Annotated in this window: 53 protein-coding genes (2 of these 53 cut by a window edge); 32 read left to right on the top strand and 21 right to left on the bottom strand. The window is 63.3% G+C overall.

Annotated features, from left to right (window positions below; translation table 11 throughout):
• Both H6935_11130 and xth read right to left on the bottom strand, forming a co-directional pair.
• A protein-coding gene (locus H6935_11130) for an IS21 family transposase (protein MCP5278898.1) crosses the window boundary here: on the bottom strand, nucleotides 1–435 show its beginning. It extends 1101 nt beyond the left edge of the window; only the first 435 of its 1536 coding nucleotides appear in the window; it begins with the start codon at nucleotides 433–435; the stop codon falls past the left edge of the window.
• Between the two features lie 294 nt (nucleotides 436–729).
• Nucleotides 730–1398: an exodeoxyribonuclease III gene (gene xth, locus H6935_11125; GenBank protein ID MCP5278897.1), complete on the bottom strand. Its 669-nt coding sequence runs from the start codon at nucleotides 1396–1398 to the stop codon at nucleotides 730–732.
• 15 nt (nucleotides 1399–1413) lie between these two features.
• On the opposite strand from xth, the gene pyrE reads away from it, so the two are divergent.
• Both pyrE and H6935_11115 read left to right on the top strand, forming a co-directional pair.
• Nucleotides 1414–2058, top strand: coding sequence for an orotate phosphoribosyltransferase (gene pyrE / locus H6935_11120; GenBank protein ID MCP5278896.1), 645 nt, complete (start codon nucleotides 1414–1416; stop codon nucleotides 2056–2058).
• Nucleotides 2055–2687: a DUF4124 domain-containing protein gene (locus tag H6935_11115; GenBank protein MCP5278895.1), complete on the top strand. Its 633-nt coding sequence runs from the start codon at nucleotides 2055–2057 to the stop codon at nucleotides 2685–2687. Before pyrE ends, H6935_11115 begins: the two co-directional genes overlap by 4 nt.
• A gap of 18 nt (nucleotides 2688–2705) precedes the next feature.
• On the opposite strand, the gene gatB is transcribed toward H6935_11115, so the two are convergent.
• From gatB to gatC, 4 genes are read right to left on the bottom strand one after another with little or no spacing between them, the layout of a single operon-like run.
• Complete coding sequence (gene gatB, locus H6935_11110) at nucleotides 2706–4154, bottom strand: Asp-tRNA(Asn)/Glu-tRNA(Gln) amidotransferase subunit GatB (protein MCP5278894.1); 1449 nt, start codon at nucleotides 4152–4154, stop codon at nucleotides 2706–2708.
• A 28-nt stretch (nucleotides 4155–4182) separates the two neighbouring features.
• Entirely contained in the window at nucleotides 4183–4449 is a 267-nt protein-coding gene (locus tag H6935_11105; GenBank protein ID MCP5278893.1) for a hypothetical protein, read from the bottom strand.
• A 26-nt stretch (nucleotides 4450–4475) separates the two neighbouring features.
• Nucleotides 4476–5942, bottom strand: a complete 1467-nt coding sequence (gatA, locus tag H6935_11100; GenBank protein ID MCP5278892.1) for an Asp-tRNA(Asn)/Glu-tRNA(Gln) amidotransferase subunit GatA — start codon at nucleotides 5940–5942, stop codon at nucleotides 4476–4478.
• Between the two features lie 19 nt (nucleotides 5943–5961).
• Nucleotides 5962–6249 (bottom strand): Asp-tRNA(Asn)/Glu-tRNA(Gln) amidotransferase subunit GatC, encoded by a 288-nt coding sequence (gene gatC, locus H6935_11095; protein MCP5278891.1) that lies wholly within the window; start codon nucleotides 6247–6249, stop codon nucleotides 5962–5964.
• 79 nt (nucleotides 6250–6328) lie between these two features.
• On the opposite strand from gatC, the gene H6935_11090 reads away from it, so the two are divergent.
• The 12 genes from H6935_11090 (at nucleotide 6329) to H6935_11035 (ending at nucleotide 19931) form a co-directional block, all read left to right on the top strand.
• Nucleotides 6329–7369: a rod shape-determining protein gene (locus tag H6935_11090; GenBank protein MCP5278890.1), complete on the top strand. Its 1041-nt coding sequence runs from the start codon at nucleotides 6329–6331 to the stop codon at nucleotides 7367–7369.
• A gap of 88 nt (nucleotides 7370–7457) precedes the next feature.
• Nucleotides 7458–8369: a rod shape-determining protein MreC gene (mreC, locus tag H6935_11085; protein MCP5278889.1), complete on the top strand. Its 912-nt coding sequence runs from the start codon at nucleotides 7458–7460 to the stop codon at nucleotides 8367–8369.
• On the top strand, nucleotides 8366–8911 hold the full coding sequence (mreD, locus tag H6935_11080) for a rod shape-determining protein MreD (GenBank protein MCP5278888.1): 546 nt from the start codon (nucleotides 8366–8368) through the stop codon (nucleotides 8909–8911). The genes mreC and mreD overlap by 4 nt, the downstream gene beginning before the upstream one ends.
• Nucleotides 8912–8914: 3 nt before the next feature.
• The gene (gene mrdA / locus H6935_11075) at nucleotides 8915–10870 is read left to right on the top strand and encodes a penicillin-binding protein 2 (protein MCP5278887.1); all 1956 of its coding nucleotides are present in this window, start codon (nucleotides 8915–8917) and stop codon (nucleotides 10868–10870) included.
• Nucleotides 10867–11964 carry a rod shape-determining protein RodA gene (gene rodA, locus H6935_11070; protein MCP5278886.1) on the top strand — a complete coding sequence of 366 codons (1098 nt, stop codon included), beginning with the start codon at nucleotides 10867–10869 and terminating at the stop codon, nucleotides 11962–11964. The genes mrdA and rodA overlap by 4 nt, the downstream gene beginning before the upstream one ends.
• 62 nt (nucleotides 11965–12026) lie before the next feature.
• Nucleotides 12027–13277 carry a septal ring lytic transglycosylase RlpA family protein gene (locus tag H6935_11065; protein MCP5278885.1) on the top strand — a complete coding sequence of 417 codons (1251 nt, stop codon included), beginning with the start codon at nucleotides 12027–12029 and terminating at the stop codon, nucleotides 13275–13277.
• 104 nt (nucleotides 13278–13381) lie between these two features.
• Entirely contained in the window at nucleotides 13382–14527 is a 1146-nt protein-coding gene (locus tag H6935_11060) for a D-alanyl-D-alanine carboxypeptidase (GenBank protein MCP5278884.1), read from the top strand.
• Between the two features lie 86 nt (nucleotides 14528–14613).
• Nucleotides 14614–15489, top strand: a complete 876-nt coding sequence (locus tag H6935_11055; GenBank protein MCP5278883.1) for a D-amino acid aminotransferase — start codon at nucleotides 14614–14616, stop codon at nucleotides 15487–15489.
• A complete protein-coding gene (locus tag H6935_11050) occupies nucleotides 15486–15761 on the top strand; it encodes a DUF493 domain-containing protein (GenBank protein ID MCP5278882.1) in 276 nt (91 codons plus the stop codon). Before H6935_11055 ends, H6935_11050 begins: the two co-directional genes overlap by 4 nt.
• 175 nt (nucleotides 15762–15936) lie before the next feature.
• Nucleotides 15937–16560, top strand: a complete 624-nt coding sequence (gene lipB / locus H6935_11045) for a lipoyl(octanoyl) transferase LipB (protein MCP5278881.1) — start codon at nucleotides 15937–15939, stop codon at nucleotides 16558–16560.
• Between the two features lie 44 nt (nucleotides 16561–16604).
• Nucleotides 16605–17783 (top strand): SAM-dependent methyltransferase, encoded by a 1179-nt coding sequence (locus H6935_11040; GenBank protein ID MCP5278880.1) that lies wholly within the window; start codon nucleotides 16605–16607, stop codon nucleotides 17781–17783.
• A 237-nt stretch (nucleotides 17784–18020) separates the two neighbouring features.
• Nucleotides 18021–19931, top strand: a complete 1911-nt coding sequence (locus tag H6935_11035) for a propionate--CoA ligase (protein MCP5278879.1) — start codon at nucleotides 18021–18023, stop codon at nucleotides 19929–19931.
• A gap of 79 nt (nucleotides 19932–20010) precedes the next feature.
• Here H6935_11035 and H6935_11030 read toward each other — a convergent pair whose 3' ends face one another.
• From H6935_11030 to glnE, 3 genes are all read right to left on the bottom strand, one after another.
• A complete protein-coding gene (locus H6935_11030) occupies nucleotides 20011–20415 on the bottom strand; it encodes a hypothetical protein (protein ID MCP5278878.1) in 405 nt (134 codons plus the stop codon).
• Nucleotides 20412–21098: a DUF433 domain-containing protein gene (locus H6935_11025; GenBank protein MCP5278877.1), complete on the bottom strand. Its 687-nt coding sequence runs from the start codon at nucleotides 21096–21098 to the stop codon at nucleotides 20412–20414. Before H6935_11025 ends, H6935_11030 begins: the two co-directional genes overlap by 4 nt.
• A gap of 182 nt (nucleotides 21099–21280) precedes the next feature.
• Nucleotides 21281–23956, bottom strand: a complete 2676-nt coding sequence (glnE, locus tag H6935_11020; protein ID MCP5278876.1) for a bifunctional [glutamate--ammonia ligase]-adenylyl-L-tyrosine phosphorylase/[glutamate--ammonia-ligase] adenylyltransferase — start codon at nucleotides 23954–23956, stop codon at nucleotides 21281–21283.
• 143 nt (nucleotides 23957–24099) lie between these two features.
• Between glnE and acs the strand changes: the two genes are divergently transcribed.
• Entirely contained in the window at nucleotides 24100–26085 is a 1986-nt protein-coding gene (gene acs, locus H6935_11015) for an acetate--CoA ligase (GenBank protein ID MCP5278875.1), read from the top strand.
• Between the two features lie 203 nt (nucleotides 26086–26288).
• On the opposite strand, the gene H6935_11010 is transcribed toward acs, so the two are convergent.
• Nucleotides 26289–26876, bottom strand: a complete 588-nt coding sequence (locus H6935_11010; GenBank protein ID MCP5278874.1) for an SPOR domain-containing protein — start codon at nucleotides 26874–26876, stop codon at nucleotides 26289–26291.
• Between the two features lie 128 nt (nucleotides 26877–27004).
• Nucleotides 27005–27967 (bottom strand): MerR family transcriptional regulator, encoded by a 963-nt coding sequence (locus tag H6935_11005; protein MCP5278873.1) that lies wholly within the window; start codon nucleotides 27965–27967, stop codon nucleotides 27005–27007.
• 174 nt (nucleotides 27968–28141) lie between these two features.
• Here H6935_11005 and H6935_11000 point away from each other — a divergent pair, with 174 nt between their 5' ends.
• From H6935_11000 to H6935_10990, 3 genes are all read left to right on the top strand, one after another.
• Nucleotides 28142–28555, top strand: a complete 414-nt coding sequence (locus H6935_11000) for a hypothetical protein (protein ID MCP5278872.1) — start codon at nucleotides 28142–28144, stop codon at nucleotides 28553–28555.
• A gap of 126 nt (nucleotides 28556–28681) precedes the next feature.
• Nucleotides 28682–29053 (top strand): DUF1924 domain-containing protein, encoded by a 372-nt coding sequence (locus tag H6935_10995; GenBank protein ID MCP5278871.1) that lies wholly within the window; start codon nucleotides 28682–28684, stop codon nucleotides 29051–29053.
• Nucleotides 29054–29071: 18 nt separating this feature from the next.
• Complete coding sequence (locus H6935_10990; GenBank protein ID MCP5278870.1) at nucleotides 29072–29569, top strand: cytochrome C; 498 nt, start codon at nucleotides 29072–29074, stop codon at nucleotides 29567–29569.
• Nucleotides 29570–29581: 12 nt separating this feature from the next.
• Here H6935_10990 and H6935_10985 read toward each other — a convergent pair whose 3' ends face one another.
• Nucleotides 29582–30127, bottom strand: a complete 546-nt coding sequence (locus tag H6935_10985) for a DUF2062 domain-containing protein (GenBank protein MCP5278869.1) — start codon at nucleotides 30125–30127, stop codon at nucleotides 29582–29584.
• Nucleotides 30128–30369: 242 nt separating this feature from the next.
• On the opposite strand from H6935_10985, the gene H6935_10980 reads away from it, so the two are divergent.
• A complete protein-coding gene (locus H6935_10980) occupies nucleotides 30370–32217 on the top strand; it encodes a hypothetical protein (GenBank protein MCP5278868.1) in 1848 nt (615 codons plus the stop codon).
• A gap of 30 nt (nucleotides 32218–32247) precedes the next feature.
• Here the strand turns inward: H6935_10980 and H6935_10975 are convergent, their stop codons facing one another.
• The 9 genes from H6935_10975 to H6935_10935 all read right to left on the bottom strand — a co-directional run bounded on the left by H6935_10975 (nucleotide 32248) and on the right by H6935_10935 (nucleotide 44073).
• Nucleotides 32248–32703, bottom strand: coding sequence for a hydrogenase maturation protease (locus H6935_10975; protein MCP5278867.1), 456 nt, complete (start codon nucleotides 32701–32703; stop codon nucleotides 32248–32250).
• The gene (locus H6935_10970) at nucleotides 32700–34169 is read right to left on the bottom strand and encodes a Ni/Fe hydrogenase subunit alpha (GenBank protein MCP5278866.1); all 1470 of its coding nucleotides are present in this window, start codon (nucleotides 34167–34169) and stop codon (nucleotides 32700–32702) included. Before H6935_10970 ends, H6935_10975 begins: the two co-directional genes overlap by 4 nt.
• 4 nt (nucleotides 34170–34173) lie before the next feature.
• Nucleotides 34174–34656, bottom strand: a complete 483-nt coding sequence (locus H6935_10965) for an NADP oxidoreductase (protein MCP5278865.1) — start codon at nucleotides 34654–34656, stop codon at nucleotides 34174–34176.
• A gap of 65 nt (nucleotides 34657–34721) precedes the next feature.
• The gene (locus H6935_10960; protein MCP5278864.1) at nucleotides 34722–35456 is read right to left on the bottom strand and encodes a (2Fe-2S)-binding protein; all 735 of its coding nucleotides are present in this window, start codon (nucleotides 35454–35456) and stop codon (nucleotides 34722–34724) included.
• Nucleotides 35457–35601: 145 nt separating this feature from the next.
• The gene (locus H6935_10955) at nucleotides 35602–37479 is read right to left on the bottom strand and encodes an NAD(P)H-dependent oxidoreductase subunit E (GenBank protein ID MCP5278863.1); all 1878 of its coding nucleotides are present in this window, start codon (nucleotides 37477–37479) and stop codon (nucleotides 35602–35604) included.
• 127 nt (nucleotides 37480–37606) lie between these two features.
• Nucleotides 37607–39826 (bottom strand): primosomal protein N', encoded by a 2220-nt coding sequence (locus H6935_10950; protein MCP5278862.1) that lies wholly within the window; start codon nucleotides 39824–39826, stop codon nucleotides 37607–37609.
• A gap of 294 nt (nucleotides 39827–40120) precedes the next feature.
• A complete protein-coding gene (gene dacB / locus H6935_10945; GenBank protein MCP5278861.1) occupies nucleotides 40121–41536 on the bottom strand; it encodes a D-alanyl-D-alanine carboxypeptidase/D-alanyl-D-alanine-endopeptidase in 1416 nt (471 codons plus the stop codon).
• Between the two features lie 104 nt (nucleotides 41537–41640).
• On the bottom strand, nucleotides 41641–42675 hold the full coding sequence (tviC, locus tag H6935_10940) for a Vi polysaccharide biosynthesis UDP-N-acetylglucosaminuronic acid C-4 epimerase TviC (GenBank protein ID MCP5278860.1): 1035 nt from the start codon (nucleotides 42673–42675) through the stop codon (nucleotides 41641–41643).
• Between the two features lie 114 nt (nucleotides 42676–42789).
• Nucleotides 42790–44073, bottom strand: coding sequence for a nucleotide sugar dehydrogenase (locus H6935_10935; protein MCP5278859.1), 1284 nt, complete (start codon nucleotides 44071–44073; stop codon nucleotides 42790–42792).
• Between the two features lie 114 nt (nucleotides 44074–44187).
• Here H6935_10935 and H6935_10930 point away from each other — a divergent pair, with 114 nt between their 5' ends.
• From H6935_10930 to H6935_10870, 13 genes are all read left to right on the top strand, one after another.
• Nucleotides 44188–44964 (top strand): trypsin-like peptidase domain-containing protein, encoded by a 777-nt coding sequence (locus tag H6935_10930; protein MCP5278858.1) that lies wholly within the window; start codon nucleotides 44188–44190, stop codon nucleotides 44962–44964.
• A gap of 6 nt (nucleotides 44965–44970) precedes the next feature.
• Nucleotides 44971–45420: a hypothetical protein gene (locus H6935_10925; protein ID MCP5278857.1), complete on the top strand. Its 450-nt coding sequence runs from the start codon at nucleotides 44971–44973 to the stop codon at nucleotides 45418–45420.
• Between the two features lie 49 nt (nucleotides 45421–45469).
• Nucleotides 45470–45802, top strand: coding sequence for a hypothetical protein (locus H6935_10920; GenBank protein MCP5278856.1), 333 nt, complete (start codon nucleotides 45470–45472; stop codon nucleotides 45800–45802).
• 265 nt (nucleotides 45803–46067) lie between these two features.
• Nucleotides 46068–46658 carry an FkbM family methyltransferase gene (locus tag H6935_10915; protein ID MCP5278855.1) on the top strand — a complete coding sequence of 197 codons (591 nt, stop codon included), beginning with the start codon at nucleotides 46068–46070 and terminating at the stop codon, nucleotides 46656–46658.
• Between the two features lie 13 nt (nucleotides 46659–46671).
• Nucleotides 46672–47670, top strand: a complete 999-nt coding sequence (locus tag H6935_10910; GenBank protein MCP5278854.1) for a radical SAM protein — start codon at nucleotides 46672–46674, stop codon at nucleotides 47668–47670.
• A gap of 19 nt (nucleotides 47671–47689) precedes the next feature.
• Nucleotides 47690–48658, top strand: a complete 969-nt coding sequence (locus H6935_10905) for a GSCFA domain-containing protein (protein ID MCP5278853.1) — start codon at nucleotides 47690–47692, stop codon at nucleotides 48656–48658.
• A 344-nt stretch (nucleotides 48659–49002) separates the two neighbouring features.
• Nucleotides 49003–50625 (top strand): hypothetical protein, encoded by a 1623-nt coding sequence (locus H6935_10900; GenBank protein ID MCP5278852.1) that lies wholly within the window; start codon nucleotides 49003–49005, stop codon nucleotides 50623–50625.
• A gap of 3 nt (nucleotides 50626–50628) precedes the next feature.
• Nucleotides 50629–52419 carry an asparagine synthase (glutamine-hydrolyzing) gene (asnB, locus tag H6935_10895; protein MCP5278851.1) on the top strand — a complete coding sequence of 597 codons (1791 nt, stop codon included), beginning with the start codon at nucleotides 50629–50631 and terminating at the stop codon, nucleotides 52417–52419.
• 35 nt (nucleotides 52420–52454) lie between these two features.
• Entirely contained in the window at nucleotides 52455–54680 is a 2226-nt protein-coding gene (locus H6935_10890; protein MCP5278850.1) for a tetratricopeptide repeat protein, read from the top strand.
• A 63-nt stretch (nucleotides 54681–54743) separates the two neighbouring features.
• On the top strand, nucleotides 54744–55157 hold the full coding sequence (locus tag H6935_10885) for a prepilin-type N-terminal cleavage/methylation domain-containing protein (protein ID MCP5278849.1): 414 nt from the start codon (nucleotides 54744–54746) through the stop codon (nucleotides 55155–55157).
• Nucleotides 55158–55226: 69 nt separating this feature from the next.
• Nucleotides 55227–55586 carry a hypothetical protein gene (locus H6935_10880; GenBank protein MCP5278848.1) on the top strand — a complete coding sequence of 120 codons (360 nt, stop codon included), beginning with the start codon at nucleotides 55227–55229 and terminating at the stop codon, nucleotides 55584–55586.
• Between the two features lie 11 nt (nucleotides 55587–55597).
• The gene (locus H6935_10875; protein ID MCP5278847.1) at nucleotides 55598–56083 is read left to right on the top strand and encodes a DUF2919 family protein; all 486 of its coding nucleotides are present in this window, start codon (nucleotides 55598–55600) and stop codon (nucleotides 56081–56083) included.
• 69 nt (nucleotides 56084–56152) lie between these two features.
• On the top strand, nucleotides 56153–57671 hold the beginning of the coding sequence (locus tag H6935_10870; protein MCP5278846.1) for a UvrD-helicase domain-containing protein. 1736 nt of this gene lie beyond the right edge of the window; the window shows 1519 of its 3255 coding nt (coding positions 1–1519); the start codon lies at nucleotides 56153–56155; its stop codon lies off the right edge, out of view.

Genomic DNA, 57671 nt, shown 5'->3' with positions numbered 1-57671 from the left:
GACGAACAGGCGCTCACCGGGGGCATGCGCCTGGCGCAGGGTGACCGGCAGGGCCTCGGCAAAGTCCCGATAGTGCTGGCAGAAGGCGCTGTACTGGTAGCCCTCGGGGTGAGCCTCCCGGTACTCCTGCCAGAGCAGGTCGAGGGTGATGCCCTTCTTGCCCAGCTCCCGGTGGACATGGCCCCAGTCGGGTTCGGGGCGCTTGACCTTGGAGGCCGGCAGGCTGGGAAACAGCCGGGCTTCCAGGGCGAGTTCGGTTATGTCCTCCGGCAAGGGCCAGCGGATGCCCGCCATCTGGGCGCGACGCAGGTAGTCGCTGACGGTGGCGCGGCCGATGCCGAGCGCGGCCGCGATCTCCCGGTTGGAGCGGTCGCATGCGAAATGCAGCCGCAATACGTCTTCAATCTTGCGCATGGATAACCTCGTGTTCGCCATCGGCAGCCTCGGCAAAATCGCCAAGGCTGCCAGGGTTATCCCTGCATCGCTTCGCTACGGATTCTGGTGGCCAGGTTAACCTGGAACAGGTGGCCAGTTTGCCGTGGAATCACTGGCCGGTTTGGCGTGGAATGGGTGGCCGGTTTGGCGTGGAATACGCATTGAAGGCGACTGGCGCCAGTATCTACAAGGACCAGCGCTTTTCAGACCATGCACCACTCATCACAGACTATGCGGACCTGTTGCAACCATGAGCCTAGTGATCAGCAATATTCGGGTTATTTGTCTGATTGACTAGTCGATGCGCCAGCCCACATTCTTCGCCCAGGCCTGGCCCCGGTTGGACCACCAGGTGTAGGCCTCGCCGGTGTGGTCCGGATACAGGCGTCGATACACATCCACCAGGCCCAGGCGGTCGAACACCTGGGTGAGCCAGGCCCGCTCCTCCGGCAGAAAGCCCGAATTCTTCTGGTTGGACTTCCAGTTCTTCAGATCGGCTTCCTTGTGGGCTATGTTCCAGTCTCCGCACAGGATGAACTCCTGGCCGGAGGCCACCAGTTTCTCGAGATGTGGCATGAAACGCGCCATGAAACTGAACTTGGCGGCCTGTCGCTCGTCTGAACTGGAGCCGGAAGGCAAATAGAGGGAAATGACGCAGAGGTCGCCGAAACAGGCCTCCAGGTACCTCCCCTCGCTGTCGATATCCGCAATGCCCAGGCCTTCGGCGATGCGGTCCGGCTGGCGTCTGGCATAGAGCCCTACGCCGCTGTAGCCTTTCTTCTCGGCATAGTGGAAATAGCCATGGAGGCCGGGCGGGTTGAGCATCTCCAGAGTCAGGTCCGGTGCCTGGGCCTTGAGTTCCTGGAGACAGACGACGTCGGCATGCTGGTTCTCGAGCCAGGGATAAACCCCTTTGGTAGCGGCGGAGCGAATGCCGTTAAGATTCAGGCTGATTACACGCATTGGGATGGAGGCAGGGTGCAGGGGTTCAAAAGCGATTTTCTCGAACTGGCCATCGATCGCAAGGTGATGCTGTTCGGGGAGTTCAAGACCAAGGCAGGGCGCCAGAGCCCCTATTTCTTCAACGCGGGCCAGTTCAACGACGGCGCCTCCCTGAAGAAGCTGGGGGAATTCTACGCCAAGGCCATCCAGACATCGGGCCTGGCCTTCGACGGCCTGTTCGGCCCCGCCTACAAGGGCATTCCCCTGGTGACCACCGTGGCCGTGGCCATGGCGGCGGTTGGCCGCAACGTGCCCATCACCTACAACCGCAAGGAAGCCAAGGACCACGGCGAAGGCGGCACCCTGGTGGGCGCCCCCCTGCAGGGCAACATCCTCATCATCGACGACGTGATTTCCGCCGGCACATCGGTGCGGGAGTCCGTGGAACTCATCCGCGCGGCCGGGGCCACGCCTTGCGGCGTGGCCATCGCCCTGGACCGGATGGAACGGGGCCTGGGACAACTTTCCGCGGTGCAGGAAGTCAGCCGGGACTATGGCATGCCCGTTGTAAGCATCGTCGACCTGGATGATCTGACCCGCTTCCTCACGGGGAAACACGGTTGGGCCGATACACTGTCGGCCATCCAGGCCTATCGTGCCGAATACGGAATTCATACATGACGAGACATCCGGTCCTGTTCTCAGCCATCCTCGCAAGCCTTCTGGGGTTGACGCCTGTCACCGCCCAAGCGGTGACCTACCGCTGGGTGGACAGCAACGGCAAGGTGCATTACAGCGATACCATGCCACCCCAGCAGGCCGGGATGGGGCATCAGGAACTGGACAAGCAGGGCCGGGTGGTTAAGGACGTGGAACGGACCCGCCGCACCGCCGAGGAGCAGCGGCGGGCCGCGGAAGCCCGGCAAAGGGCGGAAGAGGAGCGCCAGCGGGCCCTTGAGCAGGAACGTCGGGACCGGGCCCTGCTGACCAGCTATACCAACGAGGACGAGATCGACCTGGTGCGGGACCGGGCCCTGGAACTGGAACAGCTACAGATCGACAGCCTCCAGGCACAGATGAACAACGCTTCCGAAAAGCTGACCTACGCCAACGGCGAGATCCGGAAGCACACGGTCCCGGGCAAGAACGTGCCCAGAAGCTTCCTGCAGATGCGGGACGAGGCCCAGAACGACCTGGCCCGCATTGGCGGGTTGCTGCAGCAGCGGCAAAAGAGCCTGGAGGAAACCCGCGCCAAGTATGACGCCGACAAGCTCCGCTTCCGGGAGTTGAAGAGCCGCGCCCCCCGCTAGTATCGACTTGGCGCGGCGTCAGCCCGCCAGTTTACTGCGCAGCAGTTCGTTCACCTGGGCCGGGTTGGCCTTGCCCTTGGTAGCCTTCATGACCTGCCCCACCAGGGCGTTGAAGGCTTTTTCCTTGCCGGCGCGGAATTCCTCGACGGACTTGGCGTTGGCGGCCAGCACCTCTTCGATGATGCGTTCCACCTCGCCGGAGTCGGACATCTGCCTGAGGCCCCGGGACTCGATGATGGCGTCGGGCTCCCCACCCTCGGTCCACATCACCTCGAACACCTGCTTGGCCAGCTTGCCGGACAGGGTGCCGTCCTGGATGCGGGCCAGCAGCTTGGCCAGCACCGGGGCAGCAATGGGCGACTCGGCCAGGTCCAGTTCCGCCTTGTTCAGGGCGGCGCTCAGGTCACCCATGACCCAGTTGGCCGCCAGCTTGGGGTCCGGCTTGGGCAGGACGGCTGCCACGGCCTCGAAGTAGTCCGCCATGGCGCGGCTGGAGGTGAGGGTGGAGGCGTCATAGGCGGAAAGGCCGTAGTCGGCCTTGTAGCGGGCCTGCCTGGCCTGGGGAAGTTCCGGCATGTGGGCCTGGATATCGGCGATCTGCGTCTCGTCCAATTTCACCGGCAGCAGGTCCGGATCCGGGAAGTAGCGGTAGTCGTGGGCGTCTTCCTTGCTGCGCATCATGCGGGTTTCGCCCGTGTCCGGGTCGAACAGCACCGTGGCCTGGTGGATCTCGTGTCCGTCCTCGATCTGCTCGATCTGCCAGCGCACCTCGAAGTCGATGGCCTGCTCCAGGAAGCGGAAGGAATTCAGGTTCTTGATCTCCCGGCGGGTGCCGAACTTCTCCTGGCCCTTGGGCCGCACCGAGACGTTGGCGTCCACGCGGAAGCTGCCCTCCTGCATGTTGCCGTCGCAGATGCCGATCCAGGTCACCAGGGTGTGCAGGGCCTTGGCGTAGGCCACAGCCTCCCTGGCGGAGCGCATGTCCGGCTCCGAGACGATCTCCAGCAGGGGGGTGCCGGCCCGGTTCAGGTCGATGCCGGTCATGCCGTGGAAATCCTCGTGCAGGGACTTGCCCGCATCCTCTTCCAGGTGGGCCCGGGTGAGGCGGATGGTCTTGGTCTCGGCCTTGTCCCCTTCACCCACCTGGATGTCGATGCTGCCACCCTCCACGATGGGCAGTTCGAACTGGCTGATCTGGTAGCCCTTGGGCAGGTCCGGGTAGAAGTAATTCTTGCGGGCGAAGACGTTGGTGCGGTTGAGCTTGGCGCCGATGGCCAGGCCGAACTTGATGGCCCGCTCCACCGCGCCCTTGTTCAGCACGGGCAGCACGCCGGGCAGGGCGATGTCCACCTGGCAGGCCTGGGTGTTGGGGGCGGCGCCGAAGGCCGTGCTGGCGCCGGAGAAGATCTTGGACTGGGTGGTGAGCTGGGTATGCACTTCCAGCCCGATGACGGTTTCCCATTGCATGACGTGGTTCCTGTTCGTTCAGCCAGACTCAGGGCTGTGCTGTGTTGTCGCGCCCTAACGCCTCGCGCTGCTTACTGTACTGCTCGAAGGGCAACGAGTGCTGCTGGAGGCATTCCGTCTGCTCCCGCGCATCGGGGAACAGGTAGCAGTTCTGCCGGGCCGCGCCCTGCATGGATTCGTAAACAGTCCGCTTGGCCGTGGTGTCGACGCAACCGGTCAGGAGCAATCCCGGCGTCACCGCCACAACGAGTCGCACGAAGAAAGTTGCCCGCAAGGGCTGACGACGCGGGTTCATGGCACCGTGCATCCCGATGGGTGTCCTCAGAGCGCCGGCGCCCGCGCGTGCCAATCCGTGGCGCGCTGGTACTGGTGCGCCACATTCAACATGCGCGCCTCGCCGAAATAGTTGCCGATGAGCTGCAGGCCGATGGGCAGGCCGCCCGAGTCGAAGCCGCAGGGCAGGGACATGCCCGGCAGGCCCGCCAGGTTCACGGCGATGGTGTAGATGTCGGAGAGGTACATCTGCACCGGGTCGTCGGATTTCTCCCCCAGCCTGAAGGCGGTGGTGGGGGCGGTGGGGCCCAGGATCACGTCACACTGCTTGAACGCTTCGCTGAAATCGTTGGCGATGAGGCGGCGCAGCTTCTGGGCCTGGATGTAATAGGCGTCGTAGTAACCATGGGACAGCACGTAGGTGCCGATGAGGATGCGGCGTTTCACCTCGCTGCCGAAGCCCTCGGCCCGGCTCTTCTCGTACATGTCCAGCAGGTCGGTGTACTCGGGGGTGCGGTAGCCGTAGCGCACGCCGTCGAAACGGGACAGGTTGCTGGAGGCCTCTGCCGGGGCCAGCACGTAGTAGGCGGCCACGGACAGCCTGGAGTTGGGCAGGCCCACTTCCACGGTCTCGGCGCCCAGCTTGCGATATTGGGCGATGGCCTCCTCGACGGCCTTGGCGGTATCGCCCGTCAGGCCCTCGCCGAAGAATTCCCGGGGCAGGCCGATCTTCAGGCCGGCCAGGGGCTTGGTCGCCGGGGTTTGCGTCAACTCCCGGGTGTAATCCTCTTTTTCGCGCTGGAGGCTGGTGGAATCCCGCTCGTCAAAACCCGCCATGACGTTGAGCAGCAGACCGCAGTCCTCGGCGGTTTGCGCCATGGGGCCGCCCTGGTCCAGGGAAGAGGCGAAGGCGATCATGCCGTAGCGGGACACCACGCCGTAGGTGGGCTTCAGGCCGGTGATGCCGGTGAGTGCCGCCGGCTGGCGTATGGAACCGCCGGTGTCCGTGCCGGTGGCGGCAGGGGCCATGCGGGCCGCCACGCAGGCGGCGCTGCCGCCGGAGGAGCCGCCGGGCACCCGGGCCAGGTCCCAGGGGTTCTTCACCGGGCCAAAAAAGCTGGTCTCGTTGGAGGAGCCCATGGCGAACTCGTCCATGTTGGTCTTGCCCAGGGAGGGCATGCCCGCCACCTTGAACTGCTGGATGACGTGGGCGTCGTAGGGCGAGACGAAGTTGGACAGCATCATGGAGCCGCAGGTGGTAAGCCAGCCCTCGGTGCAGAAGATGTCCTTGTGGGCGATGGGCACCCCGGTGAGGGGGCCGGCCTGGCCCGAGGCCCGCAGGGCGTCGGCGGAGGCGGCCTCCGCCAGGGTCTTGTCCCGGTCCACGGTGACAAAGGCATTCAGGGTGGGGTTCAGGCGCTCGATGCGGGCCAGGTAGTCCTGGCACAACTCCACGCTGGAAACTTTTCCTGCCGCCAGCTGGTCGGCAAGCTGCTTGATGGTATGCAACGACATGGGGGGCTGACTCGCAGAATTACTCGATGACCTTGGGCACCAGGTACAAACCGTTCTCGGTCTGGGGGGCCACGGCCTGGTAGGCCTCTCGGCGGTCGGGTTCCATGGCCACGTCCGGGCGCAGGCGCTGGGACAGGTCCTGGGCGTGGGCCATGGGCTCGATGCCGGCCGTGTCGGCCCCCTGCATCTCCTCGATGAGGCCGAAGATGCCGTTGAGCTGGGTCTGGGTCTGGGCCGCCTCCGCTTCCGAGATCCGGATGCGGGCCAGGTGGGCAATGCGCTTCACGTCATCGATGGATAGGGACATTTCGCCGCTAACGTCTTATTTCGTAAGACTGTGTAGGGTATCATGCACAGCTATTTTTTGACCCCACCGGGAACGTTTCATGTTCGGATTCCTACGCGGCTATTTTTCCACCGACCTGGCCATCGACCTTGGCACCGCCAACACCCTGATCTACGTGCGCGGGCGGGGCATCGTGCTGAACGAGCCCTCCGTGGTGGCCATCCGCCAGGAAGGCCTGTCCGGCAAGAAGATCATCCAGGCCGTGGGCCTGGAAGCCAAGCAGATGCTGGGACGCACCCCGGGCAACATCCAGGCCATCCGCCCCATGAAGGACGGCGTCATCGCCGACTTCAACGTCACCGAGCAGATGCTCAAGTTCTTCATCAAGAAGGTCCACGACACCCGCCTGTTCCACCCCAGTCCCCGCATCATCATCTGCGTACCCTCCGGCGCCACCCAGGTGGAGCGCCGGGCTATCCGCGAGTCCGCCATCGGCGCCGGCGCCCGCCAGGTCTACCTCATCGAGGAACCCATGGCGGCGGCCATCGGCGCGGGCATGCCCGTGGCCGAGGCCACCGGTTCCATGGTAGTGGACATCGGCGGCGGCACCACCGAGGTCGGGGTCATCTCCCTGGGAGGCGTGGTCTACACCGCCTCCGTGCGGGTGGGCGGCGACAAGTTCGACGAAGCCATCATCAACTACATCCGCCGCAACTACGGCATGCTCATCGGCGAGGCCACCGCCGAGGCGATCAAGAAGGAAATGGGCTCCGCCTTTCCGGGCTCCGAAGTGCGCGAGATGGAAGTCAAGGGCCGCAACCTGGCGGAAGGCATTCCGCGCAGTTTCACCGTGACCTCGAACGAGATCCTGGAAGCCTTGACCGACCCCCTCAACACCATCGTCTCCGCCGTGAAGTCCGCCCTGGAACAGACCCCGCCGGAACTGGGCGCCGACATCGCCGAGAAGGGCATGGTGCTCACCGGCGGCGGCGCCCTGCTGCGGGACCTGGACCGTTTGCTGATGGAAGAAACGGGCCTGCCCGTGATCGTGGCGGAAGATCCCTTGTCCTGCGTGGTGCGCGGCTCCGGCCGGGCCCTGGAGGAAATGGATCGCCTGGCCACGGTGTTCACCAACGACTGACGAGGACGTAAAGGGGGAAGGGTAAAGGGAGAAGGGTCAACTCGCTTCCCCAGCCCTTCCCCCTTCACCCTTTATCCTTCACCGCTCAATGTCCCGCGCGCCCCAGGCCCCCCTCTTCGTAAGGGAGATGGGCCTGCCCGCCCGTTTCGGGCTCTATGTGCTGGTCAGCCTCATCATCGCCGCCATCGACACGCGCTATGCCGCCCTGCACGAGGTGCGCAACGGTCTTAACGCCCTGCTCCATCCCGTGCGCATGGGCTTGGCCATGCCCTGGAACTGGACCCGGGAAGCGGGCAGCTTTTTCGTCACCCATGGGGAACTCCATGCAGAGAACCTGCGCCTACAACGGGAACGGGAACGGCTGTTGATCCTGCAGCAGGACCGGCTGGCCCTGGTTGCCGAGAACAGCCACCTGCGCAGCCTGCTATCCCTGCCGGACCATCCCGGCGTGAACACGGTGGCGGCGGAGATCGTGGAGGTGGCGGGAGACCCCTTTTCCCGCAAGGTCATCATCAACAAGGGCGAGGCCCACGGCCTGACCCCGGGGCGTCCGGTCATCGACGGGGCAGGCCTGGTGGGCCAGGTGACCCGGGTGTTTCCCTACAGCGCCGAGGTCTCCCTGCTGACGGACCGGGACCAGGGGGCGCCTGTGCAGAACCTGCGCAACGGCCTGCGCCTCATCGTCTCCGGCTCCGGCGCGGACAACCTGCTGGAGGTGCGCTTCCTGGACATGCACGCCGACGTGAAAGAAGGGGACTGGCTTTACACTTCCGGCATCGACGGCGTCTATCCCGCCGGTATCCCCGTGGCCCAGGTGGTGAAGACGGAGCCGCCACGGCACACGCCCTTTGCCAAGGCCCTGTGCCGCCCCATCGGTGGCGTGGGCCGCTACCGACACGTGACGGTGCTCCAGCTCCAGGCCCCGACCGCGCCGGCCACACCGGCATCGAAAGCCGCCACCGACGGCGCCAGACCTGCCCAAGCCCCACGCAAGCCATGATCAGCCGCCCAGCCAAATTGGACAAATCCTTCCTGCCCAAGGGCGCGGAACTGATCGTTCCGCCCAACCGAACCAAGGTCCTCGGCCTGTTGGCCCTGGGCCTGGCCCTCAACCTGTCCCCCTGGCCCGACAGCGTGCGTTGGCTGATACCGGACTTCGCCTTCATGGTCCTGCTCTACTGGAACATCCGCATGCCCCGCCTGGCCGGCCTGGGCATGGCCTTCATCCTGGGCATCGTCATGGACGTGGTGCGAGGCCTGCATATGGGCCTGAACGCCCTGGCTTACTGCACTGCCGCCTTCGTGGTGCTGATGCTGCAGCGTCGCCTGGAAAACTTCGATGCTCCGCGGCAGAACCTGCAGCTGGCCCCCCTGTTGCTGGGCAAGGAAGCCCTGGTCATCGCCCTGGGCCTCCTGTTCGGCCACGGCGATGCCGACTGGCGCTGGCTGGCGGGAGGGGTGGTGGCCGCGCTGTTGTGGACCCCCATGGCCTGGCTGCTGGACCGGCTGACCGGAAGGCCCTTGCAAGCCGACACCGAATAAGGCATGCGCCCCCGCCTGATCAACCCGGAGGAGGAGTTCCAGCGTTATCGCCGCCGCATGGAGATCGCCGGCGTGGCGGTTTTGCTGATGCTCCTTGGCCTGTTCGGGCGCTTCGTCTGGCTGCAAGTGGTCCAGTACGACCGCTACCACGCCCTGGCCGAGAGCAACCGTATCGCCCTGGTGCCGGCCCCCCCGTCCCGTGGCGTGCTTTACGATCGCATGGGCACGGTGCTGGCCCACAACTACTCCGCCTATACCCTGGAGATCACCCCCTCCAAGGCTGGCAAGCTGGACGAGCTCATCGACCAGTTGGGCCAGATCGTCAGCGTCGACACCGGGGACCGCAAACGCTTCAAGAAGATGCTGGCGGAAAGCAAGAATTTCGAGAGCATCCCCCTGCGCAATCAGTTGTCTGAGGAGGAAGCGGCCCGCTTCGCCGTGAACCGCTACCGCTTCCCCGGCGTGGAGGTGAAAGCACGGCTGTTCCGCCAGTACCCCTTCGGCGAAAGCTTCGCCCACGTGGTGGGCTACATCGGCCGCATCGGCCAGCGGGACCAGGACCAGCTCGAGGTGGAAGGCGTTGCCGCCAACTACAAGGGCAGCGACCACATCGGCAAGCTGGGCATCGAGGCCAGCTACGAGAAATGGCTCCACGGCCGCACCGGCATCGAGAAGGTGGAGACGGACTCCAGCGGCCGCGCCGTGCGCATCCTGTCCCGCACCGCGCCGGTCTCCGGCCACAATCTCTGGCTGCACCTGGATTCCCGCCTGCAGCAGGTGGCGGAAGCCGTATTCGGCGATTACCGGGGCGCCATGGTGGCCCTGGACCCCCGCAACGGCGGCGTGCTGGCCCTGGTGTCCAAGCCCGGCTTCGACCCCAACCTCTTCATCGACGGCATCGACGTGGCCACCTGGAAAGAACTGAACGATGCCTTCGAGCGCCCCCTCATCAACCGGGCCCTGCGGGGCATCTATCCGCCGGGATCTACCATCAAGCCCTTCATGGGCCTGGCGGGCATGGAACTGGGCGTGCGCCAGCCGGGGGACACCATCTCCGACCCGGGCTATTTCACCCTCCCCGGCAGCAGCCACCGCTACCGGGACTGGAAGAAGGAGGGCCATGGCACCGTGGACCTGAAGAAGTCCATCACCGTGTCCTGCGACACCTATTACTACGGCCTGGCCCGGGAAATGGGTATCCAGCGCATGGCCGGCTTCCTGGGACAGTTCGGCTTCGGCCAGAAAAGCGGGGTGGACCTGGATGGCGAGCTCTCCGGCCTGCTGCCCACGCCCGAATGGAAGCAGCGCCGCTTCAAGCAGCCCTGGTGGCCAGGAGAGACGGTCATCGCCGGCATCGGCCAGGGCTACATGCTCACCAGCCCCATGCAACTGGCGGTGGCCACCATGGCCCTGGCCAACGAAGGAGTCATGTACAAGCCCCAGTTGATCCGGGCGTGGCAGGACCCCCTAAGCGGCAGGGTCACCCAGGCCGCGCCCCAGGTGATGGGCAGGATTCCCCTGAAGGCGCGCAACCTGCAACTGGTGCGGGAAGCCATGATCGATGTAATGCTGCCCGGCGGCACGGCGGCCGGGGCCGGCGCCGGCGCGCCCTATCTCATCGCCGGCAAGACCGGCACGGCCCAGGTGAAGAGCATCAAGCAGGGCGCCCGCTACGACGAGCACCGTACCGCCGCCCATCACCGGGATCACGCCCTGTTCATCGCCTATGCCCCCGCCGACAATCCCAAGATCGCCCTGGCGGTGATGGTGGAGAACGGTGGCCATGGCGGCTCCACCGCCGCCCCCATCGCCCGCAAGGTCATGGACTACTGGCTGCTGGGCAAGCTTCCCACCGTGGCCGTGGTCGAGGAAATCGCGGCCGGCGAGGAAGAACTGGAAGACAGCAGCCCCGCCGTGGATAGCGCCGGGGATGCCCCCCCCGTGGAGACCCCGCAATGATCGCCCGCCTGCTCAAGCGCCTATTCGCCCACCTGGACGCCCCCCTCCTGGGACTCCTGGCCATCCTGCTGCTGTTGAGCACGGCCACGGTGTTCAGCGCCTCGGGCGGGAGCAGCGACAAGATCCTGGCCCATTTGACCAACCTGGGCATCGCCCTGGGGGCCATGTTCCTGGTATCCCATATCCCGCCCCAGCGCCTCATGCAGTTTGCCGTACCGGCCTATGTGCTGGGTGTCCTCCTGCTCCTGGGGGTGGCCCTGTTCGGCGTGGTGGTGAACGGCTCCCGCCGCTGGCTCGACCTGGGGCTGACACGCATCCAGCCCTCCGAGCTCATACGCCTGGCGGCCCCCATGATGCTGGCCTGGTATTTCCATTACAAGCAAGCCACCCTGGGCAGCAGGGACTTCGTCGTCGCGGGCATCCTGTTGCTGCTGCCCGTGGGGTTCATCGCCAAGCAGCCGGACCTGGGCACCTCCCTGCTGATCACCGCCTCCGGGTTCTACGTGCTTTATCTGGCGGGCCTGTCCTGGAAAGTGCTGGCGGGGAGCGCCGTGGCCGTCACCGCCGCCCTGCCCCTGGCCTGGAACTACCTGTTGCACGACTACCAGCGCCAGCGGGTGCTCACCCTCGTCGATCCCACCTCAGACCCCCTGGGGGCGGGCTACCACATCATCCAGTCCACCATCGCCGTGGGTTCCGGCGGCATGGCGGGCAAGGGCTGGATGGGGGGCACCCAGACCCATCTGGACTTCCTGCCGGAACGCAGCACGGACTTCATCTTTGCGGTCTTTTCCGAGGAATTCGGCCTGGTGGGGAATCTGTTCCTGCTGCTGCTTTACGGTGCCATCATCGGCCGGGGTCTTTGGCTGGCCGCCAGCGCCCCGTCCCTTTTCGGCCGCCTGCTGGCCAGTTCCATCGTGCTGACCTTCTTCACCTACGCCTTCGTCAACATGGGCATGGTGTCCGGCATCCTGCCCGTGGTGGGCGTGCCCCTGCCCCTGGTGAGCTACGGTGGCACGTCCATGCTCACGGTGTTGACAGGTTTTGGCATCCTGATGAGCCTGGCGACCCATAAAAAACTTGTAAAAACATAGTGGATACGCGCTAGACTTGGAGCATCTTGTAACGATTGGCCGGCCCCGGCCGCCTATCTGCGATGACGTTCCGCTCCCACCTCCCCCTTCTGGCCCTTGCCGTCAGCGCCTACCTGGCAGGTTGCAGCAGCACACCGCCCACCGCCCAGGTTCCCGGCAAGCCCAGCACCAAATCCGCCAGTGTCACCCCCCCCTACAAGGGCGGCGGCTACTACAAGGATGACGGCCCGGGCCTGAGCACGCCTGACAACCTGGATGCCGTTCCCGACGCGGTGCCCAGGGACGAACCCCTGCATGCCTTTGCCAACAACCCCTACAGGGTGCTGGGCAAGAGCTACACGCCCATGACCTCCAACGCGGGCTACAGGCAGGACGGCAAGGCCTCCTGGTACGGTCGCAAGTTCCACGGCAAGCCCACGTCCTCGGGCGAGCCCTATGACATGTATGCCATGACCGCCGCCCATCCCACCCTGCCCATTCCCAGCTACGTCCGGGTCACCAACGCAGAGAATGGCAAGAGCGTGGTGGTACGCATCAACGACCGGGGCCCGTTCCACGATAACCGGCTCATCGACCTGTCCTACACTGCCGCCTACAAGCTGGATGTGCTGAAGGGGGTCACGCCTGTCACCGTGGAAGCGGTACTGCCCGAGACGGCCCCCAGCTCCTTCGCCGCCCAGGCGGCAGAGGACGTGGTGGAGCCCACCACCCAGCCCGTCACCCTGGCCGCCGCGGCCGCACCTGAGGTCAAGCCCCAGCCGGCCGAACCCACGGTGGCGGTCCCGGCCATGGAAGCCGCCAAGCCCGCAGTGAGCTATTACCTGCAGCTGGGGGCCTTCTCCAGCCAGGCCCGGGCCAACGACCTGCTGGACAAGATCACCGCCCGCCTGTCCCGGGACTTTCCCGGGGTGCTGCGCATCGCCATCGACGGCCTGTACAAGGTTCAGGCCGGTCCCTTCGCCACGCCAGAAGAGGCGGACCGGGCTGCCGCCCAGCTGCGGGATGAGATGGGCCTCAAGGCCTTCAAGGTAGTGAGCGAACGCCCCGCCAGCACGGAAGCCGCTGTCACGGCCACCTCGGGCTCGGGCCTGTACCTGCAACTGGCCGCAGTCTCCTCCCCCGCCGCCGCGGAGGCCCTGGGCCAGCGCATCAAGGCCCGGTTCGGCACGGAACTTCCTGGCCTGGCCCAAGTCCAGACTGGCAACCTGTACAAGGTACAGGCCGGTCCCTTCGCCACGCCCGCCGCCGCCGCGCGGCTCAGCCTGGCCTACCAGCAGGACTTCGGCATCAAGCCCTATCAGGTCGCGCGCTAGGGCTCAGTTCCGGTCCTGCCCGCGGACGCCATGCCGGCTTCGGGCCGGCAGACGTCTTTTTTACAATCCGCAAGAGCCCGTTTAAGCAGGAAACCGTTTTGCCCATGAATTTGTTCACCAAGCTGTCCTCCGTCTTCGTCTTCGCGCTTACCCTCCTAGCCCCGGCCGCCCAGGCCGCACTGCCCATTCCCCCCGCGCCGCAGCTGAATGCCAAGGCCTGGCTGCTGGTGGACACCGCCAGCGGCCTGCCCCTGGCGGAAAAGGACGCGGACACCCGGGTGGAGCCTGCCTCCCTCACCAAGCTCATGACCGCCTACCTGGCCTTCTCCGCCATCAAGGAAGGTCGCCTCAAGATGGACCAGACCCTGCCGGTGTCCGAGAAGGCCTGGCGCGCGGAAGGCTCCCGCATGTTCCTGGAGCCCACCAAGCCCGCCAAGGTGGAAGACCTGCTCAGGGGCATGATCATCCAGTCCGGCAACGATGCCTGCATCGTCCTGGCGGAGGCCATCGCCGGCTCCGAGGAGGGCTTCGCCTCCATGATGAACCAGATGGCCAAGCGCCTGGGCATGACCGGCACCCGCTACGTGAATTCCACCGGCCTGCCCGACGCCCAGCACTACACCACCGCCCGGGATCTGGCGCGGCTGAGCACGGCCCTGATCAACACCTACCCGGAGCATTACAAGCTCTATGCCGAGCGGGACTTCACCTACAACGGCATCCGCCAGCCCAACCGCAACCGCCTCCTGTACATGGACCCCAGCGTGGACGGCGTGAAGACGGGCCACACGGAAAGCGCCGGTTACTGCCTCATCGCCTCGGGCCAGCGGGACCGTCGCCGTCTGCTTTCCGTGGTGCTGGGCACCAGCTCCGACGGCGCCCGGGCCATGGAAAGCCAGAAGCTGCTGAACTACGGCTTCCAGTTCTTCGAGACCGTGAAGCTGTATCCCGCCAACAAGGCCGTCTCCACCCTTCGCATCTACAAGGGTTCCGCCAACAACCTGCAGGCGGGTTTCACCCAGGACCTCTACGTCACCGTGCCCCGGGGCACCGCCGGCCGCATCGACGCCAAGGTGGTGACCCAACAGCCCATGCTGGCCCCCGTGAACCGCGGCGCCAAGGTGGGCTCCCTGCGCCTGACGGTGGACGGCGAACTGGTGGGGGACTACCCCCTGCGCGCCCTCCACGACGTGCCCGTGGCCGGCATCCTGGGCCGGGGATGGGACAACCTGCTGCTGATGTTCAAATAGACAAGCAGCAAGTCGGCAGTATGCAGTTGGCAGCAATACCGATAGCCTTGACTGCCTGCTGATTCCTGCAAACTGCCGACTGCTTCATGCCCACCATCTACCTGAACGGCGAATTCCTCCCCCTGGAGGAAGCCCGCATTTCCGTGCTGGACCGGGGCTTCCTGTTCGGTGACGGGGTGTACGAGGTCATTCCCGTCTACGACCGCCAGCCTTTCCGCCTGGCGGATCACCTGCGGCGCCTGGACCAGAGCCTGGAAGGCATCCGCCTGGAAAACCCCCATGCCGATTCAGCGTGGGGGCAGATCATCCAGGCCATGATCGAAAAGGCCCCCTGGGAAGACATCGGGCTCTATCTCCAGGTCACCCGGGGTGCCGGTCCCGGCCGGGACCATCCCTTCCCCGAACAGGTGCGGCCCACCGTGTTCCTCATGCCCATGGCCTTGAAGCCGCCGCCGCCGGATTACATCGAGCACGGCGTGGCCGCCATCACCGCCCAGGACAACCGCTGGCTGCGCTGCGACCTGAAGGCCACCTCCCTGCTGGCCAACGTGCTGCTGCGCCAGCTTTCCGTGGACGCGGACTGCGCCGAAACCTTGCTGCTGCGGGACGGCTGGCTCACCGAGGGCTCCGCCAGCAGCGCCTTCATCGTCAAGGAGGGCGTCATCCTGACGCCGCCGGAAACGAACCTCATGCTGCCGGGCATCACCTACGAGGTGGTGCTGGAACTGGCCAGGAACCACGGCATGGCCCACGCGGTGCGCCCCGTGAGCGAGGCGGAGCTGCGCAGCGCCGACGAGATTTGGATCACCTCCTCCACCAAGGAAGTGCTGGCAGTGACCAGACTGGATGGCCGCCCGGTTGGCAATGGAGTTGATGCGGGGCATCCCGGCCCCATATTCAAGCGCATGCTGAATGCCTACCAGGAATACAAGCGCACCGTCATGCGGGGCGGCAAGCCATGAGCGAGCAAGGTAACGAAGACAACCTGCTGGAGTTCCCCTGCGACTTCCCAATCAAGATCATGGGCAACCGCACGGATGACTTCACCCAGGTCATGGTGGACATCGTCCTGCGCCACGCCCCGGACTTCCTGGCCGAGACCGTGGAGATGCGGGCCTCCAGCGGCGGCAAGTACGTCTCCGTCACCTGTACCGTCCGCGCCACCTCCAAGCAGCAGTTGGACGATCTGTACCGGGAGCTCACCGGCCACCCCCAGGTGAAGGTGGTGCTTTGAATGCCCATGCCTGTCATACCGGCGCAAGCCGGTATCCAGGGAGTTTCCTGGACCCCGGCTTGCGCCGGGCTGAAGCGTGCCGGGGAACACGGCCGGTTCCTCCAACAAATTGGCCGCGCAATCGTTGATCATCCGCCGCCTGGGCCGGGTGGAGTACACGCCCACCCTCCAGGCCATGCAGGCGTTCACCGCCGCCCGCACGCCGGCCACCCCGGACGAACTCTGGCTGCTGGAACATCCCCCCGTCTTCACCCTGGGCCAGGCCGGCAAACGGGAACACCTGCTCCAAGAGACCTCTGCCGCCCCCATGCCCCCCTTGAGGGACAAGGAAGAAGAGGGACGACTCCGGGGGCGGCCCAGCGAGTTTCTTGGCGGCATCCCGGTAGTGCCCATCGACCGGGGCGGCCAGGTCACCTACCACGGCCCCGGCCAGGTGGTGATCTACCTGCTGCTGGACCTGAAGCGCCGGGGCTACGGCGTGAAAGAGCTGGTGCAGCGCATGGAACAGGCCGTCATCGACCTGCTGGAGGAGCAGGGCATCCGGGGCGAACGCCTGGCCGGCGCGCCCGGCATCTATGTGGACGGCGCCAAGATCGCCGCCCTGGGCCTGCGGGTGAAAGGCGGCTGTACCTACCACGGCCTGGCCCTCAACGTGGACATGGACCTGGCCCCCTTCCGGGCCATCAACCCCTGCGGCTATGCCGGCATGGCGGTCACACAGCTCAGGGACCGGGGCGCCGGCATTTCGCCGGAACAAGCCGGCGAGCACTTGGCCAGCCGCCTGGAAGCCCTGTTGTAGGGGGCTGGTAGCATGGATCACCCTCAATCGTGTACGGCGCCTGAATGACCCCAACAACCCCACAAGCAAAATTCCTGTCCGCCCTGGAGGACAGCCTGGGGGATGGCAGTTTCGTGAAGCTCACCCTGGGTGCCTACAAAGGCCCGGAAGACCGGCTCAAGAACATCCATGTACGGCAAGTGCTGATCAAGCGCGAAGTAAAGCTGGGGTTTACCTATCGCTATCAAACCCGCGACATCGTTAAAAATTATGCCGTCGCCGAAGGCGTCAACCTGGTCCGGGAGGCTTTCACCGGCGGCTTCCATGCCGCCACGCTGTTTACCACCGCCTTCGACCTCACGCTCGATAAACAGTCCCTGAAGAAAAAGCCGCCCAGCCAGACGACGCCCGCGCCGGTCAGCCACGACCGGGACAAGAAGCGGCTGATCGGCACGGAAGGCAAGGCCTACCTCCGGGCCCTGAACATCACCGACGACAAGGGCATCGTTTTCAAGAACGCCCAGGACAAGTATCGCCAGATCAACAAATACGTGGAGATTCTCAGTGGCCTCATTCAAGGCCTTGCGCCGGAGCGGCTGAAAAAGATCGTCGACATGGGCGCAGGCAAGGGCTACCTGACCTTCGCGCTCTGCGACTACCTGAACGGCATGGGCCAGCACCCCGAGATCATCGGCGTTGAATACCGCGCTGACCTGGTGGCCCTGTGCAACCGGATCGCCGCGGACGCCCGGTTTGACAACCTGCATTTCGCCCAAGGCTCCATCGCCGATTTCGACTGTGCCGGCGCCAGCATCCTGATTGCCCTCCACGCCTGCGACACGGCCACGGATGACGCGATCTACAAGGGCATCACCGCGGGTGCGGACCTCATCGTCGTCGCCCCCTGCTGCCACAAGCAGATTCGGCGGGAGATGGAGAAACCCAGGGCCCGCAAGGACCAGGATTTCGACCTGGACTTCCTCATGAAGCACGGCATCTTCGTCGAACGCCAGGCGGAGATGGTGACTGACGGCCTGCGAGCCCTGGTCCTGGAATGCTTCGGCTATTCCACCAAGGTGTTTGAATTCATCTCGGATGCCCATACGCCGAAAAACGTCATGATCGTGGGCACCAGAAACCTGCATGCGGGGTCACCCAACCCCGCCATCCTGGAAAAGATCCAGGCCGCCAAGGCCTATTTCGGAATCGGGCATTTCCATCTGGAGACCCTGCTGGGCCTATAGCTGGCCACGCTTCGGGACGGAATCTCACATGTTCCGGGACATCCATGCCTGGGGCAGAGTGGGCCTGGCATTAGCGCGGCGCCAGGAACTGGATTCACACCTTTCTCCGGGAGCCATAGGCAAGTGCTTGGCCGCGTTTCGCAAGAACGCGAAGTCGCGGACGGAGTTGTCAGAACCCATGGGTTGGGCGCAAGCTTCTCCGAATAAAACCCGCTCAAGCGGCAAGAGGAGACAGGCATGGATGACTACCAGGCGTTCTATCGCCGTTCCATTGAAGACAAGCAGGGATTCTGGGCCGAGCAGGCCCAACTGATCGACTGGCAAACCCCTTTCGACCAGGTCCTGGACTACAGCCGACCCCCCTTTGCCCGCTGGTTCGTGGGGGGACGCACCAACCTCTGCCACAACGCCGTCGACCGGCACCTGGAGGCTCGAGGGTCACAGAAGGCCATCGCCTACCTCTCCACGGAGACGGGCATCGAAGCCAGCTACACCTATGCCGAGCTCCATGCCGAGGTGAACCGGGTGGCGGCCATGCTTGGCAGCCTGGGCGTAGCAAAGGGCGACCGGGTGATCATCTACATGCCCATGGTGCCGGAGGCGGTGTTCGCCATGCTGGCCTGCGCCCGCGTCGGCGCCATCCATTCCGTGGTGTTCGGCGGCTTCGCCTCCAACAGCCTGGCCACCCGCATCGACGACGCCCGCCCCAAGCTGCTGATCACCGCCGACACCGGCATGCGCGGCGGCAAGACCATCCGCTACAAGACCCTGGTGGACGAGGCCCTGGACCTGGCCAAGGCCCCACCGGAAAAGGTGCTGCTGTTCAACCGGGGCCTGGACCCGGAACTGCCCTGGACGGACGGCCGGGACGTGGACTGGGCAGGCCTGAGGGAAAAGCACATGGACGCCCGGGTGGAGCCGGTCTGGCTGGAATCCTCGGAGCCCTCCTACATCCTCTATACCTCGGGCACCACGGGCAAGCCCAAGGGCGTGCAGCGGGACACGGGGGGCCACGCCGTGGCCCTGGCAGCCTCCATGAAGCACATCTTCACCGGCAAGCCCGGCGAGACCATGTTCACCTCCAGCGACATCGGCTGGGTGGTGGGTCATTCCTACATCGTCTATGGCCCCCTGCTCGCGGGCATGACCACCGTGATGTACGAGGGGTTGCCCATCCGCCCGGACCCGGGCATCTGGTGGAAGATCGTGCAGGACCACGGGGTCAACATCATGTTCACCTCCCCCACCGCCATCCGCGTGCTGAAGAAGCAGCCTCCGGAATACCTGCACAAGCACGACGTTTCCAGCCTGCGTTCCCTCTACCTGGCCGGGGAACCCCTGGACGAGCCCACGGCGCGATGGATTGCCGAGGCCCTGCAGGTGAGCATCCGCGACAACTACTGGCAGACCGAGACGGGCTGGCCCATCCTCTCCGGCGTGCCGGAGGTGGAAGACCTGCCACGCAAGTACGGTTCCCCGGGTGCCGCCGTCTACGGCTTCGACGTGAAGCTGCTGAACGAGCAGACCGGCCAGGAGGTGGGGGCGAACGAAAAGGGCGTGCTCACCGTTGTGCCGCCCCTGCCGCCCGGCTGCCTCAGCACCGTCTGGGGCGACGACACCCGTTTCGTGAACACCTACTTCTCCAACTTCGAGAACGTGCTGGTGTACTCCACCTTCGACTGGGCCACCCGGGACGATGACGGCTACTACTTCATCCTGGGCCGCACCGACGACGTCATCAACGTGGCCGGCCACCGCCTGGGCACCCGGGAGATCGAGGAAGCCGTCTCCGTCCACCCCAACATCGCCGAGGTGGCGGTGGTGGGGGTGCATGACGACGTGAAGGGGCAATGCGTAATCGCCTTCGCCGTGGTCAAGGACGCCAGCCGCACCGCCACCCCCGAGGCTGAAGCCTTGATGCAGAAGGAGGTGATGGCCACCGTGGACCACGAACTGGGCGCCATCGCCCGCCCCACCCGGGTCTGCTTCGTCACCCTGCTGCCCAAGACCCGCTCCGGCAAGCTGCTGCGCCGCGCCATCCAGGCCCTGGCGGAAGGCCGCGACATTGGCGACCTCACCACCCTGGACGACCCCACCGCCCTGGAACAGATCAAGGCGGCAGTCGCTAAATGGCGAGATGCGGGATAGCCGGCTTTCCAATCAAGAACGCGAGGGTTTGCAAGGTAGCAGGTCTTATGTGCTGGAGCCTATGGCTGGTGCGTAGACCCTACAATCGCACTTGCTCGAATTTTCCTCTGCCGGAGAAGTTCCAGCCGACTCTAAATGCTGCGCCGCCCTGAATGCCCTCGGATTGCTCGATGATTCGTGGCCACCAACGCACTAATTGGTAAGCCTTGTCCCAGAATCGGTGGTTCCCCCAGGATTTGTCCAAGAAGAATACCAACAGCCCAGCCCGCCTCAGTGCTTCCCGTTCTAGGCCTTTGTTGAAATTGTCGTGGGTAATGACAACCCACTCGCCCTCATTTGAAAGTGCTTCCATCCAGGTGATGTCCTGTACGTCCGCAGAGAATCGGTCTCTTAAGTGGATGACAATATGTTCATCGGGTTCTGAAAGTGCATGGAGGGCATGTGCTAGGGCAGGGGGTAGGTTGTTATCTACGAAGAACTTCACGCTGATAGCCGTTCTTCGAACAATATCGCTGCTTCAACAGCAGAGAGAGGAACCTCATATTGCTTTGCAACGCTTTGCTTTGTTCTCTCGGCCAAGAAGGCCTCATAAAGCGTCGAAGTTCGCACGCCAACATTTGTAATTGTCGGTTTTCCAAACGCAATAGCAGGGTCAAGTACCACCGCTTTGCTACGCCCCATCGGAAACCAGCGGCGGGCTAACTCGTCCTTATCGAACTCAATGCCGCGATACAGCGAAGGCTCGATGACTTGCTTAAAAGCGTATTGTTTTCTTACCAAATCAAGAAACTGTGTTTCTCCAGTTACCTCAATTGCTTCGGCGAAGATTGTGCGACCGTCTGTCTGGAAGCGTCGACAAGTGAAAGGGTAAGGGTGGTTGAAAATATCTCTGGCGTGCTGGCTTGCACATCGGATGGTCTGCAAACTGACCCCAAGCTTGCGAAATGCTGCTACGAAGCGAACCTCCAGTAGGTCGTGGAAACTAATTCCTTCCACTTCTTCTCCGGTTAACTCGGTATCCCACAGAGGTGGAATCTCAAACAATGTGTCAGATTCTCTGGACTTGTAGCTATACCCATCAAGCCAACGATGCAGGTCCCTAGCCGGGACTTTCGTCAGCTTTGATGCTTCGCCAAATGTGTAAAGCCCGACGCCGACCAAGCTCATCCCAACCCCGCTACTTATATATTGAGTCCAGTGCTGGACATTGAATAGATAAAACCCAATTAAAACAGTTGGTTGACGCAGTTTCTTGGTGCGTAATTTTAGTATGTGGACGGGTTTGCAACAATAAACCTTCTGCGCATTTCTATGTTCAAGTGTTTTCAGTGTGGCCGAAATACCTTCGGTTACAGGCTTTCACCAAATACATACCCCCACAAACTCCGCACCGCATGAATCTCCTGGGCCATGCCGCCGTGCTCGGCCCGGGCGTGGTCCAGGCCCTGCAGCTTGAGGGCGTGCTGGCGGCGGCGCAGTTCCCGGTAGGCGTCGCCGGCGGCCTGGCCCAGGTCTGTTGAGATGAGACCCAGTTCGCCGGCCTGGCGCAGCAGGGCGATGTTGCCGATGTTGGCGGTCATCTCCGGGTGGCGGCACGCGTGGGCCAGCACCAGGTACTGGACGGCGAATTCCACGTCCACCAGGCCGCCCCGGTCGTGCTTGATGTCGAACAGGCCTGATGGGTTTGGGTGGCCGTCCAGCATCTTCTGGCGCATTTCCAGGACATCGGCGCGCAGCTTGTCCAGGTCCCGGGGCTGGCACAGCAGGTTTTCCTTGATCTGCTCGAAGCGATCTCCCACGGCCTTGTCGCCGCAGCAGAAGCGCGCCCGGGTAAGGGCCTGATGCTCCCAGGTCCAGGCCTGGGTGCGCTGGTAATCCTCGAAGGCCTCCACGGAGCTCACCAGCAGGCCGGAGGCCCCGTCCGGGCGCAGGCGCAGGTCGGTCTCGTAGAGGATGCCGGCGGGGGTGAGGGTGGACATCCATGTGTTCAGGCGCTTGCCCAGGCGGGCGTAGATTTCCTGGGCGTCCGGGTGAGGGTCGTCGTGGAGGAATACCAGGTCCAGGTCCGAGGCGTAGCCCAGTTCCTTCCCCCCCAGCTTGCCGTAGGCGATGACGGCGAAGGCGGGCTTGTCACGATGGCGGCCGGGCAGGTTGGCCCAGATGAGATTCAGCGTGGCCTCCACCAGCAGGTCCGCCAGGTCCGCCAGGTGGTCGGAAAGCTTTTCCAAGGTCCACATCCCGGCCAGATCCTGGGCCAGGAGTCGGAAGGTCTCTGACTGCTTGAAGACGCGCAGCTCGTCCATCTGTCGTTCCACGTCCCCGTCCAGGCCCTCGATGAGGAGGCGCAACTCCTCCCTGGCCTGGGACCAGTCCGGGGGTGCCATGAGCTGGCGGGCGTCCAGCAGTTCGTCCAGCAGGTGGGGCTGGCGTGTGAGGTATTGGGCGGCCCAGGGGCTGGCGCTGACGATGCGGGCCACCTGGTTGAGGGTCTGGGGATATTCCTTCAACAACGAGAGGTAAGGGGCTCGCTTGGCGATGGCCTCCAGCAAATCGAGGATGCGGCCCAGGGTCTCCCGGGCATTGTGGAAATGGGCGGCCACTTCCACCAGGGGAGGCAGCAGTCCGTCCATGGCAGCCTTGTTTTTTGCGGGCAATGCGGCATAGCGGCTGCCCTGGGTGAGTGCGCGCAACTGGGTCAGCGCGGGTTCCGGTTCATGGAAGCCCGCCACCCTGAGTCGGTCCAGGGCCTCTTCGTCGGGCCGCTGCCACACTCCCGCCAGTGGGTGGGTGGACTGGTCCTCCTGGGGGGCGCCGAACACCTGCTCGAACTGGCTTGCCACCCGCTTGCGCCGAGGGGCCAGGGCGGCCAGGAAGGCGGCCCAGTCCTCGCAGCCCATGGCCTGGGCCACCTTGAGGCAATCCGCCTCGACGGTGGGCAGGGCCTGGGTCTGGGCGTCGTCCAGGTATTGCAGGCGGTGCTCCAGGTTGCGCAGGAACACATAGGTGGCCTCCAGGTCTTCCGCCGTTGCGTCCGGCAGCAGGTGGTAGGCAGCCAGCTGGTGCAGCAGGGTGCGGGTGGGCCGCATGCGCAGGGAGGGGTGGTGGCCGCCGCGGATGAGCTGGAACACCTGGGCGATGAATTCGATCTCCCGGATGCCGCCGGGACCCAGCTTGATGTTGTCGTTCTTGTCCTTCCTGGCCACTTCCCGCCGGATCTGGGCATGGAGCTCCCGCATGGCGGCGAATGAGCCGAAGTCCAGGTACTTGCGGAACACGAAGGGCAGGCGCAGATGCTCCAGGTCCTGGATGCGGTCGCCGGTGAGGGCCCGGCCCTTGATCCAGGCGTAGCGTTCCCATTCCCGGGCCTGGGTGAAGAAGTACTCCTCCAGCATGGCGAAGCTGGAGGCCAGGGGTCCGCCGTCGCCGTAGGGCCGCAGGCGCATGTCCACCCGGAACACGTAGCCGTCGCCGGTCTTGTCGTCCAGAGCGGCGATGAGGCGCTTGCCCAGGCGGGTGAAGAACTCGTGGTTGGCCAGCTTGCGGGGGCCCGTCGTCTCGCCGTCCTCGGGGAAGACGAAGATGAGGTCGATGTCCGAGGAGGCGTTGAGTTCGCCGCCCCCCAGCTTGCCCATGCCCACGACGATGAGCTGCTGGGGACGGCCCTTGCCGTCAACGGGCTCGCCGTGGACCTCGGCCAGATCCTTGTGCAGGAAGGCCAGGGCGGCGCGTATGGCCTCCTCCGCCAGCTCCGTGAGGGTGCGGGTGACTTCCGCCAGATCCGCCATGCCCCCCAGGTCCCGGGTCATCACCCGGGCGAAGACCTGCTCCCGCAGGCGCCGGAGCTGTCGCCTGAGATCGTTCTCGGTGGGGCCGCCCAGGGCCAGGATGGCACGCATTTCTTCCCGGGTGACGGGGACCTGCACGGTACCGACCAGCCATTCCCCCAATTCCGGGCGTGCATCAAGCCGGTGACTCAGCCAGCGGCTGTAGTTTCTGGCTAGCTGGATCAATTCCTGGGGGCTCATTGCTGTGGCCTATTTGAAAAAAAGACGGAACTAGCCTAATTTTGCCTCTTTCCCGGGGAAGGGTCATTTCAGCGCTTGGCCCAGGTACCGTCAGAGGTATCGCCAAGTCCGCCTAAAACAGCCGTCATGGAGATGTAGCCGACATGAGCACCACCATCGAGTCCGTCATGCATGAAAACCGGGTCTTCCCGCCTTCCGACGCCTTCAAGGCCCAAGCCACCATTTCCGGCATGGAGTCCTACCAAGCGCTGGTGGACGCGGCCAATGCCGACTACGAAGGCTACTGGGCCAAGCTGGCTCGGGAGCACCTGAACTGGAAGCAACCCTTCACCCAGGTCCTGGACGAAAGCAACGCGCCCTTCTACCGCTGGTTCGCCGACGGCAAGCTGAATGCCTCCTACAACAGCCTGGACCGCAACGTGGAAGCGGGCCTGGGCGACAAGACGGCCATCATCTTCGAATCCGACGACGGCCAGGTCACCCCCGTGACCTACAAGGAACTGCTGGCCCGCACGGCCCAGTTCGCCAACGGCCTGAAGTCCCTGGGCGTGAAGAAGGGTGACCGGGTCATCATCTATCTGCCCATGTCCATCGAGGGCATCGTCGCCATGCAGGCCTGCGCCCGCATCGGCGCCACCCACTCGGTGGTGTTCGGCGGCTTCTCCGCCCACTCCCTGCGGGACCGCATCGAGGACGCCGGCGCGGTGATGGTGATCACCGCCGACGCCCAGCACCGGGGCGGCAAGGCCATCCCCCTGAAGCCCGCCGTGGACGAGGCCCTGACCCTGGGCGGTTGCGACACCATCAGGAACGTGGTGGTGTACCAGCGCGCCGGCATCGACTGCGCCTGGAACGCGAAGGACGTGTGGTGGCATGACGTGGTGCAGGGCCAGTCCGATGTGTGCGAGCCGGAATGGGTGGAGGCCGAGCACCCCCTGTTCCTGCTCTACACCTCCGGCTCCACAGGCAAGCCCAAGGGCGTGCAGCACTCCACCGGCGGCTACCTGCTCCATTCCGTGCTCACCACCAAGTGGACCTTCGACCTGAAGCCCGACGACGTGTTCTGGTGCACCGCGGACATCGGCTGGATCACGGGCCACACCTACATCGCCTATGGCCCCCTGGCCTGCGGCACCACGTCCGTGGTGTTCGAGGGCGTGCCTACCTACCCCAACGCCGGACGCTTCTGGAAGATGATCCAGGACCACAAGGTCAACATCTTCTACACTGCCCCCACCGCCATCCGTTCCCTGATCAAGCTGGCGGATGCCAACCCGGACCTGCATCCCGCCAAGTACGACCTCTCCAGCCTGCGCCTGCTGGGTACCGTGGGGGAGCCCATCAATCCCGAGGCCTGGATGTGGTACTACGAGCAGGTGGGAGGCAGCCGCTGCCCCGTCGTGGATACCTTCTGGCAGACCGAGACCGGCGGACACGTGATCACCCCCCTGCCCGGCGTCACCCCCCTGGTGCCCGGCTCCTGCACCCTGCCCTTCCCCGGCGTCATGGCCGACGTGGTGGACGAAACCGGCCACGACGTGGACTGGGGCAAGGGCGGCTTCCTGGTGATCAAGCGCCCCTGGCCCTCCATGATCCGCACCATCTGGGGCGACCCGGACCGCTTCAAGAAGTCCTACTACCCCGAAGACCTGGGCGGCAAGCTCTATCTGGCCGGCGACGGCGCCGTGCGGGATGCCAAGACAGGCTACTTCACCATCATGGGCCGCATCGACGACGTGCTGAACGTGTCCGGCCACCGCATGGGCACCATGGAGATCGAGTCTGCCCTGGTGTCCAACCCCCTGGTGGCCGAGGCCGCCGTGGTGGGCAAACCCCACGACGTGAAGGGCGAGGCCGTGGTGGCCTTCGTGGTGCTGAAGCGCAGCCGTCCCATGGGCGACGAGGCCAAGCAGATCGTCAACGACCTGCGCAACCATGTGGGCAAGGAGATCGGTCCCATCGCCAAGCCCGACGAGATCCGCTTCGGCGACAACCTGCCCAAGACCCGGTCCGGCAAGATCATGCGCCGTCTGCTGCGGGCACTGGCCAAGGGCGAGGAGATCACCCAGGATACCTCCACCCTGGAAAACCCGGCCATCCTTGACCAGCTCAAAGAGGTGGTCAAGTAAGCGACTAGTCGCGACCGGCGAAGCCGATAGGACGGATTTCAGTACAGGCCAACCTCGCCCTAAGGGCGAGGTTAAGAGGTCTGAGCGGGCCGCGTAGCGGCGGCCGAAGCAGAAATACCCCCATCTGACAGCTCAAGAAAGTGGTGAAGCATGGGGAATTCTTACGCGGATGGGAAAAGAGCCCGGGAAACCGGGCTCTTCCTTTATCGCACCGCGAAGGCGCTGTTCAGGTCGATGCCGCCCTGGTCCAGCTGGCTCTTGGCCTTGGCCATTTCCTCCTGGCTGGGGAAGGGACCCACGCGGACGCGGTAGAAGGTGCCCTTGTCCGGAATCTCCATGGCAACCACGGTGGCTGGAGCGCCCGCCAGGACGATGCGGGCCTTGAGGGCGTCCGCATCCGCCTCGGCCTTGAAGGAAGCCACCTGCAGATAGACGGGCCGGGCCTGGGGAGCGGCCGGGGCCGGGGCAGAAGCGACGCGGCCGCCTTCGGTGGGCGGCGGTGGCAAGGGTTGCTCCAGGTCCGGCCGCGACGGGGTCACGGGAACCTTCTCCAGCACGCCGTAGAACTCGAAATCCTCCGGATCCTTGCCGGGGCGCACCGTGGGTTCGGCCACTTGCGCTTCCACCGGCGGACAGTCCAAAGCTGCGTTCGCTTCGGTTCGAATGGGCTGCGCTGGCGCCTTGCCGGACTGGTGCAGGTACATGCCCAGCATGCCGGCGAGGACACCCAGGGCCAGGCCCATGATGAATGGCTTGATAGCGGGCTTGCGCCCCTCGTTGGTGGTGTTCATCCGCGCCCGGGAGGGCATCTCCTGTGTTGGATGGCCTGGATCGACTGGTCCCTTGGGGCCCCTATGAGTCATACCGGGCAATTTTCGTTCAGACCCGCCCCAGGAATCCACCACTTGCGATACGGCCGCTATCTTGTTGGAATTTTCTGCCGGGTGTGCAGGCGGGTCTCCAGCAGGCGCATGCCGACGGTCATGTCCTCGCCCAGTACAATGGCACCAATGGCCTGGAGCGGCTCCCGCGCCTGCAGGGAAAAGTGGCTGCCGACGAAGATTGGCGCTTCCACCTCCAGCGCCAGCCAGGCGATGTCGCCCAGGACGGAGCCGGGATCATTCACCTGACGGCCGGACAGGACGATGCCCTGGGCACGGACGTGGCGGGCCACATGGACGATCTGTCGCGTGGGCATGTTGGCGCCCAGGTAGATGATGCGATAGCCCCGCTGCAGGGCGGCCAAGGCGAATACCAGCAGTCCGATCTCATGGTCCTCGTGGGGCAGGCAGGCCATGATGAGATGGCCGCCCTTGGGCAGACTGGCGGCGTGGTGCAAGCGGGCGCCCAGCTTGTTGCGCAGCCAGGCCGTGAAGAAATGCTCCTCGGCGATGCCGGAAGGCCGTTTGTCCCACCGCTCGCCAAGTTGTTCCAGCACTGGAATCAGCAGGTTGTCGGTGACGATGTCGATGGGATAGAGGGCGCAGGCCTCGTTGTAGAGATTGTCCAGGCGCTCCGTGCTGAAGTCTTCCAGGGCGACCAGGGTCTCGTGGAGGTAGCCCTGCCAGGCAGAGCCCCCGGGAGGCATGGGCTGGGTCAGACCTGCAGTGGCGGGGAAACCTGCCGCCGGGGGTGTCTCGGTCAGGAGGTCGGCTATATCCCCCAGGCCAAGGCCCTGGGCCAGCAGGCCCTGGAGGCGACGTATACGCAGTACGTCCTGCTGGCTGTAAAGGCGGTGTCCGGAGGGGGTGCGGATGGGGGAAAGCAAACCGTGCCGGTTTTCCCAGGCCCGCAATGTCGAGGCATTCACGCCTGTGCGGCGCACCAGTTCGCGTATGGGGAACAGATCAGGCGAAAGATCCGGGAAACTTGCGATAGCCATGGCGTAATTCTACACGATACTTGTACATGCATAACTAATGTGTATAATTATTTCCGTGGACAGGACGCGTCGATCTCGCTGATGAACGGGGTGGGCGCAAAAAAATTTGCCCATTGATATCAGCATTTCCGCATGTTCGAATTTTCTCAAGTGAACCAACAAAGGAAGCAAGCCATGAAAAAGACCGCCCTGATCTCCCTGATGTCCGCCGCCCTCCTCGCCACCGCCGCCCAGGCGGGAGACCCCGTCGCCGGCAAGCAGATTGCCACCGGCTGCACGGTCTGCCACGGCAACGAAACCTTCGGCGGCATCTTCTACGCCCTGCAGCTGGCCGGCCGCGATGCGGACAAGCTCGCCATCAAGACCAACAAGTACAAGACCGGCAAGATACTGCACCCCATGATGAACCTGGCCACGGCCTTCTACACCGAGAAGGAAATCGAGGACATCTCCGCCTACTACAAGTCCCTGGGCAAGCCCGCCTTCAACATGCCCTATGTGAAGATCAAGGGCGATGACGACGCTGACGTATCCGTGAGCGTGGATGCCCCTGTCGGCAACCTTGGCAAGGTGGCTGCCAAGTACTAACTTCCGACCCCAGCGCGGAAGCTAGAGTCCGCGTGGCGGAGGCCATGGCCTCCGCCACGCTTTTTTCTCCCCGGCCCCGGAGATGTCATGAAGAAATTCGATTTCCCGTTCAGCTTGGGCGTACTCATGGGTGTTCTCATGGGCGCCCCCCTGGTGGCCATGGCCGACACCCCCGCCCAGATACTGGCCCGACTCCAGGCCGATGCCGGCGGCAGCGCCTCCCTTGAGCGGGGCAGGCAGCTGTACCACGGCAAGTTCCCCGGCGAAAAAGCCGAGTCCTGTTCCACCTGCCACACCTCCAGCCCCAAGGATGGAGGCCGTCATGTGCGCACCAACAAGGCCATCGAGCCCCTGGCCCCCAGCGTCAGCCCGGAGCGCTTCACGGACATGGCCAAGGTGGAAAAGTGGTTCAAGCGCAACTGCAACGAGGTGCTGAACCGGGCGTGCACTCCCCAGGAAAAGGCGGACTTCACCGCCTATGTCCTGTCGGTCAGATAAACCCTACGGATGACGGACATGCATCGAATCCTCATCACGGCCCTGGCTGCGGGCCTGTTCTCGTTGCCGGGCTGGGCCGGCCAGGTCAACGAAGTGCTGCCCATGCCGTCCTCCCGGCTTTATGTGGAGGAATGCGGCAGCTGCCACACGGCCTATGCCCCCACCTACCTGCCCGCCCGCGCCTGGCGCAAGCTGATGCTGGAGCTGGATCGGCACTTCGGCGAGGACGCCAGCCTGGCCAAGGCGGACAGGGATCTGCTGCTTGAACAACTGGAGCAACTGGCCGGGGATGGCCCCCGGGCGGTGCAGGCCATCGCGTATCGAAATGTCCGGGCTGCCTCCAGCGCGCCTTTGTTACGGGTCACGGAAATGCCGTTCTTCGGCTACATGCACGACGAAGTGCCGCCCTCCATCTGGCGCCGTGCCAAGGTGGGCAGCCGGTCCAATTGCATCGCCTGCCATCCCCGGTCGGACGAAGGGCGTTACTTCGAGCGGGAAATCGTCATTCCCAAGTAGCCCGAAGGCCCCTTACGCCTCAGGCTGGGATTTTCTGCGCCTGCCCTGGCGCCGCTTGCGCATGACCCGCAGGTACCAGACCAGGCTGATCAGTCCGTAGCTGGCCAGGCCCATGAGGGTGGCGGCGATGGCCAGGCCCACCAGCAGGGGCAAACCCAGGGCACGCAGGCGCTGCCAAACCCCCAGGTTTTCCTCGTCCACGGCGGCCTGGCTTTTTTCCAGCGCCTTGGGCCGGGCCTCCTGGCCTGTGACCCAGGCACCCAGATGGTAGGCGGCGTAGTAGATGGGGCCGAAGGTGACCGGATTGGTCACCAGGGTACTGGCCGCGGCGGCGGGCACATTGGCCCGCAGTAACACGGCGGCGGCGGCGGACAGGGGGATCTGGGCGATGGGCACCAGGAGGCCGAAAAACACGCCCAGGGCCACTCCCATGGCCACGCCCCGTCGGGACCAGTGCCACAGGCGTGGATGATGGAAATACGGGCCCAGCCAGCGTAGCCAGCGGTTTTGCTGCAGGTGTTCCCGCTTGGGGATCAGGCGACGCAGGCGCTCATCCATGGAAAGGCTGGTATCTCGCGGGAGTTGGAAGTTATGAGCAAGGCGCGAAGCATGTTCGGGAATCTGGCGGACAGGCAAGGAGATTGTGGACGGGGACTGCCAGCAAGGCCCTGTCCGGGTTGGACGGACGGGCGGAAAATAAAATCCTTTATCGCTCAATAAAAAAACCCTAGCCCATCCGGGGCCGAGGGCCGGTAAAGTTCCATACTTTCCGTTTCACGCTGATTTTTCTGGAGATTTCCATGGCCAACCGTTCCACCCTTGAGCCCAAAGTAGCCGCCGCCGGCAGCGCGGCAGATCTCTTCGCCCTGGCCCGCGAGTGCTTCGAGGCGCCGGCGGACATGGCCTACGCCAAGGACATCCTCACCGGCGCCGCGTTCACCGGCGCCGCCGATGCCAAGGCCGCCCTGGACAAGGTGGCGGGCGATGCCATGTTCACCAAGGATTTCGTCACCCTGGCCATCGGCTACCAGGCCCTGGGTGACGCCGGCAAGGCCGGCGAGATGCTGGGCCAGGGTGCCGACTTCGCCATGGATGGCAGCGAGAAGGTGTCCGTGGGCATGGGCCAGTGGCTGGCCCTGGGGGATGCCGCCGCCGCCGGCAAGGCCTTGGCGGGCGCCCTGAAGGAAGTCTCGGCCACTGAGGAACTTTACGGTCTGGCCTCCGTGGTGGGCGAGCTGAACAACGCCGAGCTGTTTGGCCAGATTGCCGACAAGATCAAGGCCAAGGCCGGCCGTGCCGGTGACTTTGCCCGTTTGGCCAAACTGCTGGCTGCCAGCGACAAGGCCAAGGCCGTGGAGATCATCAACGAGGGTGCCGGCAAGTACGGCAGCCCCGCCGACCTCATCGTGCTGTCCGGCGCCATGGGCGAGATCGACCCCGCCGCCGCCGGCGCCCTGTATGAGAAGGCCCTGGATTCCGCCAAGGACTTCACCGCCCTGATGCAGGTGCTGGCAGCCGCCGCCGGCAACGCCGAATTCACCAAGGCCGTGCTGGCCAAGGCCGGCGCCGTGGCCACCGTGTCCGGCGAGCTGATCCAGCTGGCTGACGCCTACGCCGGCATCGGCGATGCCACCGGCGTGACCGACATGCTGGACAAGGCCGAGGAGGCCGTGGCCAACCTGGACGAGATGCGCAAGGTGGTGGAAGCCACCAACAAGCATGCCGCGGGCGATGCCGCCCGGGTGGCCCGGGTGGCCGAGAAGCTGGCCAAGCGGGAAGCCAACCAGGCCAAGTACGTGGCATTTCAGAACGAGGAGCCCAAGTGCACCACGGTCAAGCAGATCATCAATCTGGCCGACCGCATCCTGGCCGAGCTGGATGACAAGTCCTACGCCGGCAAGATGCTGGGCATCGCCGAGGCCCAGATGCGGGAGGACGGCTTCCACTTCGGCCGCTTCAAGCCCCTGATCCTGGCGGTGGACCGCCTGGGCGACAAGGCGTGGCTGGGCAAGCTGCTGGACGAGAGCGTGGCCAGCACCGGCGACGACTTCGTCTGGTTCCGCGAGATCGTCCTGGCCTGTGCCCGGGAGATGACGGACGCCGAGTACGGCAAGGCCCGCGCCAAGGCCTACATGGACGGCCGCGCCCTGGGGGACAACCCCTACGACTACACCAAGATGGCCGAACTGGCCGCCGACGGACTGCAAGACGCCTCCCTGGCCGCCAAGCTGCTGGCTGACGGCGCCTCCCGTGCCAAGGACCATTTCGCCCTGGCCCACATGGGCAAGCTGTACCGGGACATCAACGACAGCGCCAGCGCCAATGCCCTGTTCGCCAAGGCCGTGGACACCTGCGCCAGCGGCGACGATTGCGTGCAGCTGGCCAGTCGCCTCAAGGCCTATGAACTGCCCGTCTCCGAGATCGCCCCCCTGATGGACGGCTGCGGCGCCAAGCTGGGCTCCAACACGGACAAGCTGCGTTGGGCCGAGGGTGTGGCCGACCTGCTGCTGGATGATGCCTGGGCCGAGAAGGCTTTCAACGGCATCGCCGGGAGCTTTGCCGACGGCGCCGAGAAGAAGCGCTTCGAGCGCAGCCGGCAGATGCGCATGGGTTACCGGTTCTTCGGGCCCGGGGTGCAGGCCCACTAAGGGTACTTTCGCTCCCCATGAAGCGGCCGGTCATCCGGCCGTTTTCTTTTGTGAATAGCGATCTCGCAACAGAGCCAGGCCAGCCTCAAGATTATGGGTCGCCTGGAGGCTCGGCGCCTCGCCCAATGCGAAACCGTATCCCCGGATCGCCAGGATGAGGGCCGTTTCCGGCGGCGTGATTCCCACCCGGCCGCAAGCGGCCAGGACGGCCTCAGGGGAAAGGACATGGCTGGTATGGCTATTGCCGCCAACGCGTCCCACCGGGCGGAAATCATAGGGCTCCGGTCCTGACGCGGCCGCATCCACAAACACAACCTCCCGCCGCCCGGCCAGGTCCAGGGCGAACTCCACCTGGAGCTGGAAGTCCGTGAGCAGTTCCACGTCCGGCAGTTGCATGGCTTCCAGGCGCTCGATGCACAGGGGCCCCAGGGCATCGTCACCCCGGCTGGGGTTGCCGATGCCGATGATGAGGATGGGGGCCGTCACCGGCCGGTGCTGGCCAGGGTATCGATGCACCGGCCGGAGGCGTCCACCAGTTCCAGCTCCAGGGGCATCTTGCCCAGGGCGTGGGTGGCGCAGGACAGGCAGGGGTCGAAGGCGCGGATGGCCACCTCGATGTGGTTGAGCAGGCCTTCCGTGAGCTCTCTGCCGTCCAGGTGCTCCCGGGCCACCACCCGGATGGATTCGTTCATGGCCTGGTTGTTGTGGGTGGTGGAAACGATGAGGTTGCAGCGTTCCACCAGGTCGTCCTCGTTCACCTCGTAATGGTGGATGAGGGTGCCCCGGGGTGCCTCGAGGACGCCCACGCCCGTCTTCTGGCGTTCGCCCTGGACCAGCAGGTCCGGCCCCATCAGGTCATCGTCGTGGAGCAGGTCCTTGATGGTCTCGGCGGCATGAAGCAGCTCGATCATGCGCGCCCAGTGGGTGCCCAGGGTGGAGAGGGCGGCCTTGCCGCCATCGAAGGCCATGAAGTCCCGGCGCTCGTGGTCGGCGAAGGGTGTGGGGATTGAGTCGCACAGGGTCACCCGGCTCAGCGGTCCCACCCGGTACCAGCCCTCCTCCGGCCCCATCTCCATGAAGTAGGGGAATTTCATGTAGGACCAGGCCTTCACCTCTTCGTGGATGTGTTCCCAGTAATGACCGTAGTCCACGTGGTCGAACAGGGTGGAGCCGTCCATGCGGCGGGCCCGCAGGCCGCCGTGGTACAGGTCCATGGCGCCGTCGGCCCGGATCAGGCCCAGGCTGTGGGCCGGGAAACTGCCGAAACCCTCATATAGGGCCAGGTTCTGCTCGAACAGTTGCCGGGCCAGGGCAACGGCCTCCCGGCCCCAGGCGATGACCTGGTAGGCGTCCTTGAGCAGGGTGTCCCGCTCTTCCCTGCTCAGGTTCTTGTTCACGCCGCCGGGCACGGCGCTGGTGCCGTGGACCCGCTTGCCGGCGGTGACGCGGATCACCTCCTGGCCGAACTTGCGCAGCAGCACGCCCTTCCTGGCCACGTCCGGATGGGCCGCCGCCACGCCGACGATGTTGCGCCTGGCCACGTCGGAGTCGAAGCCGAACAGCAGGTCCGGCGAGGACAGGTGGAAGAAGTGCAGGGCGTGGGATTGCAGGATCTGGCCGTAGTGCATGAGGCGGCGCAGCTTCTCCGCCGTGGGGGTCAAATGGTGGGCTCCGACCACCTGGTCCATGGCCTTGGCCGCCGCCAGGTGGTGGCTCACGGGGCAGATGCCGCACAGGCGCTGCACCATGACGGGGATTTCCCAGAATGGCCGGCCCTGGACGAACTTCTCGAAGCCGCGGAATTCCACGATGTGCAACCGGGCCTGCCGCACGTGGTTGTCCTCGTCCAGCAGCAGGGTCACCTTGCCGTGGCCCTCCACCCGGGTCACGGGCTCGATGGCCACCCGGCGCAGGGTTTCGGGGTGTTGGGCGGTTTCCAGTTCGTGGCTCATAACTTCAATCGTAGGAAATCAGGCCATGGCCCAGGGCGGGTTCCTTGCCCTCCATGAGCTGCACCAGGAAGGTCCAGATGGCCTCGGCGGATGGGGGGCAGCCCGGGATGAAGTAGTCCACCTTCACCACTTCATGCAGCGGATGCACTTTGTCCAGGGGCAGGGGCAGTTCCGGATCGTTGGGAATGAGGCCGTGTTCCATGCCCTGGCCCGTCAGGTACACCTCGGACAGGCAGGCCCCCAGGTCCAGATGGTTGCGCTGGGCGGGCAGGCCGCCGGTGACGGCGCAGGCCCCCAGGGCGATGAGAATCTTGCAGTGCTTCCTGAACTCCCGCAGCACCTCCACGTTCTCGGCGTTGCACAGGCCCCCTTCCACCAGGCCGATGTCGCAGGGTCCGCAGTGCTTGATGTCGGTGAGGGGGGTGCGGTCGAACTCCACCAGCTCCAGCAGGGGGAACAGGCGCTCGTCGATATCCAGGAAGGACATGTGGCAGCCGAAGCAGCCCGCCAGGGAGGCGGTGGCCACCCGCAGCTTGGGTTTGGCGGCGGCGTTCACGCGCCGCCTCCGTTGTGCTCGCTGGGCCGGGGCGCATCCGCCAGGGCCTGCTCGCTGATGGGCGACTTGTCGTAGCGCCGCTCGCCGATGGGCACGGCGAAGCCCACCCGTTTTCTGATGATGGCGCCCACGGGGCAGACATCCATGGCCTTGTCCCCCAGGGCCGCGTTGGTGTCCGCCAGGCGGCCGGAGGGGGCGTTGACGATGAGGCGCTTGTCGATGCCGCGGCCGGAGAAGGCGAACACGTCCTTGCCGTCCACCTCCCGGGAGGCCCGCATGCACAGCTCGCACAGGATGCAGCGGTTGGCGTCCAGCAGGATGTCCGGATGGGAGGCGTCCACGGGCCGGTCCGGGAAGAAGTGGCGGAAGCCGGCGGTCATGACCCCCAGGTCGTAGCCCAGGGCCTGGAGCACGCAGTTGCCGCTCTGCTCGCAGGAGGGACAGAAGTGGTTGCCCTCGGCAAACAGCATCTGCACCAGGGTCTTGCGCAGGGCCCGCAGTTCCTCCGTCTCGCTTTCCACCTCCAGGCCCGCCTGGGCCGGCAGGGTGCAGCCCGTGGCATTGCGTCCGTTGGCCTTCACGGTGCACACCTTGCAGCTGCCGTGGGGACGGAATTCCGGGTGGTAACAAAGATGGGGAATGTAGCGCCCCGCCGCCAGGGCGGCCTGCACCACGGTCTGGCCCGGCGCGAAGGGTACCGCTTCGCCATCCAGCAGAAAGGTGTCGGTCATGGTGTCGCCTCTCCCGCAGGCATCTCTCCCCCCTTTGCCAAAGGGGGGTTGGGGGGGATTCCAGCGGCGGCTCCGGACGTGAGCCACTCCAATCCCCCCTGCCCCCCTTTTTCACAGGGGGGTAAAGACCGGGCCAGACTGAGCATCATTCGCTGACCTCAGTGGAAAGATGGGCGCCCGCGTCGTCCCGCCCGGTCATCTGCCGGGCCCGGGCCAGGGCGCCGTCCAGGTCGAAGGCGGGCTCGAACTCCAGGGACTTGAGGCGCCGCTCGTAGGCGGGCCGGAAGCGCTTGACGGTATCCAGGGTGGGATTGCAGGCGGTGTGGCCCAAGCCGCAGTGGGCACTCATCTGCAGTACCTTGTCCAGGCGCTCGATTTCCCTCAGGTCACAGGGTGTGCCATGGCCTGAGGCGATCTTGTCCATGGTGTTCCTGAGCATGGCCGTGCCCACCCGGCAGGGGGTGCAGAAGCCGCAGGATTCATGGGCGAAGAAGTGGGTGTAGTTGCGCGCCACCTCGAACATGTCCCGGCTGTGGTCGAAAACGGTGAAGGCGCCGGCCGTGGGCAGGTCCTCGAAGGCGATGCGGCGGTCGAATTCGTCGGCCGCGATGCAGACGCCGGAGGGCCCGCTGATCTGCACCGCCTGGGTATTCTCCGCGCCGCAATCGGCCAGTATCTGGCATACCGGTGTACCAAAGGGATACTCGTAGATGCCTGGCCGGGCACAGTCGCCGGATACGGAAAGAAGCTTGGTACCAGCGGATTTCTCCGTGCCGATGCCCCGGTACCAGTCGCCGCCGTGTTTGGCGATGAGGGCGGCGGCGCAGAAGGTCTCCACGTTGTTCACAACCGTAGGCCGCTGCAGGTAGCCGTGGGTCACCGGATATGGGGGCCGGTTGCGGGGGATGCCACGCTTGCCTTCCAGGGACTCGATGAGGGCGGACTCCTCGCCGCATACATAGGCCCCGGCCCCCAGGTGGATCTCGATGTCGAAGTCGAAGCCGGCCTGGCCCAGTATGGAGAGCCCCAGCAGGTTTTCCGATCGACGCCTGGCAAGCACCGCGTTCAGCGGCGCCAGCAGGAATCTGTATTCCCCCCGCAAGTAGAGGAAGCCCTTGCGGGCGCCGATGGCGTGGGCCGCCACGGTCATGCCCTCGAACACCAGGTCGGCATGGCGGGAAAGCAGCACCCGGTCCTTGAATGTGCCGGGCTCGCCCTCGTCAGCGTTGCAGACCACGTAGCGGTCCGGGCCAGTGGCGTTGCGGCAGGCCTCCCACTTCAGGCCCGTGGTAAAGCCGGCTCCGCCCCGGCCCCGCAGGTTGGAGCGCTTGATCTCTTCCAGGGTGGCCATGGGAGCGCAGAGGGCGCCGCTGGGGATGCCTTCGCGCCAGGATCGCTCGTTGGCGGCGGCTTCCACCGGGCTGCCGGGTTCACAGTCCCGGCCCATGGCGCTGCGCAGGGCATCACCGGGAGCCAGGCCATGGTTCAGCAGGATGTCACGGCGGCGGATGTTGTCCTGGACGGCCATTAGCTCCGGGGGCCAGTTCTCCACCGGTACCTTGGCCAGGATCAGTTCGGCGATGAGGCCCAGCCGGTCTCCGGTCACATTGGGAATGGCCCAGCCGTTCACCAGGATGGCGGGCCCCTGGTCGCAAAGCCCCGTGCAGGAGGTGGTATCCACGGACACCAGGCCGTCTTCCGACACCCTGCCCCGCTCCACCCACAGCTTTTCGCACAGGGCCGCGAGGAGGTCCATGTTGCCCAGCATGCGGTCAGTGATGTTGTCGGAAAACAGCACCCGGTAACGACCCGCGGGGGTGGTGGACAGGAAGGCATAGAAACCTGCCACCCCCAGCACACGACCCAGGGGCTGCCCGAGGGCAGCCGCCACTTGTTGCGCGGCTTCGGCAGAGATGCAGTGCTGTACTTCCTGGATTTCCCGCAAGACCTGCAACAGCGCCTCCGGGCTGGAGCCATGCCGCTCGCAGGCCTCGGAAATCAGGATGGATGGATCGGCAGGCAACTTGTGCTCGGTTTCGGATTCGCGGCTCAGCGTTCTTAATCTATGCAACAGGTTCCCGCTCGCCAATTAAAGTATCGTTACAGGCCATAAGTTTTTCTGTCATGGCCTACAGCCCCCTATACGCCCCCTATACGTCCAGGGGATCCACATCCAGTCCCCATCGCAGCCCTCGGGATGGAAGTTCGCCCAGGACAGGCACCCAGCGATCCAGAAAGGATTGCAGGCGCGGCCGGGAACGGGACTGGACCAGCAGCTGCAAGCGGTGGCTGTTGGCCACCCGGCTCATGAGGGCAGGTACCGGGTCGAATATACGCACGCCGGGATCCAGGGCCTCACCCTGTTCCCTGGCGGCCATGAGAAACCCAAGCACTGCCTGCTCGTCCCGTCCCTCCGCCCGCAGCAGCACCTGGCTGACATAGGGCGGGAAATCCGCGCCTCGTCGCTCCCGCAAGGCCTGCCTGGCATAGCCTGGATAATCGTGGGCCACCACGGCCTGGTAGAGGGGATGGCGGGGATAGGCGGTCTGGATCAACACCTCGCCGGGGTGTTCCGCCCGGCCGGAACGGCCCGCCACCTGCATGAGCTGGGCGAAGAGCCGCTCGCCGGCGCGGAAGTCCGGTGACACCAGGGCCTGGTCCGCGCCGATGATGCCCACCAGGGTGAGATGGGGGAAATCGTGCCCCTTGGCCACAATCTGGGTGCCCACCAGGATGTCCACCTCCCGTGTCGCCACCTGCTCCCGCATGGCTGCGAAGGCCCCCTTGCGGGCAGCGGTGTCCCGGTCTATCCGCAGCAGGCGGGCCTGGGGAAACTGTGCCGCCAGGGCCTCTTCCACCCGCTGGGTACCCTGGCCCGCGGGGCGCAGGTCCAGCCCGCCGCAACTGGGACAGGCTTCCGGAGGCGGCACGGACAAGCCGCAGTGGTGGCACAGCAGCCGATAGCCCGGCGCCTGCGGTCCTCCTCCCCGGCGATGCAGTACCAGGTGGGCGGAACAGCGGGGACAGGGGAAGACATGGCCGCAACCGTTGCAAAGCAGGGTGGGGGCATAGCCCCGGCGGTTGATGAACACCAGGCTCTGCTCGCCCCGTTCCAGACGCAAGGCGACGGCCTGGACCAGGGCCTGGGTGAGGCCCTGGCGGGGTCGGTCCGTGCGGCTGTCCACCAGACGGACGGTGGGGAGCGCCGCGCTTTCCCGGGCCCGGTGGGTGAGGCTCACGAGCCTGTAGCGTCCTTCCTGGGCATTGCGCCAGCTTTCCAGGGCGGGCGTGGCCGAACCAAGGATCACCGGCACGTTCCGCTGCTTGCCCCGCCACACGGCCACGTCCCGGGCGGAATATCGCATGCCCTCCATCTGCTTGAAGGCCGGGTCGTGCTCCTCGTCCACCACGATGAGTCCCAGGCGGGGCATGGGGGCGAACACTGCCAGGCGAGTGCCCAGCACGATGTCCGCCCGACCTTCCAGGGCCGTCAGCCAGGCTTCCCGCCGCGCCCCTTCCGCCAGGCCGCTGTGCAGCCCCACCAGGCGGCGACCGGGAAACCGGCGGGCGATGCGCTCCGTGAGTTGGGGGGTGAGGTGGATCTCCGGCACCAGTATCAGGGCCTGGCGCCCCATTTCCAGCATATCCGCCACCCGACGCAGGTAGATTTCGGTCTTGCCGCTGCCGGTGACGCCATGCAACAACCAGGTGCCGAATCCTACGCACCCCTCCAGCTCCGCCAGAACGGTGACCTGCTCCTGGGTGAGGCCCGGCGGCTCATCGCCCGACTTCGGGATGCCATCTTCCATGGGTTGCTGGGTCAGCCAGCCTTTTTTCAGCCAGTCCCTCACCAGCCCCTTGTCCCGCGTATCCAATTCCTGCCGCGCCAGGGGACCGGACGCCAGCCTGTCCCCCAGGGCACGCTGGGCGGTGGCCCGCCGGGGCAGCTGGCCCAGCTGATCCTGCCCCAGGGCGGTGAGAACATAGGCAACGGGGCCGGTATCCCGGCCGGGGCCGCCCATGCGCCGCAGGGCCGGCGGCAGGATGGCGGCCAGCACCGCGCCCAGGGGGTGCCGGTAATAGCCTGCTGCGAACCGGGCCAGTTCCATGAGGTCCGCTGGCAGGGGCGGCGTTTCCCGGTCGACCTCCTGGACGGTCTTCAGGCTCTCCCTGGGGAGTTCGCTGTGGGCCACCATGCCCAGCACCACACCCACCACCTTCTGGTGCCCGAAAGGCACCAACGCCCTGCGGCCAACGTCGCTGTCGTCGGCCCCGGGGGCCAGATAGTCAAACACCCGGTCCAGAGGTGTATCCAGGGCCACCTGGATGATGGGCGTGGAAGCTGATGTGGGCGTGGTGGAGCTCGTCATATGTGTTGCAGAAACTCAACAATCACCGCAAAGACTTAAAGTACTTTGGCAGAAGTGCGGACAAACCAGCTAGTACTAAAGCGACTTTTGAGGTTGTCCACGGAACCTGTGGATAACCATGTGGAAAATGCGTCATGAAACCGTAAAAAGGCCTGCGGTTACGCGGGCTTAGCACCTCGGCATAAAAAATATGCACAGAATAATTCTATATAAAACAATGTGTTATAAAGCACCCCTTGCCGAGGGCGGCTACTTTGGCAGGAAAGCCCTGTCAAGCCCAAAAATGTGCATAAGTTATTGCTGATTTACTGCTTTGGCACCACCTGATTGCGAAGTAATGGTGTAGGCGTGGACCCATTTCACCAAGGCCTCCTGGGCCACCATGGCCGCACTGGCCCTGGGGTGATTGATGAAAATCACCAACGCCCGGCGCACCCCATCCTGCCCCAGAACATAGCCCGCCAGGTTGCGGGCGCCATTCAGGGTTCCCGACTTGAGCCAGGCCTTGCCGACCAGGTCCGGACCCCCTGCGCCATTGCCATTGAAACGGCTTCTTTGTGTACCCTCCAGGCCCACGGCGGGCAGGGAAGCCGCAAACTCGAAATAGGCCGGCTGCCGGGACGCCCACGCCAGCAGCGACGCCATGGCCGCGGCGGATATCCGTTCGATGCGGGAGAGGCCCGAGCCGTTGTCCAGCACCAGTTTCGGCACCGCCAGGCCCTTCTCCTCCAGCCAGGCCCGCACGGCCCGCTCTGCCTTGTCCCAGGTGGCGGGCCCGCCGAACCGGGCCACCCCCATATTTAGATACAGCATCTTTGCCATGACGTTGTTGCTGTGCTTGTTCACATCCCGCACCAGCAGGCTGAGGGGCACGGAATCAAATACCAGGAAGAGGCCGGCGTCGGGCCCCACCACTCCCTCCCGCACCGCGCCCTGGTGGATGCCGCCCAGTTCCCGCCAGGTGTTCTGGAACCAGGCACCAACGTTGGCCGGGGGCGGGTCCAGGTTCAGGGACAGGGCCCGGTCGCCGCATTGGCTGGACAGGCTGCCCTCGAGCACCAGCGTGTTGCCCTCAAGCCGGGTGGACACCCGCTCGCCCCAGGCATTGCAGGGGGCATCCGCGGGCTGCATCCGATTGTCCAGAGCCAGGGCGTCCAGGGGTGGATCCAGCCGGGCGATGACCCGGTCCTCCCGGGCGCAAAGGCGCAGCAGGCGGGTGTTGAAATTCACCAGCAAGGCAGCGGGCTGGGCGTTGTAGGGCCGCAGGGGTGACTGGTCGAAGGCCCCGGGGTTCCGGGCCTCGATGGCGTAATAGCTGTTGTCCAGCAGCACGTCGCCTTGGATCTCGCGCAGGCCCCGCTGGCGCAATTCCCGCAGCAGCAGCCAGAAACGCTCCGGCGTCATGCCCGGGTCGCCGCCGCCTTGCAGCACCAGGTTGCCCGTGAGGACGCCGTCTTTCAGTTCGCCGTCCAGCCACGCCAGGGTCTTGAACACATGGGCCGGCCCCAGGCTGTCCAGGGCCGCCAGGGTGGTAACCAGCTTCATGACCGACGCGGGGTTGAAGGCCCGATCCGCGCCGTGGAACAGGATGGGGGTACCGTCCAGTTCCTGGACAGACACGCCCACATGGGTGTCCGGAATACCCGCCTGTTTGAGGGCCTGGGTGAAGGACTCCGGCAGGTCGGCCTGGGCCGAACACCAAATCGTCATGCCGGCGAAGGCCGAAATCCAGATGCGTAGCCAACTCCCTGTACCCCGGCCTTCGCCAGGGTGATGCCCAACGAGGAATGTCCTGCCAGCCCCGCCCGTCCGCATCAACGCCCGGTCAGGTCTTGCACGTACCAGTCCATGGCCTCCGCCAGACCTTCCTTGATGCGGTGGCTGGGCGCGTAGCCGAGCAGGGTACGGGCCTTGGAGATATCCGCCAGGGAATGGCGCACGTCGCCGGCGCGGAAGTCCCTGTAGCTGGGCTTGAAGCCTCTCAGATGCGGGAAGCGGGGCTCCAGGGTGGTGCGGATGGCCTCGAACAGGTCGTTCAGGGTGGTGCGGTCCCCCACGGCCACGTTGTAGACCTGGTTGGTGGCTTCCTCGTTTTCCGCCGTGGCCGCCAGCAGGTTGGCCTGGACCGTGTTGGCGATGTAGCAGAAGTCCCGGCTGGTTTCGCCGTCGCCGTTGATCCACACGGGCTCGTTGTGGATCATGGCCGAGGTCCATTTGGGTACCACGGCGGCGTACGCGCCCTCCGGGTCCTGGTGGGCGCCGAAGATGTTGAAGTACCGGAGGCCGATGGTACGGAAGCCATAGGCCCTTGTGAACACGTCGGCGTACTGCTCGTTCACCAGCTTGGTCACCGCATAGGGCGACAGGGGTTTGCCGATGACGTCCTCCACCTTGGGCAGGCCCGGGTGGTCGCCGTAGGTGGAGCTGGAGGCCGCGTAGACGAAGCGGGCCACCTTCGCGTCTCGCGCCGCCACCAGCATGTTTAGGAAGCCGTCGATGTTGGCGGTGTTGGTGGTGATGGGGTCTTCCAGGGAGCGGGGCACTGAGCCCAGGGCCGCCTGGTGCAGCACGTAGTCCACCCCGGCGCAGGCCTGGCGGCAATCCGCCAGCGTGCGGATATCTCCTTCGATGAACATGAAACGGGCCCATTGCTCCGGCGTCACCGCCGCCCGGATCTGCTCCAGGTTGTGGCGGTGTCCGGTGGCGAAGTTGTCCAGGCCCACCACGTGCTGGTCCAGGGTGAGCAGGCGCTCCAGCAGGTTGCTGCCGATGAAACCGGCAACACCGGTTATCAGCCAGGTTTTCGGCTGGTTCGGGAGGTTTTCGAGGAGGTCCGAGTAGGCGGTCATGGAAAGAGCCAGGTGCAAGATTCAAGATGCAAGATACAAGGTAAGCCCGTCAGTAACCGGCGTGCGGGGCGACTGAATTTCCTTGTCCCTTGAACCTTGTGCCTTGCGCCTGCATTACATCCGCCAGAGGGTAGCCCCAGCAGCACGAATGGCCACCGGATCGTAGGCGGACTTCACGTCGGTGAACACGCCGCCCTTTTTCAGCCTGCCAAGGATGTCGGAGAGGGGCATGGCCTTGTACTGCTTGTGGGACACGGCGGCGACGATGGCGTCGGCGTCGGTGGGCAGCTTGTCCCAGGGCGTCAGGCTGATGCCGTATTCGTGCTCGGCCTCGTGGTTCTCGGCGATGGGGTCGTGCACGGCCACGTCGCAGCCGAAGGATTGCAGCTCCTTCACCAGGTCCGCCACCTTGGAGTTGCGCAGGTCCGGACAGTCTTCCTTGAAGGTGAGGCCCAGGACGATGACCTTGGCGCCCTTCACGGCACTGCCGTTGCTGATCATGTTCTTCACCGTCTGCTGGGCCACCCAGGCGGCCATGCCGTCGTTGATGCGCCGGCCCGCCAGGATCACCTGGGGGTGGTAGCCCAGGGCCTCGGCCTTGTGGGTCAGGTAATACGGGTCCACGCCGATGCAGTGGCCGCCCACCAGGCCGGGGCGGAAGGGCAGGAAGTTCCACTTGGTGCCGGCGGCCTGGAGCACTTCCAGGGTGTCGATGCCGATGCGGTCGAAGATCAGGGCCAGCTCGTTCATGAGGGCGATGTTCAGGTCCCGCTGGGTGTTCTCGATGACCTTGGCGGCCTCGGCCACCTTGATCGAGCTGGCCCGGTGCACGCCGGCGACGATGACGGATTCATACAGGTCGCCCACGGTCTTCAGTGTGGCTTCGTCGTCGCCGGACACCACCTTGACGATGCGGGTGATGGTTCTTTCCTTGTCGCCCGGGTTCACCCGCTCGGGGGAGTAGCCCACGTGGAAGTCCTGCATCCACTTCATGCCGGAGTGCTGCTCCAGCAGGGGGATGCAGACTTCTTCGGTGGCGCCGGGGTAGACCGTGGATTCATACACCACGATGGCGCCCTTCTTCATGTGCTTGCCCACAGTGGTGCTGGAGCCCACCAGAGGAGAGAAGTCGGGGATGTGGGCCTCGTCCACGGGGGTGGGCACGGCGACGATGATGACGTCGGCCTGGCCGATGCTGGCGGGGTCGGTGCTCACTGTCAGCCGGGTGGCCGCCTTGAGATCCTCGCTGCTGACCTCGCCGGTGGGGTCGCAGTAGTTCTTGTAATGGGCGATCTTGGCTTCCGACAGGTCGTAGCCAATGGTTTCGTACTTCTTGCCGAACTCGACAGCCAAGGGCAGGCCCACATAACCCAGGCCCACAACAGCGACAGTGGTCATGACAACTCCTTTAATCACAATAGCAGGATGATAAAAATCAGGGGCATTCTAATGGTTAAGGTCCATGGCATCATGGGCCATGCTTCAATGCGGCAACCAAAACAGGACTTCTTCATGCAGATTCACCTTGTCCAAGCCCTACTATCGGTCTGTACTTGCCTTTTATTGAATGTTTTTCCCGCCAGGGCGGATATCGTGACCCTGCTGCCCGGCATCAAGCCTGCCATCGTCGGCGTCGGCACCTTCCACCCCCTTGCCGCACCCCGCGTGCGCCTCATGGGCACGGGCTTCGTGGTGGCCGACGGCCGGCACGTCATCACCAACGCCCACGTGCTGCCCTCCATCATGCAGGAGGAAAAGGGCGAATCCCTGGCCGTATTCATCCGTGACGGCGCCGAAGTGCGCACCAGAAAGGCCGAAGTGGCGGCCAGGGACGTGGAGCACGACCTGGCCCTCCTGCGCCTGGAAGGCACACCGCTGCCGGCCCTGCGCCTGGGTCGCTTCTCGGACGTAAGGGAAGGACAGGTCTATTACTTCACCGGTTTCCCCGTCGGCGCCGCACTCGGTCTCTACCCCGCCACCCACCGTGCCGGCCTGGCCGCCATCGCCCCCATCTACAGCCCCCCCTCCAGCGTGAAGAAGCTCACGCCCAAGCTCATCCGCCAGGCCGATGACCCCTTCCTCATGTTCCAGCTGGACGCCGTAGCCTACCCCGGCAACAGCGGCAGCCCACTGTACGACGGCGAAACCGGCGAGGTCATAGGCGTCATCAATGCGGTGTTCGTGAAGGGGGCCAAGGAAAATGCGTTGAAGGACCCCACCGGCATCACCTACGCCATACCTTCCAGGTATGTGCGGACCCTGATCGAACAGGCAGATCTGAAGCCCTGATCGACGATGTTTCCGTTGCCACTCACCCTCGTCGCAGCGCCCTCGAAGGCACTGCGAAACGGCCTGCTGGGCATGCACGCCATCGGCCTGGTTGCCCTCTGGCTGTCGGACTTGACCACTCACCTCCAGGCAATGCTCGGCCTGTTACTCCTGGCCAGCGGCACCTGGCGGCTCAGGACCCCACACTCCCTGACGCTGGCTTTCCACCGGGACGGGCAGTTCGCCATCCAAATGCATGGGGCACGCCTACCATCCGCGCTGGGCCTCCAGCAGGCCATCCTGCCCTGGATCGTCGTACTCCGCTATCGCCTGGGCGACAGAGGACGTACCCGGCAACACCTCCTCCTCCCGGACTGCCTGCCTGACCAGGATCTGCGGAGGCTGCGGGTATGGTTGAAGTGGAGGGCCAGGAAGGGGAGGATGTTTGGCGGGATAGATACCAAGCGTGAGCCTTAAGCGACCGCCTCACCCAATCGAGTCATTTCCATGGCATAGAATGCGGCTCATGCGACTCACCCCACAAGCCAGTGAAATCATCCGTAGCAGCGCAGTGGAAGAGTTTGGCCTGGAAACCTCCTTGCAGCCCATACTTATGCAGGCCGCCTCCACGGGAATTTCCTTGTTAATCGCCCGGATGACGGTTATCGGTCATTTCATCTCCACACTTAGCATCCTGGCCAAGGAAGCACATTACCTCGAATGGAGCATGGCCCGCCTGTTCGCACGAACCATCCACAGCCAGTGGATTGATACCCAAGATGACAAGCCAGTTCGGGCTGAACAGTTCGGCGTGGTAGGGGTAGTAGCGACATGGCCGGAGGCTTGTCAGTCAGGTTAGCCAACCTAAGCCTCCAGGACCATGATCAGATAAGGCATGGGGATATAGTCAAATGTTGTCAAACATCATCAAATCGCTTTTCACTAAACCTACGGCACCCCTCCAAGACAATGAGAAGGTTTTAGAAGAACTTCGGCATACAGCCCGGCACTATGAGGCATCCCTGCCTTTGGTAAGCGTGAGCGTAGGCGGACACAAAATCAGATTCGCTATCCTCAATGAAAAATGCCTCTACTTCGCCCTGAGCCTGGAGCGCCGCGAGCCCATGACGAACAAATGGATTCTCGCGTTCGACCGGGATGACGTGTTCTTCGACGTGGGCAGCAACAACGGGGTCTTCGCCCTCATGGCCGCCGTGGTGCCCGGGTGCCGGGTCTACGCCTTCGAGCCCCATTTCGCCAGTTATTACACCCTGGTCCACAACGTCTATGCCAATGACCTGCAGGAACGGGTGCATGCCTATCCCCTGGCGGTGTCTGACAAACTGGGCTTCGACAACCTCTACCTGTCCGCCATCACGGCCGGCAAGTCCCTCAACAACTACGGCGACGCCCGCCCCAGCGAAGAAGAACTCTGGCACGCGGTGATTCCCCAGGCGGCGGTATCGGTGTCCATCGACGAGTTCGTGCGCAACACCGGCGTCGTGCCCAACCACATCAAGGTGGACGTGGACGGCATCGAACCCAAGATCGTGGCCGGCGCCCGGGAAACCCTGGCGGACGCCAGACTCAAAAGCATCATGATCGAGATCGACGAGAAAGACCCCCAGCACATGGCCATCCACGACGTGATGAAGGACTCGGGCTTCAACCGCTTCCTCAAGGACGAGGCAGGCGTGTTCTTCTTCCGCGACTGAGGAGCAATTTGCCGTGAACCCCTTCGCCGCCCCCCAGCGCCTGGCCAAGCTCACCATCGAGATCACCACCCTGTGCAACCTCAAGTGCGCGGGCTGTCCCCGCACCACGGCCATGGCCCAGGGGGCCTGGGCCGACCTGCACATCCCCCTGGAGCGCTTCCAGCGCATCCTGGATCACATCCCCTTCACCGAGTTCGTCACCCTCCACGGCATCGGCGAGCCCACCCTGCACCCCCAGTTCACCGAGCTGGTGGCCATGGCCAGGCAGAGTGGCAAGTTCGGGCGCATGAAGATGACCACCAACGCCCTGTCCCGCACGGTGGACTACTACGCCCAGTCCGTGGCGGCCGGTCTGGACGAATTCTGGGTGTCCGTGGACAGCCTGGACCAGGGCATCGCCGACCAGATGCGGTTCGGCACCAAGGTGGAAAAGCTGGAGCGGCAGGTGGGCGGCTGCCTGGCCGCAGGCCTGCCGGTGCACATCTCCATGGTGGTGAGCGCCGTCAACTACAGGGACATCCCCGCCACCCTGCTGAAACTTCATGCCCTGGGAGCCCCGCCGGTGCACATGCAGGAATTCCAGGACTTCGGCGACCCCTACGGGCTCATGAGCCAGGCCCAGCGGTTGGAGTTCCTCAATGCCCTGGCCGCCGTGCTGCCCAGGGTACCCGGCATGAAGATCCTGCCGCCCAACTTCGCCCGTCCCAAGGGCGACATATGCACCGCCCCCTGGTTCCGCCCCGCCATCTCCGTGGAGGGCTTCCTCACCCCCTGCTGCACCACCTTCGACCCGGAGCAGTTCGGCCGCGTGAACCTGGTGGACCTGACGTTCCAGGAGGCCTGGCAGCAGCCTTCCCTCCATGCCTGGATCCGGCGCTTCATCCAGGATCAGACCGAGATCTGCCACGGCTGCGGCCTCAACCCCCGGGGCTTCGGCACCGGCCAGGTGCTGGGCCGTTCCGGCAAGACGGGGCAGGAGGCCCACGTGCTGAAAGCCGAACCGCGCGGATAAGGAAACCCGAGGCTCCGCCATGTTCTTCAACAAACTTGTCCCTGCCGACCACCCCAACAAGAAGTGGGAGGTGCTGTTCAAGTCCGGCATCCTCACGGTGGGCAACAAGCACGTCTTCAACACGGGGCAGAAGTTCTTCACCATCGGTAGCTGCTTCGCGGAGGAGATCCGCAAGGCTCTCACCTCCCGGTACGTGACCTGCTATCCGGAATACAGCCGCATTCGGCTGGACCCGGACCGCATGCAGATCGACACCCTGCCCCAGCGGGAGCACATGAACTATTACAACACCTTTTCCATCCGCCAGGAGATCGAGCGTGCCGCCGGCCTATGGGTACAGGACCGGGACGACATATGGCCCCTCAAGGGCCGGACCATCGAGAACGGCAAGCTCACCATGCGGCAAGACGGCAGCGTCTGGCAGGACCCCTACCGCCGCTTGGTCTTCGGCAAAACAGAGGCCGACCTATGGTCCGCCATCGACCAGATCAACACCGTCATGAAGGAAGGTATGGCGCAGTCCGACGTCCTGGTCATGACCCTGGGGATGACCGAGGTCTTCCGCAAGAAGAACAATGGACTGGTGTGCAACCAGATCCCCGTCTACGGGGGTGGCGCGGGCCTGAAGGAAACCGAGTTCCATGCCAGCGACTATGAGGAGAACCTGGCCAACCTGCGCCGGGCCTTCGCCCTGTTGCGCCAGATCAACCCTGCCATCCAGGTGGTACTCACCGTTTCCCCCGTGCCACTGCAACGGAGCTTCGGCCCCCATGACATCTTCGTGAACAACTATGAAAGCAAGTGCACTCTGCGAGCCGTGGCTGCAAAGATCTGCCGTGAATTGGACTGGGTACATTATTTCCCCTCCTTCGAAATTGTCTGGGGAATCGGCGACACAGCCTACCAAGCACGGGACCGACTGCACGTAAAGGAAGAGGTGGTAGGGCGCATCATCGATGTGTTTTTACAGACACATTTCGAGTTCTGACTTATTGGGAGTATCGATTATCCACAGCCAATAACACTTCGATTTCAGTATCCCAATGATATGGACTGAAACCCCCATCTTTCGCGTTGGGCTTGACGAAAAAGCTCTCAATGAAGCCGGCTTAAAACTCCTCTCTATCTAATCCGAAGGAATCAAGGCACCTCATGTTGCTGAAAATAATTAAGCGGTACTTCGCTTCATATCCCACCTCTCCACCACCTGCGGTTAGTGAGGAGATGGCTGTGTCAAGTCATCAGACTGATAACTTAGTGAGTCTGATAGAACATGCCGCGACACTGTGCACGAACACCATCTCTCATCAAGCTACATCTAGATTGCATACGATGGCGGAACGCTTCGGCACGTTCACCTCTGATAATGTAAACTCTCCCAACATATTTGTATACCACGTAGACCTAGGCGAAAGAAGTCAACTAAATTACCGAGACGTTGCTTTTGATGCATCAAGGTATGACTATGAAGTCGTCATCGACACTTTCCTCAAATGTATTCATTCCTGGCTCACAGATTACACGGTCTACCTAGTCACTCAAATTAATTCTCCATTAAAAAGATTCGCATCAAGACACGTTCGCGTTGTTGAACTTGACCTAGATACCGAGCGGCCCATGTATGAGCGTGTTTTTGCCATGTGCGCTTACACCCATTCAACCGCTTTCGCAAATGACACACTCTTTTTAGACAGCGACGCTTTCTTGAATGCAGACATCAGGCCTTATCTTGAGGCTGACTTCGATGTCGCCATAACAACCCGTGATATACCGGGTCTCATGCCAGTAAATGAGGGTGTAATCATTGCTCGTTCGGAACGGACCGAGTCCGTGAAGGCCTTTTTCCTACGCTATTTATCCACCTATGAAGCTCTTGCCGAGGATTCGGCCACACAGACATTTTATGGAGACATCCGTAAATGGCGTGGTGGCCAACTTAGCCTCAATGCGATTACCTATAATGTAGCCCCATTTTCCCCTTACCGAACTCTCAGCATTGATGGCACACGAATTCGCCCCCTACCGTGCGAAGTCTTCAATTATTCTCATGAATACGGCGCTTCTTTGCGAGCAGAGAAGCTCAACGAAAAAATATTTGTTCATCTAAAGGGATCACGCAAGGATGTTATCGAACAGTTCCGTGCATATATTGAAAGGAGAAAGGCCAGCTCTGAGTTCCTACAACCTCAATTCGCCATGTTCAACAAGATGTATCGAGAGGCCCCCTTTACGACACCGGATTCTCGCACCGCTTTCGCCAATCACCTTGTTGCCTGTGCGCAGGCCACTGCCGCCAATACTCCTGGCTCTAGCGCTTTGCTTGCTGATGACCAGTTCGTCTGGTTTCGAAACCTGGGTTTCCTGACCGACCTAGAATTTACTTCGGCTTTCGCCCCTTATCGTGAGGATAGCGTTTTGCGGGCACGCATCTGGCGCGTTTACATGCTCTGTTGGGCCGCCCGCACTTGCATGAATTTGCCAGGGGACTTTGTAGATCTGGGTTGTTACGACGGACGCACTGTTGACATTGTAAGCAGATATATACGCTTCGAAAAGTCCAATAAGCATTATTACCTTTATGATCTGTTCGATAACCCAACCCCGGAAAGTCGAAAGTCCGCCCATGGACCAAACCTGTACGGCACGGTATGCGATCTGTTCGCGGACCGGATCAACGTCCATGTCATTTCAGGCGCAGTTCCGCATAGTTTTCAAAAAGGCTTGCCTGATCATATAGCATTTGCACAAATAGACTTGAATGAAGCGGATGCCGAAATTGCCGCTTTGGAAATCCTATTCGATCGCGTTGTCCCTGGCGGTATCCTCATCTTGGATGACTATGGCTTCAAACGCTATGCGGAAAGCCATATACGTGAAACGGAATTTTTTAGCTCACGTAGCCACTTTGTGTTCGAATCACCCACGGGTCAAGGCCTGGTCATAAAACGGAGCTAAGTCATGTGCGGTATCGCAGGCCTGATTTCCACCACCCCAACCAATAATTCCGCGCTGAATGCTGAAGCCATTGTACGGCGACTTTGCCACCTCCAGGCCCACCGGGGGCCTGATGCCGAAGGTATTTGGATTGACCCTTCCCACCGAGTTGTGCTGGGCCATCGTCGCCTTTCTATTATCGACCTTGATGCACGTAGCAATCAGCCCATGCAAAGCTCGGGTGGGCGGTTCGTACTGAGCTACAACGGTGAAATCTATAATTTTCCCGAATTGCGACGTGAAATGGAGCAAACCGGCTCGATTTTCCGTACCACTTCGGACAGTGAGGTTCTGCTGGAAGGGTACGCCCGTTGGGGCTATTCAGTTTTCGAACGGCTTGATGGGATGTTCGCCCTTGCCCTCTTCGACACCCACACGGGGAACTTGCTACTCGCTCGGGACAGGCTAGGCGAGAAACCCCTGTTCTATGCCCACACCACCGACTATATCGGCTTCTCTTCGGAGTTCCGGCCTCTATTGAGCTTGCCAGGTGTTTCGCGCGAAGTCAGCGAAACCAGCCTCTATGAATATTTCGCGCTGCGGTACATTCCCGCCCCCAATACCTTGTTCGGCAGTATTCATGCCGTTCAGCCCGGTGTGGTATGCACAATCTCGCAGGATGGGTCTATCAATGAACGGTCCTTTTTTGCCTTCGACCTTTCAAATCAACGCGGTCCTTACGAGAAGGAGTCCTACCTGGACACATTGGAAGAAGCGCTCGTCGCATCGATCCGCAGCAGGCTCATCGCTGATGTACCTCTCGGCGCATGGCTCTCCAGCGGCGTTGATTCCAGTCTCGTATGTGCCTTGGGCGCCCGTCGCCTAGGCAAGGAACTGCACTGTTATAGCGCGGGGTTTATGGGAGAGGAAGACGAAACAACGTCTGCAGAAAAAATTGCCGAGGCGCTCGGCCTCCCTTTTACTCGCTACCTGATCACTCAGGACGATCTGCTTTCTACCATTTCCCGCTTCGGTACCTATCTAGACGAACCCAATGGTGACCGTAGTTGCGTCCCTACCCTCCTTCTTTCAGAACAGATGCGTCGCCAGGTAACAGTGGCACTTTCAGGTGATGGCGGTGATGAATTGTTTTGTGGGTATGGCCGTTATCTCGGCGCCTCCCAGTCATCTGAAGCACCGAATAACCCCTTTGAAACCCTCAATGATTATTTCTCACGTTTGTTGCCAGTTTTTCCATGGCATCAATTGGACCTTGCCTTCCCTGAACAGGCTCTAAATTTTCGGCGGCGTTTTCTTTCACGCTTTACCGCCGTCATCGCGCGTCATGATTTGAACGCATTCGATCGCCTGCGCTTGGTGGACCTACACAGCTACTTGCCTGGTGCCGTGTTAGCCAAGGTGGACCGCATGAGCATGCGCCATGCATTGGAGGTCCGGACCCCATTTTTCAGTCCCGCCATCCTTGCCACAGCCTCTCGACTGCCTGCCTCACTGTGCGCTTCTGGCGGCACACTCAAGCTAGCGTTGCGTGCTGTCCTGGCTCGCTATCTGCCAGATTCCCTGATTCGCCATGACAAGCGCGGTTTCGGCATGCCTCCTGCCTTCATGCATCAACATGCCGAGTTCTTTGCTGAAATGGCGCGCGCAGCCGATGAAACCTTGCATGATTGGTACCCCTTCCGGGACAGAACGAAGGCCTATGACATCTTACATTCCGCTTCGCGTGCGAACGTCAACAGTTATTGGGCATGGATTGCCTTGGGCCAATGGGTGGACTCAAACCAAAGCCATTGATCTGTCGCATACCCTGAACGAAACCAAATTTGTCCATGCTTTTGCGAACGTTTAAGTCTATTTTGTTTCCTGCAACGGAAACAATAAAAGAATCCATTCCAGATCAAGTCCGCCGTTTGATTCGGGAGAAACGCGCGCAGGAAGCACATGCCCTGCTCCTGCCTCTGCTTGGTAAGGCAGGCCAGGCACCCGAAGTCATGGCCCTCATTGGAGAAGTGGAATACCACCTCAAGCACATAGCGGAGGCGGAAGACCTCTTCATGAAAGCGCTCCGTGAGAAACCAGGACTTGCCATGGCACATTATGGTTTGTCGCTTACATACTACGAATCGGGCCGCTACTTCGATGCCTTGGCTCAAGCGCAATACGCCTGCAATCTCAGTCAAAGAACTGCGCGTTACCTGGCCCAGCTAGGCTTGTGCCAAATCGCCACGAAATCTTACGGCCCCGCGCGTGACACCCTCCGCCAGGCCGTGCTGCTCGACCCTGAAAATGTTCCCGCGCTAAATAATTTTGCCATTGCCCTCCAGGTCCTTGGCGACACCGACGATGCCTTACGCCATATCCGGCGCGCGCTGGAACTTGACCCCGACTATGAACCCGCGCAACAAAATCTGGCCCTTTTCGCCGCTCCACCGGACTATTCAACCCATTTCGACGCCGAGGCTGGCGTAATCGAACTGCATCCCCACGCACATGACCGTCCACCAAGCTATGGCCTCTCGAGCGATGACATATCCCGGCTGGAATCTCAGTTCAGCGCGCATCCCGATGATGTGGACCTCGCCTCCCGCCTAATTCAAGCCCATATGAATGCCTTGCGTGTCGAGGATGCCCGCGACATCCTGCGCATCGCCCTGGCGCACCACCATGAACATGTGGATTTGCTCGTGCTGAAAGCCAAAATTGCCTCGCAGCTTGGCCAGCTTCGCTTGGCGCGTGATATTTACGAACGCGTCGTGGCCAGATCCCCCGACCATGTGGAGGCCCTGCTCGGGCTGGGCCAGGTGTTGCGCGATCTTGGCAAAGTCAATGACGCGGTAGCTCCAACCGAACGGGCCGCGGCCCTGTCCGACAAACCGGAAACCCTCATCCAACTCGCATTCACATATTCAAACGCCTGTCGCTACCCTGAATGCTTGGCCACCTGCGACCGGGTGGAAGCCCAGGCGCCCTCCGTGGCTCCTTTTCTTCTTTCAAGTCGCGCAGTCTCCCATGCCTATCTTGGCAATTTCGATGAAGCCATGAAGCTGGTTCATCAGGCCCAGCAGCATGAAGCCACTTCCGCGGGTTTTCAGGTTTTCCTGGGGATGCTGCAACTTCAGAATGAAGATTACGCGGCCGGCTGGGAAGGTTATCGGCACCGCGCGCTGCTGGATGCCGAACACCAACGCCTGCTGCCCTATCCCCATTGGCAAGGCGAAGACCCCGCCGGAAAGACCATTCTGATACTGGCCGAACAAGGGCTGGGAGACCAGGTGATGTTCACCTCCTGCCTGCCCGACCTCCTGGCGCTCCACCCCAAGCGGGTGTTACTGGAGGCGCATGAACGCGTGGAGAGAACCCTCGCCCGCTCGTTTCCCGAGATCCAGGTCTTCGCCAGTGGGCAAAAAAACTTCGACTGGCTGCCTGCGGGACTGGAGCCTGACTATTACCTGCCCATTGCCGACCTTCCTTATTATTTCAGGCGGAACCGAGAGGCATTCCCCAAGCATCGAGGTTATCTGTCGGCGGATCGCGAAAGGGTCGCCTACTGGCGAGAGCGCCTGGGAACAGGCCGTCCAGCCATTGGTTTCACCTGGCGTGGAGGTCTGCAAAGAACCCGCCAGGCCATACGCTCACTCGCGCTCGATCAGCTAGCTCCCCTACTCTGTGATCCGCACGCCCGCTTCGTGAACCTTCAATATGGTGATGTGGCCGAGGAAATCTCCGCATTTGCTGGCAAGCAAGGCTTGGATATTCTCAATTTCCCCGAGGCCATGGCCGATCTCGACGAATTCGCCGCCCTCATCTGTGCACTGGATATGGTGATCACTGTCTGCAACACCACAGTCCACTATGCCGGTGCGCTGGGCAAACCCTGTTGGGTGTTAACCCCCCACGTTCCAGAATGGCGCTATGGCCTCACTTCACCCAGCATGCCTTGGTACCCTTCGACCCGCATGTTCCGTCAACCCATGCCAGGTGACTGGGATGCCGTCCTCCAGCAAGTCCAGGTAGCATTGTCAGCATGGTTGCAGTGCCCTCGAAATGAGGCATGAAGCTTGCTTAAGGCCAGTGCCACATCGGCCCCACAACACAAGGAGTCTCTTATGAAGAAATCCATGCAAAAGGGTTTTACCCTGATCGAGCTGCTGATCGTCGTGGCGATCATCGGTATTCTTGCCGCCATCGCCGTGCCCGCGTACACGGACTACCGCATCAAGGCGCGTGCCTCGGAATTGATCCTAGCCGCCTCTTCGATGCGCACCGCCGTTGCCGAACAAGTCCAGAGTGGCAGGGATCTGGTGGATATTGATGGCCTGGCTGCCGGAGCTACTCAATACGTCGCCGCAGTCTCCGTAACGAACGGCATCATTGGTGTCGTCGGCATCGATGCTGCCATTGGCGTAGCGGCAGCGGACCACATTTCAATTGTGATGACCCCCAGCGTGAGCGCGGTTGCCCCCACAAACGTCGTGGCTTGGAGCTGCACGATGACCCCCACCAAGTACGCCCCTGGCACTTGCGCCGGTTGATCTTCGCTTTTTCTAGAACCAGTGGCCTGACAATTTTCGTCAGGCCACTGTCACTTTACGGCACTCTGTATGGTATTAAGACTACTTAACAACCTGCTAGGCAAAGCCAGCGCTGAGTTCGGTTCCAACCTGGCAAATCGCTTATCCCTGCTCTACCCGCCTTCCTTGGATAAGCCTGGCGACCATAAAATATCTGCCAATCGAATTGCCAACATCCTTGAGGGTCTCTATGGGGAAGCCCAGTCCTTCCGCTACAACAACAAACTCGGGCTCATTGGGCGTACGCGACTGAGCCATGCTTTCAAGTGGCGTTTGATCGAGCACAACTACAGCAAGGAATTCATCGATATGGCTACAGAAGGGTTGGTTGTTTACCTGCATAAGCCACTTAATTCTGCTGAAAACCCTAAGAAATCCCCTAAACGGTAAATCACCCTAGGATGGATTGGGCTTACCCCCCCGAATCATTCGACCGCTACCTGGCCCTGAAGCCCACCTTCCTGCTGGTCGCGATCATGATCTACTGCACCTTGCCCCTGGTGTTCATCCTGCTGGCCTATAACCCGAGCCCCAAGTTGCAGGTGGCGTTCATGCCCCTACAACACTACGCCACGCCCTTCTCCTTGTTGTGCGGCCTGCCCGCCGCCCTGGTCATCGGGGCGTGGGTCAAGCGTTTGCCCGATTCAGGCAACGCGTGGCGGCATATCTGGCGGCTGGGGAAATGGCTGCTCAGTTTGTCCCTGGTTTCCCAGTTGCTTTTGCTGTACTCCCAGGTGCACGCCTCGCTCTGGGCAAGCTACGCCCTCACCACCAAGGACCGTTTTCTGCTGGTCCAGATGGGCCTCTCTCTCCTGGCGCTCTACTACCTGTGGCGCGTGCGCAGGGTTTCGGATGTCTTCGACGATTTCCCGTCCAAGCCCCAATAGCCCTGACCGTATTCCCGCATCCCATCGCCCGAGTTTTCTAATTCCGGCCGTGCCGTTAAATTGGGGCCGATGGATGCCCCCGAACTTCTCGCCGCCCTTGATCCCAGCCATAGCTCTATAGTCGAGGCCTGCGCCGGCAGCGGCAAGACCTGGCTGCTGGTGTCCCGCATGCTGCGGCTGATGCTGGCGGGCGCCGAACCGTCCGAACTGCTGGCCATCACTTTCACCCGTAAGGCGGCGGAAGAGATGCGGGCTCGGCTGGATGCGTGGCTCCAGGACCTGGCCCTGTTGCCTGATGACCAGGCCATGGATTTCCTCATGCAACGTGGCTTGGGCGAGCAAGATGCCCGGGCGGCCCTGCCCTGTGCACGCGGCCTGCTGGAGGCGGTGCTGACAGCCCGCCCGGGCCCCCTCATCACGACATTCCATGGCTGGTTCTTTCATCTCCTGGACCATGCCCCCCTGACCCGGCAGATCGCGCAGGAACTGGTGGAGCACCCTGCCCTCCTGGGGGAGGAGGCCTGGTTCGATTTCACCGAGTCACTGGGCAAGACCCCAGGCACGCCCCCAGTCCAAGCCTTCGAGGAACTGGCACACCACTTCCCCCTGGGCAGTTTCCGCGATCTGCTGGATGCCCTGCTTGAACGGCGCGCGGAGTGGTGGGCCCATGGCGCCGACAGGGACCGGGCCCAGGCTGACCTGGAGACGCTATTGGGCGTCACCGAGGAGGCATCCCCCCTGGACGATCTCTTCAATCAGCCGGGCCTGGCGGCCCATGTGGAGGAATATCGCCAGCTCCTCGGCCAGGAAGCCGGGCGGCTGAAGTCGGAAGCCAAGCGCGCCCAATCGCTAGACGCCGCCCTTGACGCTTGGTCCACGTGCCGGGATACCTGCTTCGAGAACCTTTGCCGCTGTCTGCTCACCGATGGGGAGCCCCGGGTGCTCAGGCTCACCCGGACGCTGGATGGCAACCTGGGCCCGGAGGCGGCACAACGTTATGTGGCCCTCCACCAGCAGTTGGCGGAGGAACTGGTCCGAGCACGCCAGCGTCTGGCCGAGCAACGTGCCTTGCATTTAAACCGCCTGGGCCTCACCGTCGGGCTGGCTTACCTGGAGCATTTCCAGCGCCTCAAGGCGGATCAGGGGGCCATGGACTTTACCGACGCCGAGATGGAAGTGGCCCGGCTGCTCTCTGACGAAGCGGCTGCGGCGGCCGTATTCATCAAGCTGGATGCCCGCTGGAAGCACCTGCTGCTGGATGAGTTCCAGGACACCAACCCCTTGCAATGGGGCATTCTCAGGGCCTGGCTGGATGCCTACGGACAGGACGGCAGCCATCCCACGGTCTTCCTAGTGGGAGACCCCAAGCAATCCATTTACCGTTTCCGTCGTGCCGAGCCCCGCCTGTTCCAGGCTGCGGGTGCCTGGCTGGCGGAACATTATGGGGCCCGGCACTTCCCCCAGAACGAGACGCGCCGTTGCGCACCCCGGGTGGTGGCCTGGGTGAACGCGGTGTTCGCCCAGCGCCCGGACTACGCAGGGTTTGCCGCCCACACGGCCCACCAGGCCCAATTGCCCGGCTGGTGCG

It is taken from the genome of Thiobacillus sp. (assembly GCA_024235835.1).
GTDB lineage: Bacteria > Pseudomonadota > Gammaproteobacteria > Burkholderiales > Thiobacillaceae > PFJX01.
This window is presented reverse-complemented; position numbering and strand designations above follow the sequence as displayed.

Coding starts and splice junctions, on each gene's coding strand:
- xth (MCP5278897.1), bottom strand. CDS start 1,398: ATGCGTGTAATCAGCCTGAATCTTAACGGCATTCGCTCCGCCGCTACC.
- H6935_11115 (MCP5278895.1), top strand. CDS start 2,055: ATGACGAGACATCCGGTCCTGTTCTCAGCCATCCTCGCAAGCCTTCTG.
- gatB (MCP5278894.1), bottom strand. CDS start 4,154: ATGCAATGGGAAACCGTCATCGGGCTGGAAGTGCATACCCAGCTCACC.
- H6935_11105 (MCP5278893.1), bottom strand. CDS start 4,449: ATGAACCCGCGTCGTCAGCCCTTGCGGGCAACTTTCTTCGTGCGACTC.
- gatA (MCP5278892.1), bottom strand. CDS start 5,942: ATGTCGTTGCATACCATCAAGCAGCTTGCCGACCAGCTGGCGGCAGGA.
- gatC (MCP5278891.1), bottom strand. CDS start 6,249: ATGTCCCTATCCATCGATGACGTGAAGCGCATTGCCCACCTGGCCCGC.
- H6935_11090 (MCP5278890.1), top strand. CDS start 6,329: ATGTTCGGATTCCTACGCGGCTATTTTTCCACCGACCTGGCCATCGAC.
- mreC (MCP5278889.1), top strand. CDS start 7,458: ATGTCCCGCGCGCCCCAGGCCCCCCTCTTCGTAAGGGAGATGGGCCTG.
- mreD (MCP5278888.1), top strand. CDS start 8,366: ATGATCAGCCGCCCAGCCAAATTGGACAAATCCTTCCTGCCCAAGGGC.
- mrdA (MCP5278887.1), top strand. CDS start 8,915: ATGCGCCCCCGCCTGATCAACCCGGAGGAGGAGTTCCAGCGTTATCGC.
- rodA (MCP5278886.1), top strand. CDS start 10,867: ATGATCGCCCGCCTGCTCAAGCGCCTATTCGCCCACCTGGACGCCCCC.
- H6935_11065 (MCP5278885.1), top strand. CDS start 12,027: ATGACGTTCCGCTCCCACCTCCCCCTTCTGGCCCTTGCCGTCAGCGCC.
- H6935_11060 (MCP5278884.1), top strand. CDS start 13,382: ATGAATTTGTTCACCAAGCTGTCCTCCGTCTTCGTCTTCGCGCTTACC.
- H6935_11055 (MCP5278883.1), top strand. CDS start 14,614: ATGCCCACCATCTACCTGAACGGCGAATTCCTCCCCCTGGAGGAAGCC.
- H6935_11050 (MCP5278882.1), top strand. CDS start 15,486: ATGAGCGAGCAAGGTAACGAAGACAACCTGCTGGAGTTCCCCTGCGAC.
- lipB (MCP5278881.1), top strand. CDS start 15,937: ATGCAGGCGTTCACCGCCGCCCGCACGCCGGCCACCCCGGACGAACTC.
- H6935_11040 (MCP5278880.1), top strand. CDS start 16,605: ATGACCCCAACAACCCCACAAGCAAAATTCCTGTCCGCCCTGGAGGAC.
- H6935_11035 (MCP5278879.1), top strand. CDS start 18,021: ATGGATGACTACCAGGCGTTCTATCGCCGTTCCATTGAAGACAAGCAG.
- H6935_11025 (MCP5278877.1), bottom strand. CDS start 21,098: ATGAGCTTGGTCGGCGTCGGGCTTTACACATTTGGCGAAGCATCAAAG.
- glnE (MCP5278876.1), bottom strand. CDS start 23,956: ATGAGCCCCCAGGAATTGATCCAGCTAGCCAGAAACTACAGCCGCTGG.
- acs (MCP5278875.1), top strand. CDS start 24,100: ATGAGCACCACCATCGAGTCCGTCATGCATGAAAACCGGGTCTTCCCG.
- H6935_11010 (MCP5278874.1), bottom strand. CDS start 26,876: ATGAACACCACCAACGAGGGGCGCAAGCCCGCTATCAAGCCATTCATC.
- H6935_11005 (MCP5278873.1), bottom strand. CDS start 27,967: ATGGCTATCGCAAGTTTCCCGGATCTTTCGCCTGATCTGTTCCCCATA.
- H6935_11000 (MCP5278872.1), top strand. CDS start 28,142: ATGAAAAAGACCGCCCTGATCTCCCTGATGTCCGCCGCCCTCCTCGCC.
- H6935_10995 (MCP5278871.1), top strand. CDS start 28,682: ATGGGTGTTCTCATGGGCGCCCCCCTGGTGGCCATGGCCGACACCCCC.
- H6935_10990 (MCP5278870.1), top strand. CDS start 29,072: ATGCATCGAATCCTCATCACGGCCCTGGCTGCGGGCCTGTTCTCGTTG.
- H6935_10985 (MCP5278869.1), bottom strand. CDS start 30,127: ATGGATGAGCGCCTGCGTCGCCTGATCCCCAAGCGGGAACACCTGCAG.
- H6935_10980 (MCP5278868.1), top strand. CDS start 30,370: ATGGCCAACCGTTCCACCCTTGAGCCCAAAGTAGCCGCCGCCGGCAGC.
- H6935_10970 (MCP5278866.1), bottom strand. CDS start 34,169: ATGAGCCACGAACTGGAAACCGCCCAACACCCCGAAACCCTGCGCCGG.
- H6935_10965 (MCP5278865.1), bottom strand. CDS start 34,656: ATGTCCTTCCTGGATATCGACGAGCGCCTGTTCCCCCTGCTGGAGCTG.
- H6935_10960 (MCP5278864.1), bottom strand. CDS start 35,456: ATGACCGACACCTTTCTGCTGGATGGCGAAGCGGTACCCTTCGCGCCG.
- H6935_10950 (MCP5278862.1), bottom strand. CDS start 39,826: ATGACGAGCTCCACCACGCCCACATCAGCTTCCACGCCCATCATCCAG.
- dacB (MCP5278861.1), bottom strand. CDS start 41,536: ATGACGATTTGGTGTTCGGCCCAGGCCGACCTGCCGGAGTCCTTCACC.
- tviC (MCP5278860.1), bottom strand. CDS start 42,675: ATGACCGCCTACTCGGACCTCCTCGAAAACCTCCCGAACCAGCCGAAA.
- H6935_10935 (MCP5278859.1), bottom strand. CDS start 44,073: ATGACCACTGTCGCTGTTGTGGGCCTGGGTTATGTGGGCCTGCCCTTG.
- H6935_10930 (MCP5278858.1), top strand. CDS start 44,188: ATGCAGATTCACCTTGTCCAAGCCCTACTATCGGTCTGTACTTGCCTT.
- H6935_10925 (MCP5278857.1), top strand. CDS start 44,971: ATGTTTCCGTTGCCACTCACCCTCGTCGCAGCGCCCTCGAAGGCACTG.
- H6935_10920 (MCP5278856.1), top strand. CDS start 45,470: ATGCGACTCACCCCACAAGCCAGTGAAATCATCCGTAGCAGCGCAGTG.
- H6935_10915 (MCP5278855.1), top strand. CDS start 46,068: ATGACGAACAAATGGATTCTCGCGTTCGACCGGGATGACGTGTTCTTC.
- H6935_10905 (MCP5278853.1), top strand. CDS start 47,690: ATGTTCTTCAACAAACTTGTCCCTGCCGACCACCCCAACAAGAAGTGG.
- H6935_10900 (MCP5278852.1), top strand. CDS start 49,003: ATGGCGGAACGCTTCGGCACGTTCACCTCTGATAATGTAAACTCTCCC.
- asnB (MCP5278851.1), top strand. CDS start 50,629: ATGTGCGGTATCGCAGGCCTGATTTCCACCACCCCAACCAATAATTCC.
- H6935_10890 (MCP5278850.1), top strand. CDS start 52,455: ATGCTTTTGCGAACGTTTAAGTCTATTTTGTTTCCTGCAACGGAAACA.
- H6935_10885 (MCP5278849.1), top strand. CDS start 54,744: ATGCAAAAGGGTTTTACCCTGATCGAGCTGCTGATCGTCGTGGCGATC.
- H6935_10880 (MCP5278848.1), top strand. CDS start 55,227: ATGGTATTAAGACTACTTAACAACCTGCTAGGCAAAGCCAGCGCTGAG.
- H6935_10875 (MCP5278847.1), top strand. CDS start 55,598: ATGGATTGGGCTTACCCCCCCGAATCATTCGACCGCTACCTGGCCCTG.